The 57,671-nt window shown below is 55.0% G+C and carries 52 protein-coding genes and 2 tRNA genes (2 of these 54 only partly in view); 7 read left to right on the top strand and 47 right to left on the bottom strand.

Going from position 1 to position 57,671, the window contains the following annotated elements:
* Both JW885_00670 and JW885_00665 read left to right on the top strand, forming a co-directional pair.
* On the top strand, positions 1–266 hold the final stretch of the coding sequence (locus tag JW885_00670; protein ID MBN1880656.1) for an ABC transporter ATP-binding protein. 517 nt of this gene lie to the left of the window's left edge; only the last 266 of its 783 coding nucleotides appear in the window; its start codon lies beyond the left edge, outside the window; the stop codon is at positions 264–266.
* Positions 259–1,026, top strand: coding sequence for an ABC transporter ATP-binding protein (locus tag JW885_00665; GenBank protein MBN1880655.1), 768 nt, complete (start codon positions 259–261; stop codon positions 1,024–1,026). The genes JW885_00670 and JW885_00665 overlap by 8 nt, the downstream gene beginning before the upstream one ends.
* A 457-nt stretch (positions 1,027–1,483) precedes the next feature.
* Here the strand turns inward: JW885_00665 and lipA are convergent, their stop codons facing one another.
* The 8 genes from lipA to JW885_00625 all read right to left on the bottom strand — a co-directional run bounded on the left by lipA (position 1,484) and on the right by JW885_00625 (position 9,452).
* Complete coding sequence (gene lipA / locus JW885_00660; protein ID MBN1880654.1) at positions 1,484–2,380, bottom strand: lipoyl synthase; 897 nt, start codon at positions 2,378–2,380, stop codon at positions 1,484–1,486.
* The gene (gene gcvPB / locus JW885_00655; protein ID MBN1880653.1) at positions 2,364–3,794 is read right to left on the bottom strand and encodes an aminomethyl-transferring glycine dehydrogenase subunit GcvPB; all 1,431 of its coding nucleotides are present in this window, start codon (positions 3,792–3,794) and stop codon (positions 2,364–2,366) included. Before gcvPB ends, lipA begins: the two co-directional genes overlap by 17 nt.
* Positions 3,795–3,828: 34 nt before the next feature.
* Positions 3,829–5,160, bottom strand: a complete 1,332-nt coding sequence (gene gcvPA, locus JW885_00650) for an aminomethyl-transferring glycine dehydrogenase subunit GcvPA (GenBank protein MBN1880652.1) — start codon at positions 5,158–5,160, stop codon at positions 3,829–3,831.
* 4 nt (positions 5,161–5,164) lie between these two features.
* On the bottom strand, positions 5,165–5,563 hold the full coding sequence (gene gcvH / locus JW885_00645; GenBank protein MBN1880651.1) for a glycine cleavage system protein GcvH: 399 nt from the start codon (positions 5,561–5,563) through the stop codon (positions 5,165–5,167).
* 75 nt (positions 5,564–5,638) lie between these two features.
* Positions 5,639–6,727 (bottom strand): glycine cleavage system aminomethyltransferase GcvT, encoded by a 1,089-nt coding sequence (gene gcvT / locus JW885_00640; protein ID MBN1880650.1) that lies wholly within the window; start codon positions 6,725–6,727, stop codon positions 5,639–5,641.
* 65 nt (positions 6,728–6,792) lie between these two features.
* Positions 6,793–8,130: an FAD-dependent oxidoreductase gene (locus tag JW885_00635; GenBank protein MBN1880649.1), complete on the bottom strand. Its 1,338-nt coding sequence runs from the start codon at positions 8,128–8,130 to the stop codon at positions 6,793–6,795.
* Positions 8,131–8,339: 209 nt separating this feature from the next.
* A complete protein-coding gene (locus tag JW885_00630) occupies positions 8,340–8,738 on the bottom strand; it encodes a hypothetical protein (GenBank protein MBN1880648.1) in 399 nt (132 codons plus the stop codon).
* 45 nt (positions 8,739–8,783) lie between these two features.
* Entirely contained in the window at positions 8,784–9,452 is a 669-nt protein-coding gene (locus JW885_00625) for a FecR domain-containing protein (protein MBN1880647.1), read from the bottom strand.
* 388 nt (positions 9,453–9,840) lie between these two features.
* Between JW885_00625 and JW885_00620 the strand changes: the two genes are divergently transcribed.
* Together JW885_00620 and JW885_00615 are read left to right on the top strand one after the other, a co-directional pair.
* Positions 9,841–11,010: an aminopeptidase P family protein gene (locus JW885_00620; protein MBN1880646.1), complete on the top strand. Its 1,170-nt coding sequence runs from the start codon at positions 9,841–9,843 to the stop codon at positions 11,008–11,010.
* A gap of 114 nt (positions 11,011–11,124) precedes the next feature.
* Positions 11,125–11,952, top strand: coding sequence for an amidohydrolase (locus tag JW885_00615; GenBank protein MBN1880645.1), 828 nt, complete (start codon positions 11,125–11,127; stop codon positions 11,950–11,952).
* A gap of 9 nt (positions 11,953–11,961) precedes the next feature.
* Here the strand turns inward: JW885_00615 and JW885_00610 are convergent, their stop codons facing one another.
* From JW885_00610 to JW885_00595, 4 genes are all read right to left on the bottom strand, one after another.
* Positions 11,962–12,810, bottom strand: a complete 849-nt coding sequence (locus JW885_00610) for an abortive infection family protein (protein MBN1880644.1) — start codon at positions 12,808–12,810, stop codon at positions 11,962–11,964.
* 54 nt (positions 12,811–12,864) lie between these two features.
* Entirely contained in the window at positions 12,865–13,626 is a 762-nt protein-coding gene (locus JW885_00605) for a UDP-2,3-diacylglucosamine diphosphatase (GenBank protein ID MBN1880643.1), read from the bottom strand.
* An 8-nt stretch (positions 13,627–13,634) separates the two neighbouring features.
* A complete protein-coding gene (gene tatC / locus JW885_00600) occupies positions 13,635–14,438 on the bottom strand; it encodes a twin-arginine translocase subunit TatC (GenBank protein MBN1880642.1) in 804 nt (267 codons plus the stop codon).
* Between the two features lie 108 nt (positions 14,439–14,546).
* Positions 14,547–14,927, bottom strand: coding sequence for a twin-arginine translocase TatA/TatE family subunit (locus JW885_00595; protein MBN1880641.1), 381 nt, complete (start codon positions 14,925–14,927; stop codon positions 14,547–14,549).
* Between the two features lie 128 nt (positions 14,928–15,055).
* Here JW885_00595 and JW885_00590 point away from each other — a divergent pair, with 128 nt between their 5' ends.
* Positions 15,056–17,704 carry an insulinase family protein gene (locus JW885_00590; GenBank protein ID MBN1880640.1) on the top strand — a complete coding sequence of 883 codons (2,649 nt, stop codon included), beginning with the start codon at positions 15,056–15,058 and terminating at the stop codon, positions 17,702–17,704.
* Here JW885_00590 and JW885_00585 read toward each other — a convergent pair.
* The gene (locus JW885_00585) at positions 17,659–18,909 is read right to left on the bottom strand and encodes an MFS transporter (protein MBN1880639.1); all 1,251 of its coding nucleotides are present in this window, start codon (positions 18,907–18,909) and stop codon (positions 17,659–17,661) included. The genes JW885_00590 and JW885_00585 overlap by 46 nt on opposite strands.
* Positions 18,910–19,176: 267 nt before the next feature.
* On the opposite strand from JW885_00585, the gene JW885_00580 reads away from it, so the two are divergent.
* Positions 19,177–21,168 carry a penicillin-binding protein activator gene (locus JW885_00580; protein MBN1880638.1) on the top strand — a complete coding sequence of 664 codons (1,992 nt, stop codon included), beginning with the start codon at positions 19,177–19,179 and terminating at the stop codon, positions 21,166–21,168.
* A gap of 1 nt (position 21,169) precedes the next feature.
* Positions 21,170–21,991, top strand: coding sequence for a thermonuclease family protein (locus tag JW885_00575; GenBank protein ID MBN1880637.1), 822 nt, complete (start codon positions 21,170–21,172; stop codon positions 21,989–21,991).
* Between the two features lie 73 nt (positions 21,992–22,064).
* On the opposite strand, the gene JW885_00570 is transcribed toward JW885_00575, so the two are convergent.
* From JW885_00570 to aroC, 34 genes are all read right to left on the bottom strand, one after another.
* A complete protein-coding gene (locus JW885_00570) occupies positions 22,065–23,234 on the bottom strand; it encodes a homocysteine biosynthesis protein (GenBank protein MBN1880636.1) in 1,170 nt (389 codons plus the stop codon).
* Positions 23,235–23,292: 58 nt separating this feature from the next.
* A complete protein-coding gene (locus JW885_00565) occupies positions 23,293–23,793 on the bottom strand; it encodes a hypothetical protein (GenBank protein ID MBN1880635.1) in 501 nt (166 codons plus the stop codon).
* 35 nt (positions 23,794–23,828) lie between these two features.
* Positions 23,829–25,385: an FGGY-family carbohydrate kinase gene (locus JW885_00560; GenBank protein MBN1880634.1), complete on the bottom strand. Its 1,557-nt coding sequence runs from the start codon at positions 25,383–25,385 to the stop codon at positions 23,829–23,831.
* Between the two features lie 40 nt (positions 25,386–25,425).
* On the bottom strand, positions 25,426–26,805 hold the full coding sequence (locus JW885_00555; protein ID MBN1880633.1) for a DUF362 domain-containing protein: 1,380 nt from the start codon (positions 26,803–26,805) through the stop codon (positions 25,426–25,428).
* Positions 26,806–27,029: 224 nt separating this feature from the next.
* A tRNA-Leu gene (locus JW885_00550) sits at positions 27,030–27,115 on the bottom strand.
* A 73-nt stretch (positions 27,116–27,188) separates the two neighbouring features.
* Entirely contained in the window at positions 27,189–27,509 is a 321-nt protein-coding gene (gene secG / locus JW885_00545) for a preprotein translocase subunit SecG (GenBank protein ID MBN1880632.1), read from the bottom strand.
* A 102-nt stretch (positions 27,510–27,611) separates the two neighbouring features.
* Positions 27,612–28,376: a triose-phosphate isomerase gene (locus JW885_00540; GenBank protein ID MBN1880631.1), complete on the bottom strand. Its 765-nt coding sequence runs from the start codon at positions 28,374–28,376 to the stop codon at positions 27,612–27,614.
* A gap of 1,073 nt (positions 28,377–29,449) precedes the next feature.
* Positions 29,450–30,277, bottom strand: coding sequence for an NAD-dependent deacylase (locus tag JW885_00535; GenBank protein ID MBN1880630.1), 828 nt, complete (start codon positions 30,275–30,277; stop codon positions 29,450–29,452).
* A gap of 149 nt (positions 30,278–30,426) precedes the next feature.
* Positions 30,427–31,461, bottom strand: a complete 1,035-nt coding sequence (locus tag JW885_00530; GenBank protein ID MBN1880629.1) for an SPASM domain-containing protein — start codon at positions 31,459–31,461, stop codon at positions 30,427–30,429.
* Positions 31,462–31,499: 38 nt separating this feature from the next.
* Positions 31,500–32,849, bottom strand: coding sequence for a M20/M25/M40 family metallo-hydrolase (locus JW885_00525; GenBank protein MBN1880628.1), 1,350 nt, complete (start codon positions 32,847–32,849; stop codon positions 31,500–31,502).
* 2 nt (positions 32,850–32,851) lie between these two features.
* A complete protein-coding gene (locus JW885_00520) occupies positions 32,852–33,178 on the bottom strand; it encodes a peptide chain release factor-like protein (protein ID MBN1880627.1) in 327 nt (108 codons plus the stop codon).
* Between the two features lie 69 nt (positions 33,179–33,247).
* Positions 33,248–34,495 carry an insulinase family protein gene (locus JW885_00515; protein MBN1880626.1) on the bottom strand — a complete coding sequence of 416 codons (1,248 nt, stop codon included), beginning with the start codon at positions 34,493–34,495 and terminating at the stop codon, positions 33,248–33,250.
* A gap of 6 nt (positions 34,496–34,501) precedes the next feature.
* Positions 34,502–36,637 (bottom strand): polyribonucleotide nucleotidyltransferase, encoded by a 2,136-nt coding sequence (gene pnp / locus JW885_00510; GenBank protein MBN1880625.1) that lies wholly within the window; start codon positions 36,635–36,637, stop codon positions 34,502–34,504.
* 35 nt (positions 36,638–36,672) lie between these two features.
* Entirely contained in the window at positions 36,673–36,942 is a 270-nt protein-coding gene (gene rpsO / locus JW885_00505) for a 30S ribosomal protein S15 (protein ID MBN1880624.1), read from the bottom strand.
* Positions 36,943–36,959: 17 nt separating this feature from the next.
* Positions 36,960–37,856, bottom strand: coding sequence for a tRNA pseudouridine(55) synthase TruB (gene truB / locus JW885_00500; protein ID MBN1880623.1), 897 nt, complete (start codon positions 37,854–37,856; stop codon positions 36,960–36,962).
* Complete coding sequence (locus tag JW885_00495; GenBank protein MBN1880622.1) at positions 37,849–38,841, bottom strand: bifunctional oligoribonuclease/PAP phosphatase NrnA; 993 nt, start codon at positions 38,839–38,841, stop codon at positions 37,849–37,851. The genes truB and JW885_00495 overlap by 8 nt, the downstream gene beginning before the upstream one ends.
* A 5-nt stretch (positions 38,842–38,846) precedes the next feature.
* Positions 38,847–39,200: a 30S ribosome-binding factor RbfA gene (gene rbfA / locus JW885_00490; protein ID MBN1880621.1), complete on the bottom strand. Its 354-nt coding sequence runs from the start codon at positions 39,198–39,200 to the stop codon at positions 38,847–38,849.
* Positions 39,197–39,505 carry a DUF503 domain-containing protein gene (locus JW885_00485; protein ID MBN1880620.1) on the bottom strand — a complete coding sequence of 103 codons (309 nt, stop codon included), beginning with the start codon at positions 39,503–39,505 and terminating at the stop codon, positions 39,197–39,199. The genes rbfA and JW885_00485 overlap by 4 nt, the downstream gene beginning before the upstream one ends.
* A gap of 15 nt (positions 39,506–39,520) precedes the next feature.
* The gene (gene infB / locus JW885_00480) at positions 39,521–42,220 is read right to left on the bottom strand and encodes a translation initiation factor IF-2 (protein ID MBN1880619.1); all 2,700 of its coding nucleotides are present in this window, start codon (positions 42,218–42,220) and stop codon (positions 39,521–39,523) included.
* 115 nt (positions 42,221–42,335) lie between these two features.
* On the bottom strand, positions 42,336–43,877 hold the full coding sequence (gene nusA / locus JW885_00475) for a transcription termination/antitermination protein NusA (GenBank protein ID MBN1880618.1): 1,542 nt from the start codon (positions 43,875–43,877) through the stop codon (positions 42,336–42,338).
* A gap of 25 nt (positions 43,878–43,902) precedes the next feature.
* Complete coding sequence (locus JW885_00470) at positions 43,903–44,373, bottom strand: ribosome maturation factor RimP (GenBank protein MBN1880617.1); 471 nt, start codon at positions 44,371–44,373, stop codon at positions 43,903–43,905.
* Positions 44,374–44,567: 194 nt separating this feature from the next.
* Positions 44,568–44,643, bottom strand: a tRNA-Gly gene (locus JW885_00465).
* 109 nt (positions 44,644–44,752) lie between these two features.
* Positions 44,753–45,778, bottom strand: a complete 1,026-nt coding sequence (locus JW885_00460; protein ID MBN1880616.1) for an AAA family ATPase — start codon at positions 45,776–45,778, stop codon at positions 44,753–44,755.
* 82 nt (positions 45,779–45,860) lie between these two features.
* A complete protein-coding gene (locus tag JW885_00455) occupies positions 45,861–48,383 on the bottom strand; it encodes a tetratricopeptide repeat protein (protein ID MBN1880615.1) in 2,523 nt (840 codons plus the stop codon).
* A gap of 155 nt (positions 48,384–48,538) precedes the next feature.
* The gene (locus tag JW885_00450; GenBank protein MBN1880614.1) at positions 48,539–49,873 is read right to left on the bottom strand and encodes an acetyl-CoA carboxylase biotin carboxylase subunit; all 1,335 of its coding nucleotides are present in this window, start codon (positions 49,871–49,873) and stop codon (positions 48,539–48,541) included.
* A gap of 24 nt (positions 49,874–49,897) precedes the next feature.
* Entirely contained in the window at positions 49,898–50,320 is a 423-nt protein-coding gene (accB, locus tag JW885_00445; protein ID MBN1880613.1) for an acetyl-CoA carboxylase biotin carboxyl carrier protein, read from the bottom strand.
* Between the two features lie 29 nt (positions 50,321–50,349).
* Positions 50,350–50,913, bottom strand: coding sequence for an elongation factor P (gene efp, locus JW885_00440; protein ID MBN1880612.1), 564 nt, complete (start codon positions 50,911–50,913; stop codon positions 50,350–50,352).
* Between the two features lie 37 nt (positions 50,914–50,950).
* Positions 50,951–52,021 carry an aminopeptidase P family protein gene (locus JW885_00435; protein ID MBN1880611.1) on the bottom strand — a complete coding sequence of 357 codons (1,071 nt, stop codon included), beginning with the start codon at positions 52,019–52,021 and terminating at the stop codon, positions 50,951–50,953.
* A complete protein-coding gene (aroQ, locus tag JW885_00430) occupies positions 52,018–52,464 on the bottom strand; it encodes a type II 3-dehydroquinate dehydratase (protein MBN1880610.1) in 447 nt (148 codons plus the stop codon). The genes JW885_00435 and aroQ overlap by 4 nt, the downstream gene beginning before the upstream one ends.
* Positions 52,465–52,531: 67 nt before the next feature.
* Positions 52,532–52,894 carry a hypothetical protein gene (locus tag JW885_00425; GenBank protein MBN1880609.1) on the bottom strand — a complete coding sequence of 121 codons (363 nt, stop codon included), beginning with the start codon at positions 52,892–52,894 and terminating at the stop codon, positions 52,532–52,534.
* Between the two features lie 137 nt (positions 52,895–53,031).
* The gene (locus tag JW885_00420; protein MBN1880608.1) at positions 53,032–55,668 is read right to left on the bottom strand and encodes a tetratricopeptide repeat protein; all 2,637 of its coding nucleotides are present in this window, start codon (positions 55,666–55,668) and stop codon (positions 53,032–53,034) included.
* Between the two features lie 205 nt (positions 55,669–55,873).
* Positions 55,874–56,953: a 3-dehydroquinate synthase gene (aroB, locus tag JW885_00415; GenBank protein ID MBN1880607.1), complete on the bottom strand. Its 1,080-nt coding sequence runs from the start codon at positions 56,951–56,953 to the stop codon at positions 55,874–55,876.
* Positions 56,941–57,438 (bottom strand): shikimate kinase, encoded by a 498-nt coding sequence (locus JW885_00410; GenBank protein MBN1880606.1) that lies wholly within the window; start codon positions 57,436–57,438, stop codon positions 56,941–56,943. Before JW885_00410 ends, aroB begins: the two co-directional genes overlap by 13 nt.
* A 32-nt stretch (positions 57,439–57,470) precedes the next feature.
* Positions 57,471–57,671 carry the 3' portion of a chorismate synthase gene (gene aroC, locus JW885_00405; GenBank protein MBN1880605.1) on the bottom strand. It continues 972 nt past the right edge of the window, so the window shows 201 of its 1,173 coding nt (coding positions 973–1,173); its start codon lies beyond the right edge, outside the window; the stop codon is at positions 57,471–57,473.

Below are 57,671 nucleotides of genomic sequence, written 5' to 3'. Positions count from 1 at the left end.
CGAAACTCCTGCTGTTGGACGAGCCGTCCGGTGGGATGAGCGCCGTCGAGAAGGCGCGTTTCGTTACGCGCATCGGGGACCTGAGAAAGAGGGCGGGCATGACCATCGTCCTGGTGGAGCACGACATGAACCTGGTGATGGACATCTCCGACGACATCGTCGTGCTGAACTTCGGGCGGGTCATCGCCCGAGGGACACCATCAGAGGTGCAGAAGCACCCGGACGTTTTATCCGCCTACCTGGGGAAGGATTACACCCATGGATGAACATCGCGGGACATCCCCCCTCCTTTCGCTTCGCGACGTCGAGACCCGCTACGACCGCCTGACGATTCTGTCCGGCGTGTCCCTTGCGGCCCGCCGGGGAGACATCGTTGCCATACTGGGGGCCAACGGGGCCGGGAAGAGCACCGTTTTGAAGACCGTTGCCGGACTCATCGACCGTCAGCCCGTTTCCGGATCGATACGCTTCGAGGGAAGGGAGATCGGCGGGATGGACGTGGAGGAGATTGTCCGGCTCGGGATCGCCTACGTCCCCGAGGGACGACAGCTCTTTTCCCGCCTGACGGTGGATGAAAACCTGCGAATGGGGGCCTACACCCGGCGGGACAAGGCCGCCGTCCGAAAGGACTACGAGCGGGTGACCGCCCTCCTGCCGATCCTGGCGGAGCGCAGGAAACAGACCGCCGGGACCCTCTCCGGCGGGGAGCAGCAGATGCTGGCCATCGCCCGGGGCCTCATGAGTCGCCCGAGGCTCCTTTTGCTGGACGAGCCGTCTTTGGGCCTCGCGCCGCTTTTGGTCGCCGATATCTTCAGGATCATCTCCGCCATAAACGACGAGGGGGTGACCATCGTCCTGGTGGAGCAGAACGCCCGCATGGCGTTATCCATCGCCGACTACGGCTACGTCCTTGAGAACGGCCGGGTGGTTCTTGAGGGGAGCCCCCACGCCCTGATGGTTGACGACCTGGTCAGACACTTCTACCTGGGTATTTCATTGAACGGAGAGGGAGCCCCGGAGGGGTAGGGCGGGGACGGTACAAAGGCCGAACTCCGAAAATACGCACAGAGGGGGGAACTTCGCAGAAAAAACGCCTGCGGTACTACCCTGCTTTCACTGGAGAACATCGCGGGGGAAAAACGCGGATCGTGTGTCCGGCGCCGGTCGAACCTTCCACTTACACCTGCATAAGAGTACATCACATTAAAAGCAGAGCTGATGGGGACACCGGCATTAACCGGAATTTAAAAATCCGTGCATACGAGAGATCACCGTAGGGAAAATAACACGGGCCTCGTCATCGGCACCGACAAGACCTCCCACCCCGACCGCTTAAGACAACACCCAAATCAAAAAACGACGTCAGACAAAACGCCGTTGCCGAATAGATCTTAATAATCCACACATATAAAAAATATCGAAGGGAAAAAGCGCCGACCGAATCGCCGACACCGACCACCGCCCCTCCCCTTGCGCGCACCGATCATGTATGCTCGCCCGAATGAAGCGCCCGTGCGCCGGCGGTTGCGTATTCCCCCGCCCGGTAGGAGCTTCTCACCAGGGGACCGGAGCGCACCGCCAAAAAGCCCATCCCCTTCGCCGCCTCACCGATTTCCTCGAACTCATCGGGGTGATAATACCGCGCCACCGGAAAGCCGTCCCTTTTCGATTGGAGATACTGACCCACCGTGAGGATGGAAACACCCGCCGTCCGGAGGTCCTCCAGGGTCCGGGTGATGTCTTCGGTCGACTCGCCGAAGCCGATCATCAGCCCGGACTTCGCGGGGAACCCGGCGCCGGATACCTCCCGGAGTAAATTGAGGGAATGAGAGTAGTCGCCCTTGGGCCGGAGCCCTTTAAAGAGCGGTTTTGCCACCTCAATATTGTGGTTGATCACATCAGGGGCGGCGGAGAAAATCCGCTCGAGGGAATTGGGTGCGGCGTGGAGAAAATCCGGGATCAACAGCTCGATCCGAGCCGACGGGGCGCACTCCCGGACGGCCCGAACCGTCTCGGCGAAATGCCCCGCCCCGCCGTCGATAAGGTCGTCCCTCGTCACCGAGGTGATCACGGCGTACGCAAGGCCGAGGGTCCCCACGGCACCTCCCACCCGCATCGGCTCATCCAAATCCAGCGGCCGGGGCGTCCCCTGGGCGACGGAGCAGTATCGGCAGTTTCGGGTGCAGGTATCACCCAGGATGAGAAACGTGGCGGTGCCGCAGCCCATGCACTCCCCCACGTTGGGGCACCTCGCCTCCATGCAGACGGTGTGAAGCCCGAATCGCTTTATGACGCCTTTCAGGCGTGCGGCGTCCTTCCCGCCGGGGATCCGAAATCGAATCCAGTCGGGGATTCTCCGTCCGTCACTCGGCGGCGTCATAGTTCAGAATCGGCTTTCGGGCGGCGGTTACGGCGTCCACCCTGCCTATCGGTGTGGTGTGGGGGGCGGTTTTTATGAGATCCGGGTCCCGCTGGGCCTCCCGGAGAATCTCCTGCATCGCCTCCACGAAACGGTCGAGGGTGGCCCTGCTTTCGGTCTCGGTGGGCTCGATCATCATGGCCCCGTGAATCAACAGGGGGAAATAGACGGTCGGGGCGTGAAAACCGTAATCGAGGATGCGCTTGGCGATGTCGTTGGTGGAAACATTGTTCGGGATACCGTGATCGCTCAGGACGAACTCGTGCATGCAGGGACGATCGATGGGGAGGTCGTAATCGGTTTTCAGGCGGTGCATGAGGTAATTCGCGTTCAGGACCGCATGTTCCGCCACCTTTCGGATCCCGTCGGACCCGAGCATCCTGATATACGTGTACGCCTTGACGCACACCAAAAAATTGCCGTAGAAGGAGTGGATGCGGCCGATACTGTCGGGACGGTCGTCGTCGAGGAAAAAGACGCCGTCTTTTTGATCGACCAGGGGCGCCGGCAGAAATGGCTCCAGCTCCTTCGTCACCCCCAGGGGACCGGCCCCGGGGCCGCCGCCGCCGTGGGGGGTGGAAAAGGTCTTGTGCAGGTTGATGTGCATCAGGTCGAACCCCATATCGGTGATTTTCGCCTTTCCCATAACGGCGTTCAGGTTCGCCCCGTCGCAATAAAACAGCGCACCGTGATCCTTCAGGATTTTTGCGATCGTCAGGATGTTCCGGTCGAAAAGACCCAGGGTGTTTGGACTGGTCAGCATCATGGCCGCCACGTCATCGTCCATCATGTCCGAGAGGGCTGTCACGTCCACGTCTCCCGTTTCGCTCGAGGGCACCTCCCGCACCTCGAACCCACACATGTTCACCGACGCCGGATTCGTGCCGTGGGCCGAGTCCGGGATGAGGATGGTCGTCCGTCCCTCCTTCTTTTTTTCGAAATACTTCCTGACAACCATCACTCCCGCCAGCTCGCCGTGAGCCCCCGCCGCGGGCGAAAGCGTAAAGCGATCCATGCCGGTTATGCGGCAGAGATACCCGCCCAATTCATACAGCACCTCGAGCGCCCCCTGGGAGAGAGAATCGGGGGTTAAGGGGTGGAGAGTGGCGAAACCGGAAAGAGACGCCGTCTTCTCGTTTATCTTCGGATTGTATTTCATGGTGCAGCTTCCCAGAGGATACATGCCGCTGTCCACGCCGAAGTTCATCGTGGAAAGCTCCGTGTAGTGGCGCACCACGTCCACCTCCCCCACATCGGGGAGATGAATGCCGTTATTAAGATATTTTTTCGGTATCTCGTCTTCTTCGGGAACATCCCAGCGGGGAGGTTCCCAACCTGAAACACCGGGGGTGTCTATATCAAAAATTGTCTTCATGATTTATGACTTTACTTCTGTATAATCGATAGCTTCAGGACGTGAGGGACGCCTTAAGATCAATCGCCAGAGCGTCGATGTCGGGTGGAGCATTGAGTTCGGTACAGGCCAGAAGGAGGCAATCGGTCAAATCGGGATAATCGTCCTCCAGGAGAATCCCCACGAGATACCCCTTGTCAAAAAGCGCGTCCCGGATTTTTCTAGCATTGTTCACCCGCACCACGAACTCATTGAAGTACGGTGCATCGAAGACCGGCGTCACTCCGATCTCAGACAGGGTGCGTTTCAGCAATCCCGCAAGCCGATGGTTGAGGATCGCCATATCCCTTAAGCGGCTTCCCAACAGGGCCAGGTACACTTGAGCCCTCAGTGCGCAGAGGCCCTGGTTGGTGCAGATGTTCGAGGTGGCCCGATCCCGGCGGATATGCTGCTCCCGGGTCTGGAGGGTCAGGACATAGGCATCGTTTCTTTTGCTGTCCGTGGTCTTTCCCACCAGCCGCCCGGGCATCTTTCGCATGAACCGGTTTTTCGCAGAAAGAAAACCGAGACAGGGCCCCCCGAACCCGACCGGGTTTCCGAACGCCTGGGCCTCGCCGCAGACGATATCCGCGCCCAGAGACCCCGGGGATTTCAGAAGCGCCATGCTCAGAGGCTCTGTCACCACAACGATCAGGTTCGTTTTCGTACCCGAGAGCTTTCCAGCAATCGCCTCCACATCCTCGATGGAGCCGAAATAGTTCGGGCTCTGCACGATTACGGCACCGGTCTCATCATTCAGTCTCGCCGCGATGTCCGCAAGACTCGTCACACCACCGGCTGCGGGGACGGTGACGACCTCCAGATCGTTCGCCCACCCGTAGGTGGAGAGCACCTCCCGATAGCGGGGATTGACCGCACTGCTTATGACGAATCTTGTTTTCTTGTTGTCCCGAACGCTCATCAGGGCCGCCTCTGAAAGCGCCGTCGCCCCGTCGTACATGCTGGCGTTGGTCACTTCTGTTCCGGAGAGCCTGCACATCATCGTCTGGAATTCAAAAATCGCCGTCAGGGTTCCCTGACTCACCTCCGGCTGGTAGGGGGTATAGGCGGTGTAGAATTCGCTCCTGTTTGCCAATTGATCCACCACGGGGGGAACATAATGTAGATACGCGCCGCCCCCGGCGAAGACCGACAACCGCCGATTCCCATCGGAAAGCCGGGAGAGAAGCATATCCGCCTCGATTTCACTGAGTGCCTCCGGGAGATCCACCGCCCCTATATGCTTGATCTCTTTCGGGATGTCGGAAAAAAGGCCGTCGAGACTTGTAACACCGATGAGCTCCAGCATGTCCTCGGTGTCTTTTTTCGTTGTGGGAATAAAGCTCATGGCTCTATTCTTCCTCCTCCATCGATTCGATGAACGCTGCGTATTCTTCGGCGTCCATCAGCTCTTCCAGCTCATCATCGTTCTCGATTTCGATCTTGAAGATCCAGCCCTCACCGTAGGGATCGTCGTTTACCATCTCCGGCGAGTCCTCCAGTTCTTCGTTTATCTCGACAATCGTACCGGTCAACGGGGCGTATACATCCGAAACGGCCTTGACCGACTCCACCACGGCAACTTGTTCCCCCTGGCCGATTTCGATATCCACCTCGGGCAGTTCCACATACACGATATCGGTGAGCATTTCCTGCGCGTAATCAGTAATGCCGCACACCCCCACAGAGCCTTCCATGCGAACCCATTCATGCTCTTCGGTATACTTAAGGTCCTTGGGTATGTCACTCATTCCGATTCCTCCAGATACATATTTGAAAATAATGTACTATGTATAATATCCCTTCGCAATGATTATTTTCAGCGTTCACCCGTTGTATGCGTACAGGGGTCGGGGGACGATTTCCGCGTCCCTCGGCCTACCGCGCATCATCACGGAAAGACGCTCACCCACACCGACCGATCCCCGCTTCACCAAGGCCAGCGCAATGCCCACCTTGAAGGTGGGGGAAAACCCGCCGCTGGTGATCACGCCGATCTCCTCTCCGTCCCGTGCGACCGGATACCCATCCCGGGGAACGCCCCTGTCTCTCATCCTGAGACACACGATCTCCCTGGGCGCACCCCGCTCCTTCTGGGACGTCAATACGTCCCTTCCGATATGGGAGTCTTTTGAATTGACCAGCCACCCCAGGCCCGCCTCGACGGGGCTGATCTCTTCCGTCAGCTCATGTCCATAGAGGGAATACCCGGCCTCCAGCCTCAGGGTATCCCGGGCGCCCAGGCCAACGGGAACAAGGCCGAAGGGCTTCCCCGCATCCAAGAGTCGATTCCAGACGGATACGGAGGCGGATACCGGCATATAGAGTTCGTATCCCCGCTCGCCGGTGTAGCCGGTCATGGAGAGCATCACCGTCTCGCCATCGAGGGTCGTCTCCAGGGAATAGAATCGCCTCAATCCCTCGCTACCCGCATCAGGGAACACCGCCTTCATGATATCCGGTGACATCGGCCCCTGGACGTCGATCTTGGCGGTCTCGTCCGACACATCGACGATCTCCACCCCGGATGACGGGGCGTGTCCGCGCATCCATGCGAGGTCCGTATCCTTTCGGGACGCATTTACCACCAGGAAAAAGTCGTCGACATCCCGCATGTAGATGAACAGGTCGTCCACCGTGCCGCCCCGCTCGTTGACCAGGCACGAATACATGGCCTTCGACGGCTCCAGGCGATTGATGTCCGTGGGGATGAGGCCGGAAAGGAGCGACGCCGCGTTCGGTCCTTTGACGATGAACTCCCCCATGTGACAGATATCAAATATCCCGGCACGCTCACGTGTGGCGTTGTGCTCTTCGATGATGGAGCTATAGAGCACCGGCATCTCCCAGCCGGAAAACTCCACCATCTTGGCGCCCAGCCTGATGTGCTCGCTATGAAGTGCCGTGTGTTTCATGGTCTTTCTTTGTTCGTGTGTCCCAAAGATGCAGAAATAACCGTGCGTATCACACGATGCTATGATTACCGCTTCATCCGTCTGATGCACAGCTCCACGGCACGAAGCAGCGGATCGTGAACCTCGCTCACCGCCGGGCAATAGGCCAGCTCCAGGCGGAGAAGATCCGAAAGGGCGATCCCATATTCCAGGGCCATCCCGATAATGTTCACCCGCCACGCCGCACCATTCGACCCCACGACCTGTGCGCCCAGCGCTTTGCCGGTCGCCGAATCTCCCACCACCTTGACGGCGATCTCGTCTGACGCCCCCATGTAATCCGGGAGCGCCTTCATCTTTATCTTTCCGACTGCGGGCGTATATCCCCGGCCGACGGCCTCGGCCTCCGAAAATCCCGTTCCCGCAACCTCCAGCCCCCCGATCTTCGTCACGAACGTCCCGGCGGTTCCCCGGTAGGCCTCGTCGCCGCCGGCGGCGTTCCCTCCCGCCAACGTCCCCTGCTTGTAGGCGGACGTGGCAAGACGGATATACGTTTCTTTTCCGTCGATGACCGACCGTGGGACGATACAATCGCCGGCGGCGAAGACGTCCGGGGCGCTGGTATTCAGGCGCTCGTCCACCACGACGCCGTTTTTCCCGCACTCGATGCCGGAGCGTTCGGCAACGGCGACATTCGGGGCGAATCCCACGGCCAGAATCCCCAGATCCGCCCGAATCTCCTCACCGGCCACCGTCACCCCGCAAAACCGGGGCGCGCCGTCCTTCGTTTCCGACAACACGCCGTTCACCATCGCCCCGACGCGTCGGGAGATCCGAGTCCCCTCAAGATACGCATCGACGTGTTTCGCCATGTCATCGTCCAGGACCCCGGGAAGGAGCTGATCTTTTCCCTCCAGCACCATCACCGATGACATCCGCCGGGAAAGCGCCACGGCGGTTTCCAACCCGATGGCCCCCGCCCCCACAACCACCGCGGAACCGGCCCCGGACAGCTCCTCCTCAAGCGCTTCCAGGTCGTCCGGAGTCGTCAGGGTAAACAGACCCCTTCCTGTCACGTCGGCCGCCCCCTCGATAGGGGGGATCACCGGGCGATATCCCGTTGCGATGATCGCTCGATCATACGGGACGCGTTCATTCCGTGTGATGACCGATTTATTCTCCGTATCGATGGAAACCACATGTTCCCTGATACGGCTTACCTTCATACGCGACAGGCCGATGTCCTGAACCAGGCCCGCTGATTCTATCATCCCCTCCAGGGCGTAGGGAAGACCACACGCATGGGTGAGATCGTGAGACTTTGGATCTATGACTGTGATGCCCGCCTTCGGATTCGTCCGTTTTATGGACATGAGGGCGGCGTATCCCGCCGAGCCGAGACCGATGATCACAATGTCAGTCACGTCATGCTTTCAGTAACTATAGCGAAATGCTGATTCCTCACCGAACACCCGACATCGACACGCAGCTTCAGCGGGGTTCATTTTGAATCGTCGAAAAGCAGTGTAAAACACCTGAAAAAAATGTCAAGGCTTTTTCTATTTTTCTCCTCGGACAGAGGGACACTACTTCATTCCCTCCCTCCCCCTCAATCACCGCCGGTATGGCGCGGCTATCGGTGATGGCGGTCTTCGGATTCCTTCGACCCCGGGGATCGGTCGCTCCCTTCAGCGGCCTCCTTCGCCTTTTCGGCCCTGTTGAGGCTCTCCCTGAGGGCCCGCAGCTCCTCCAGCGACGCCCCGGCGGGCGCCGAGGGATTTCCGTACGAGCGGGGGAGATCCACAATCATATCACCGCTGCCCCAGGCGGCGGGGCTTCCCGTATCCGACTCATCGCATGTCCAGGCGCTGGGGCTTCCCAGCCACTCGTCGTACCCTGTCGGGTCGTCATCGAGGGTCAGGCTGGGCGGCTCCACCACGACCATATCCGGGAAGCAGGCGGACATAACGATGCCGCACACCAAAACACCCGCCCCGAGTACCAACACAAGAATCGGTTTGTGTATGCTCATCATTCGTCTCCATACCTGTTCTGTTTCGGGATCATTCGAGCCGTGCTATTCTTCGGACGGCCCCGGGCCGGCGTCATTTTTGGGAATAAACGACACGACCGAGCTCATCTCGGGACCCACAACTACCGGTTCGCCCACGCTCCCGCCGTGCCCGTCCACGGTCATGAAGCGTACCTCCCCCTCCCGGACGACGAGCCTCACCTCCCCGGTGTCGGCGGTTGTTTCCAAAACTGAGAGCGAGAACTCGGCGCCGTCGTCGGCGGGAACCGCCACGGCCGCGCCGGAAATGAGGGCGAATCCGTGGTCGGCGGGCCTCGCCGAAGCACTGCACGATACGCAGCCGCGGACCACCTCGACGACGATACGGCTCTTGTCGTACTCCTTGAGGACCTCCACGCCGCCGATCCCGGCGAAGTCCGCGATGCGAATCTCGGTGTCGGGATCGAGGCGGACCAGGTGTTTCCCGTCCATAAAGAGGGTCATGGTGCCCTTTTCCGACGTCTTCAGGCGGTGCCCCGGCAGCAGGTACATGCCGCTCACCACCCTGTTCCAGGAATCGGTGGATTCATCGAAGAAATATCCGTTGTGAAAAACGTCGATCACGGAACCTTCCAAAATCCCCTCTCCCACGGCACCCGAGGGAAAGAGAGACAGCGCCGCGATCAGGGCGCAGAGAAGCATGATCCGTCGTATCACTGCCGGTTTTTCCAGCATACATACCTCCCTTTTTTCATGTATACGGTACTTCGCACCACCCGGGGAGCGGTGTTCGCACTTCCGGGATGACATCTCGATCACCGAGCGTCGCGCAAACGCCGGTGGAGGGTGTATGGAGATGGGAGCATGAGGGTGAGCCGAAACGAGCGGGGCGAGCCGGAAATCTGCGGTGTCGGTCCGGCGGTCGTCGCATGATGGATGGTTCATACTACCCGTTTTCCCGGGCGAATACAATAAGGAAATAGTTATCCATAAAAACGTCTTTTCACAGCACCCTCCGGCGCACCCGACGCCGGCGGTTTCCTGTGCCTGTTTTCGGTTGTCAGTCCGGTCATTATCTGGTACAAAATAGGTACTGTTTAATATCACAGCCAGGAGTAGACATATGAATGTACAGTTCGACTATCAAAAAAGAATTGAAAAGATACATGAGGAGATGGAGAAGGAGGGGATCGACTTGCTCGTGGCCACCCGGCCCAAGAGCATCAACTACATCGCCGGGGCCTTCGTCCCCTGGCGGAGCGTTGTCCTCGTCTCCCGTGACGGGTACGTGGGGCTGAACACGATCCTCCACGACTACGCCCGGGTGTCCGATGAATCGTGGCTTTCCAACATCACCCCCACCGGCCCCGCGCCGGGGATGGAGCTGTGGGAGGTGACGGTGCGCCAGATAATTGAAAACGGCCTCGATAAAGGCGTCATCGGCATCGAGCTGGGCCACTCCCCCCGGATCATGACCGGCTGGATCATGGCGACGGAGAGGGATTACCTCGTCGAGTCGCTGCCCAAGGCGACCTTCACAAACGCCTGCCCCGTGACGGACCGGGCCCTCTATATCAAGGAGCCGGGGGAAGTGAAGCTCCTTCGCCAGGCATCGGCCATCGCCGACGCCGGGCAGGAGCGGGTCCGGGAATCGGTGAGGATCGGCATGAGCGAGACGGAGATCGCCGGCATCGCGGAGTTGGAGCTCAGAAAGAAGGGCAGCGAGTTTCACTGGGCGGTGACCGGCTCGACGGAGATCGCCTCGGGCTACCGCTCATGCTACCCCATGGGCGGCTGCAACCCGGCGTCGGAAAAGCTCGTCCAGCGGGGCGAGACGTTGATGGTGGACATCCACCCCACCTACCGGCACTACTACGCGGACCTGGCCCACAACTACATCCTGGGAAAACCGACCCCCGAGCAGCAGAAGCTCTCCGACGCATATACCAGCGCCGTGGAGCTTCTGGTGTCGTCCTTCAAGGCGGGCTCGAAGATCGGCGACGTCTTCAAAACCGTCAACGAGGAGCTCACACGCACAGGATACGCCCCCTACACCGTCCCCTGCTACGGCCACGGCATCGGCATCATCGGCCACGAGTGGTATCCGGCGATCATGGACAACGACGAATTCCGGGACATCGTTCTGGAGGAGAACGTGGTGGAGGTGGCATTCATGCAGATGAACGTGCCCGGGGTGGGGGGCATGCGCCTGGAAGCCAACGTCCTGGTGACGGCCGCCGGCGGCGAGATGCTCCATAAAACCCCCCTTCGGCCCACGGTGCTGGACCTGTAAGGACGCGCAAAGCACACAACCGCCGTTACGATACCAACTGGTGATACACACGGGGAGGGGGGGCGCCCCCCTTCCCCTCCCGCTTTTCAAACCGAAACCTGAGCGAGTGATGTGATGACCACCGATCCCCGCCTCCCGTCCCCCATCGTCGATTTTCATGTCCACCTCTTTCCCGACAAGATGTTCGACGCCATCTGGGAGTACTTCTCCAAGGGCTACGGCTGGGACGTACTCTACCAGTACTACTACCGGGAGACCATCGAATACTTGCGGCAAAACGGCGTGGGGCCCATCGTCTATTCCAATTACGCCCACAGGACCGGCGTGGCGAGGGGCCTGAACGAGTGGAACAAGGACGTCCTTTCCGAATACGACGATCTTTATTGTTTTGCCGCCTTCCACCCCGAGGACGACGACGCCCTCGATTACACAAAAGCCATCATAGACCACCCCCGGGTCCTGGGCTTCAAGCTCCAGCTCCTGGTGATGCCCTACTACCCCTGGGACGAGCGGTTTTTCAGGCTCTACGACCTGGTGATGAAAAAGGGAAAGCGGATTCTCTTCCACGTGGGAAACGGTCCTGTGGGACACGAATTAGTGGGGGTGGAAAACTTCAAGAAACTCCTTGCCAGATACCCCGACATCCCCGGCAACATCGCCCACATGGGGGCGCTGGAATACGGGGCGTTCTACGATCTGTTGGACGATCACCCAAATTTGTACATGGATACGTCGTTCGTCTTCTGCCCGGACATGGAAAACGGCTGCGACCTCCCGCCGGAAAAGCTCGCCGCAAAACAGGACCGCATCCTCTACGGATCGGACTTCCCCAACCTCATCTTCCGCCGCGAGTCGGAGATCGAAGAGCTCCTGTCGTTCAATTTTTCGGATGAATTCTACCGGAAGGTCTTTCGGGATAACGGGCTGGGGTTGATAGGATAGATAAATGTCTTATCTCGAAATCAGGCCTTTTGATTTTTGATAATCATAGGTTTCAAAAAGGAAATCAGAAATAGTTTTGGCTGCGTTTACAGCAAGCTTAGCATGATGTTTTGTAGGCCGATATGTTGTCCCATGGGAATCACTCATGATATTCCTCATTGGTGCAAGACCAGAAACAATACTGATTAAACCAGTTAAAACTTGACGAAGAGAATCACTAACATCTTCTCGACTTGGATCTAAGTTGAGATGTTTCTGTAACTGTCTAAACATCTTTACGAGATTACCTTCAAATCGATCAGAAGCTCCGGTGATATCTTCTTGGATGGCTAAGATAACTGTTTCCAATAATGACCTTGCGTTTGTAATAGCACCATTATAATCGCCTTCAGAGATCTTTCTATCGCACTTTGCTATATGTTCCTCAATAAAATGGAGTGTTAATTTTGGCAAACCATCTTGTTTTATTGTGAGATCAACAGATGTTCCTCTTATATCACGAATGATATTTTTTTTACCCTCAATAATAATCTCATATCCATCATATTCGAGGTATCTATTTAAGTAATCAACCGCTTCTTCACTAGTATGTTCAAAATCTAGAAAATGTATCGGTTCAAGAGAAACTAAAATTATTTCTTTAAGCGTTTCCGTTCCATTTTCTGATTCGATTCTACTTATGGCATATTGCCAGCGTGAAGGGAAACCTCTGCCGTAAGAATCATCCCAACCAAAATTGTTAAAAAATTTTACGAGTTCAGGACCAGTACGATATGGTGCTATGCATTCACCATTAATTGTTTTATTACCAGTTATGATACACCCTAAGGCAGATATTGTTTTATCTGATATAAACAATTTTATAAGCCTTATTTTCTCAAGTGGATTAAAAACTAAATATCGAATGAGAAATCAGGATTGAAAGTTATAGTTAGTAAACTCCCCCTCCTCGAGCAGAGTATAGTGATACTTCCCCCACCCCCAGCGGCCGGTGTTGATGTAGAGGCACGGGAATCCGTCGTCGGGCGATGCCGTTACCTGGGCGTGGTAGTGGCCGATCACCACGCCGTCGTACCCCTCCGCTTCCTTCTCCCGGCAGAACTCGATGACGTGATCCGACGCGGCGTACTCTTGTGACATCTCCTCGCTATGCTCCCTCCTGCTGAGCCTTCCCATGATCGTGCCGATGAGCTCAACGGGCCAGGCCGGGGCGAGAAACGTCACCAGCCAGATGACCGGGCTTCGGAGTATCCACCTCAGCAGCCGCGTGCCGATGTTTTTTTTGTTGATCTGGTCGCCGTGGGTGATAAAAAGACGTAAACCCTGGAGGGTCACCTCCGCGCCCTCGGGATAGACCACTGCGCCTGTGAGCCGTTTGAAAAGCCCTCCCATGAAGAAATCGTGATTCCCCTCGAAAAAGTGGATGGAGACGCCCCGGTGATATAAGGCCTCCAGGCGGGACATCACCGGGCGGTAGCGCTTTGGGATGGAGTAGTTATTAATCCAGACGTCAAAGAAGTCGCCCACGATGAAAAGCGCGTCGACACCCTTCCCATCATCGATCTTTCGCAATTCGCCGTCCAGAAAGGCGAGCATCGCCCGGTAGTTTTCATCTTCCGGGTCCTTCAGGTGGGCGTCGGAGATGAAGAGCGCTTTCCGGTAATCGACGTGCATGATTGAGGTTATTCGTCGGTTTTGGTCGTCTCTGTTTTTTCTTTCCCGTCCGGGTCCGGCTTCTCCGGCGGCGTCTCGTCCTCGTCGTCGTCCTCTTCGATTTCCGCGGGCTTCTTCCCGAAGAAATACGCCACCAATATGCTGACCCCGTAGAGAATTATCAGGGGGCCGGCCATCATGAGCTGGGTGACCACGTCCGGCGGCGTCAGCATGGCGCCCACCACGAAGATGCCCAGCAGGGCATACCGAGAATATTTCAGCATCATCCTGTGGTTCACCAGCCCCAGCCGGGCGAGGACAAGGGTGGCCAGGGGCATCTCAAAGACAACCCCGAAGGCGATGAGAAGCTTCGCGGCCAAGGAGAGGTATTCCTTGATGGAGGGCAGCGGCTTGATGACTTCGCTGGCGTAGTTTCCGATGAGAAACTTGAATCCCCAGGGGAACACCACGAAATAGCCGAAACAGGCGCCGCCCACAAACAGGACGGCGGAAATGATCGCCACCGGGATGAGGATCGTGCGCTCCTTCTTGTAGAGACCGGGGGAAATGAAGGCCCATATCTGGTACATAATATAGGGCGACACAAGAAAGACCCCGGCCAGGAGGCCCACCTTCAGGTAGGTGAAAAACCCCTCGGTGACGCCGGTGTAGATGAGGTGGGTCCCCTCGGGCAGCGTATCCACCAGGGGCTGCATGATGTAACCATATATATCTTCGGCCTTCCAGTAGCAGGCGGCAAACCCAAGGGCCGCCGCCACGATGATCTTGAGCAGCCGGCTGCGAAGCTCCTCCAGGTGTTCGAGGATGCTCATGGTCGCGCCGTCTTCAAGGATATCGCGCTTTTTCCCTTCGGTACCGCTCTCTTTTTCTTCCGCGTTGTTCTTTTTTTCTTCGTCGGCGTTTGCCAAGCTGCCCCCCCGCTACCCTTTCAGTTCCTTGTCGCCGCCCGGAGCCTTTTTCGCCTCATCCGGTGCGGCCGTGTCTTTCGTATCCTGATCCTGCGCGGTTGTTTCCGCCTGTTTTCCAGCGTCCGCGCCGGCTTTTTCGGCGGATGAATCTTCCTTCGGCGCGCCCTTCTTGGCGGCTTCCTTCTTCGCCCGCTCCTTCTTTTCCCCCTCCTCCATCATCTTGTCGAAGACCTTGCTGGGATTGACGGTATCCCGCACCCCGTCCATGGCTTTTCGAAGCTCAGAAAGCCCCTTGCCGACGGTCTTTGCCAATTCCGGGAGCTGTTTCGGCCCCAAAATCAACAGGGCGATGACCAGGATGATGATAATCTCCTGGGTGCTGATGCCGAACATATCCTCACCTCCAGAAGAGAATCATACGGGCTTTTATGCCGGGTGTCAAGGCCTATACCGACGGGAACCGGTTTACTTTTCGGAAGAAAGCGGTATGATAGAAGATACGAAATGAAAGGAGATACACTATGAATCGATATGTGCGATATCTACCGATAATTCTATCGCTGTTTCTCATCGTGCTGGCCGCCTCCCCGGCGGCGGCGACTGATGTGGAAAAATACACACTCCCCAACGGACTGACCGTCATCCTCGCCCCGGACCCGTCGTCGTTTGCCGTGGCCATGAACGTCTGGGTGGGGGTGGGAAGCTTTGACGAGGACCCGGAACAATCGGGCATCGCTCACTTCACCGAGCACCTCCTGTTCAAGGGGTCCGACACCCTGGGCCCCGGAGAGGGGGCCGCCGTCATCGAGGCGTGCGGCGGTTTCATGAACGCCCACACGTCGCTTGATTGCACCGTGATCGATGCGACGGTCTCCAGCAGGTTTCTCGAAACGATGATCGCGGTCGTTGCCGATCACGCCCTCTTCGCCACGTTCCCTGAAGACGAGGTGGATCGAGAGCGGCTGGTGGTCCTGGAGGAGATCTGCATGATCAACGACGACCCGGGGAGAACTCACCTCTGGACGCACTTCGCAGACGCCTTTGTCGATCATCCCTACTCCCGCCCGATCCTCGGAACCAGCGAAATCGTCTCCTCCATCACCCGGGACGAGCTGTATCGGTTCTACCGAACCCACTATGTACCCGAGAACATGGTGGTGGTGCTGGCCGGAGATTTCGACACGAAAGAGGCGAAAGAGCTGATCAAGACATATTTCGGCGCGACCGATCGGGACGGCGCACCGGATAAACAGCAATACGACAATCCCATGAACTCAGGCCTCGTGGTGGACGGCCTGAACGAACGGGTGGAGATCGCCCGACTGATTATGGGATTCAACATCCCCCCCATCACCGACGACGATCTCTACGCCCTGGACGTGTCGTCCCATATTGTGGGGGACGGCACCGGCTCCCGACTCTATCGACGGCTGGTGGACGAGGAGCGCCTGGCGTACGGGGTGGATACCTACTCATACACCCCCAACGAGGCGGGGCTGTTCATGGTCACCGCGTCTCTGGAATCCGCTCACATCCCCGAGGCGGTGGAGCTGATCATCCGGGAGATGCGGGGCCTGGTCATACATCCCGTGACCGATACGGAGCTTGAGGCCGCGAAGACCGCCTTTTTCGCCGATTTCATCTACGGCAAGGAAACGGTGGAGGGGATCGCCGAGTCTTTGGGGTTTTTCGAGTCGGCCCTGGGGGACGTGAGCTTTGAAAAAAAATACCTGGGCGAGGTAACACGGTTGACGGATAGAGACATCACATCCGTGGCGGACCGCTACTTCACCCGGGACAACCTGACCATAACGTTCATGCTTCCCCCGGATGAGTCGGTGCCGGAGATGATCGACGCCGTGACCGGGGCCGTCGACGCCGCGTTTGAGGGGGGAGAGGCGCCCGTCGTCGCCGTCGAGGAGCCGATCCTCGAGGAGGGCCCCCTGGGATACCGGGTAGTACTTCCCAACGGTGCGGTGCTGGTCATTCGGGAGGATCACGACCTTGAGGTGGTGGCGGTCATCGCCGCCTTCAACGGCGGGGGACTGTCGGAAACAAAAGAGACCAACGGCGTCAGCAACATGCTGGCCCTGATGTGGGACAAGGGAACGGAAGACGACACGGCCCGGGCCTTGACCGAGCGGGCGGACGACATCGCCGGGAGCTTTTACGGTTTTTCCGGGCGAAACACCTTCGGCCTGAAGGGGGAGTTTCTCTCCATGTATGACGAGGAGGGATTCGATCTCTTCTTCGAGATGCTGCTTTCCCCCTCCTTCGATACCGACGAGTTGGAAAAGATACGGGAAAAGGTGATCGCGGGGAAAAAGGTGAAGGACGAGGATCCCTTCTCTGTTGTGGCCACGACCTTCCGGGAGGCCCTCTATAATGGTCACTCCTACGGCTTTACCATTGAGGGGGAGCTGGAAAACATCCGTGATATCAGCCGGGAGGATCTTATTGCCTATTACGAGCACTTCGTCGTTCCCTCGAACATGGTCATCGCCGTCTCCGGAGACGTGGACCCGGAGAAAATCCTCTCTGACGTGATGGACGCCATCGGCGATATGCCCGCATCCGAAAAACCGGTCATCGAAAGAACGGAGCCCTCGCCGCCGAGATCTCCCGTCCGGGTGTCCAAGCACATGGACGACAAGGAGCAGACCCACCTGTTGATCGGATTCCTGACGGCGCCCTTCACGAGCGAGGACTCCTATCCGCTGGAGGTCCTCTCCATGATTTTATCGGGACACGGCGGGCGGCTGTTCGTCGCCCTCCGGGAGGAACAGGGGCTGGCGTATTCGGTGCACGCCTTCAGCCAGGGCGGGGTGGATCCGGGATTTTTCGCGGTCTATATCGCCACCGCTCCGAAGAACGAGAAAACAGCCGCGGACGGCATGATGGAAGAGCTTTCACGGATCAAAAACGAGCCGGTGACGGAAGAGGAGCTTCTCCGGGCGCAGGTCTTCCTGGTGGGCCAGCACGACCTGGGCCTCCAGGCGAATATCGACATGGCCACCTCCATGGCCCTCAACGAGCTGTACGGATTCGGGTATGATTTCGACCTGCAATACGGCGACAAGATCATGGCGGTGAGCATAGACGACATTCGGAACGTGGGTGAGCGCTATCTCGATTTCAAGAGCCTCGTGGAGGTGACCGTCGGCCCCTGAGGATTTTGACCCTGGGGATTCTGTCCTTTGACGGAAAACATCAGAATCGACGCCGCCAGCGCAAACATCGCACCGAGAAGAAACGCCGATCGGGATCCCAAAAAATCCCACATGAATCCAAAGATAAGACTCGCCGGGAAGGCGGCCAGGCCCACCGTCAGGTGGAAAAAGCCGAAGGCCGTCCCCCGGCTTTCCTCGGAGACCAGCTCCGCCATGAACGCCCGCTCTGTCCCCTCAGTCAGACCGTAATAGATGCCATACACGCCGAAGAGCACCCACACACCCACAGCGCTCTCAGTAGCGGCGAATAACGCATAAATCACCGCGTACACCAGCCATCCGGCCAAGATAGTCTGCTTTTTCCCCTTCCGATCGGCCAGCATGCCCCCCGGGATCGATGTCGTGCTTTTCACCACGTGCAGGACGATCCAGATGACCGGGATGTGGATCATTTTTATGCCCGCGTCCGTCGCCTTGAGGAGAAGAAACGCATCCGACGCGTTCCCAAGAGAAAACAGCAGCACCGCCGCAAGGTATCGCTTTACCGTCTCATCAAGGGAGGAAAATCCCCGGACCGGAGGAAGATCCTCCGCCTTTTTTTCAACCGGGACCTCCCTGACGAGGAACCCGACAATCAACAATACGACGACCCCAGGAATCGCCGAGAGAAGAAAGAGGGTGCGAAGATCATTCCCGATATGCGGAAGAATGAGAACCGCCGCCAGGGGTCCCGCCACCGCCCCGGCATGATCCAGCGCCCGTTGGAATCCGAACGCCGTCCCCCGTCGTTCCGACGACACCGAATCGGCGAGCAGGGCGTCCCTGGGCGCGGTCCTGACGCCCTTGCCGACCCGGTCGGAAAACCGAAGAAGCATGACGTGCCACCAGGTGCCGGCGATTCCCATCAACGGCCTGACGATGTTGGAGAGGGTATACCCGAAGACGAATATCGGCTTTCGCTTGCCCAGGGTGTCGGACATTCGACCCGAGAAATACTTGAGAATCGCGGAAGTGCTCTCCGCGACACCTTCTATTGCACCCAGCACCGTTCCCCCCACCCCCAATACAACGGTGAGGAAAACGGGCAGGAGGGGATATATCATCTCCGAGGCGAAATCGTTGAAAAAGCTGACAACCCCGAGATAAAAGACATTTCGACCGCCGAGAGTCCCGGTATCTTCAAGCGTTTTTTTACGAAGAGTCATGCCATTGTCCTGCTATTTTTGCGGGCCGGGCGCCTTTCCGTTTCCCCCCCGATCCGTTTCGGAACATCATATCACGACAACAGTATTTCGTGACTACAAAATCTCATTTATCGAACATCCGGAGAACACGGTATATTCTGAGCAGATTTAAAATTGCTGGAACATCTCCCGACTCCATGGGGTCATACACGGTAACGGAGATTACCCTTGAAAAAACATTTCTTTGTATGGTAATATAAGAGATTATCACTCATAAGGAGATACCCCATGTGGAACCGGAATACCATCTTCCACAGGTTCGGATACGTTGTTTTGCTCACGTGTGCCGTTATGCTGTCGTCATGCGTCACCTATACCACCATCGGCACCTCGCGGATGCCCTCCCCCGACCAGGAAATGGCCAACGCATATACCCAGGCGGACAACGCCTTCCGATCCGGTCGATACACAGAGGCCCTGGAGGGATATCTCGATTATATCAACGACTATTCCCCCAACACACTGACCGACAACGCCCTGAACAAGGCCGGAGACATCTACCGCGCCCGGGGAGAGCTTTCCTCGGCCCAGTCGATGTATCTTAGAATCATACAGGACTTCGTCTATTCAGACAGCTATACCGACGCCCGCTACAAGCTGGGACAAATATACTACTCCCAGGGACGATACTCCGACGCCATCAATATGCTCACCTCGCTGGTGGACGAGCCCGGCACCGGCGCCGCCACCACCGCAACATACAATACCCTGGCAAAAAGCTACATGATGCTCGGGGAATATTACCACGCCGTTTTCTGGTTCAACGAGGCGGCCCGATCCACCTACGAGGTGTCGGTCAAGGAGGAGGCCCAGGAAAACATCAAGCTGCTCCTTGAAAATTACCTGGATGAGGATGAGCTGGAAGACATCGCCGACGAATACGACGACACCCCCGCGGGGGGATACGCAGCCTATATCCTTGCCCAGCGGTACATCGCCCGGGGAGACCTGGACGACGCTCGCACAGAGTTGCTGAAAATCGTCCGCACCCAGCCGGACCATGAATACTACTACGAGGCCCAGGGGATGCTCAAGGAAACCCAGGGCATGCCGTATTCTTCCGAGATATCCGTGGGCGTTATCCTGCCCCTCTCGGGCCGGGCCTCGGTCTTCGGCCGGAAGGTCAGAAACGGCCTGGAGCTGGCCTCCGGCGCCCTCGGCTATACCGACGGCCCGAAAATCAGGCTGATCTTCAAGGACTCCGCCGGAGACGAGGACACCGCCTCGTACGCCGTCAAGGAACTCGCGCGAGACGAAGATGTGGTGCTCATCATCGGCCCCATGCTTAAGGACACGGCCCTGGCCGCCGCACGAGAGGCACAGTTGCAGGGCATCCCCATCATCACCCTGACGAAGGAACAGAGCATCACCGACCTGGGAGATTACGTGTTCAGAAACTTTCTGACCAATCCGGACGAAATATCGGGCCTGGTCAGATATGTAGTGCAGGGAAAGGGCCTGTGCCGTTTCGCGATACTCTACCCGGATGACGCATACGGACAGGAAATGAAGGAGCTGTTCAGCCGGTACGTGGGATATTACGGCTGCAGCATCGTGGGAGAGTATTCCTACACCGGAGAAACCGCGGACTTTCGCTCGGTCATCAAGGACCTCCTTGACCTCACCGGAAGCACGAAGAGCGCCACAACCTTCGACGCCCTGTTCATACCCGACTACTACAACACCGTGGGAACCATCATCCCCTACGTCTACTACTACAACCTGAAAACGGTTACATTATTGGGAACCGACGGCTGGAATGATCCCGCGATTCTGGACATCGCCGGAGATTTCATGATCGGCTCCTACTTCGCCGACGCCTTCACCCCCGACAGCGACGATCCCGCCATCAAAAGCTTCGTCGAGGATTTTACCTCGATCTTCGGCTTCAAGCCGGGCGTCCTGGAGGCATACGGGTATGATACCGTCAAGATGGTCCAGTATCTCATCAGGTCACAGGGCGTCGACGGCCGTGACGACATGAGAGAGGCGCTCCTCTCTATCAGGGGATATGAGGGAGTAACCGGATATACGACCATCGAGCGAAACGGCGACTCCACCAAGGATCCGCTGATCCTCACCGTGATGGAATCGGAAGCCGAGCGCACCATGACCATTTCTGAGGAGCCGGAAGAGGGCGTCGCCATAGCCTCCGAGCTGAACGAAGACGCCGCCACCGAGTTCGTCATCGTGGAAGTTCCCGATTCCCGCAGATACTAACATGCATTCTTCCCGTCGCGCATCGGAGGGTCTCGGCGTCCGGCACACAAAGACCAGGCCCTCCCGGCTGCTTTACGCCCTTGTCCTGATACTGGCGCTTTCCTATGGACTCTCCAGAATCGGCGGCCTTTCCGGTGCGGATACCGTCGTTATTGAGGTGTTCGACGGCGACACAATCGAACTCTCCGACGGCCGGAAAATCCGTTACATCGGCCTGGACGCCCCGGAGACCGGCGGCTACCGCCCCGCCGAGTATTACGGGGAACAATCCAAACGCCTCAACAGCGACCTGGTGCTCGGAAAAAGAGTCACCGTCGTCACCGATATCGAGACGACCGATGTGTACGGAAGGACCCTGGCATACGTCTTCGTCGACGATACATTCGTCAACGAAGTATTGATCCGGGAGGGGGCCGCCCTTGCCCTTCCCTATCCTCCCAACCTTCTCTACCAGGACCTGTTCTACGCCGCCATGAAACAGGCCCGGACGGAAGAAAAGGGAATGTGGGCGAACACCGACGCTTGGATGATCCCCCAGGTTGAGGCCGATGAATATATTGGCCTGTCAAAAACAATCATGGGTACGGTGATCGCGTCGGAGACGACCGACATCGGAGTATTTCTGAACTTCGGGGTTGATTACACAACCGACTTCACGGTCTTCATCCAAACATCCGACCTCGACGCCTTTTATAGAGAAGGCATCGAGGATCCCGCGCGGCATTACCGGGGCAGGCGAGTCGAGGTCACCGGCACCGTCACGGACAAAAACGGCCCCTCCATCCGCATCACATCCCCCTGCCAGATATACATCCGTCCCTGAAACGAAAACGGCCCCGATGTAACCGGGGCCGTTCTTTGTGTCATCATATGTCTGTGTGATGCGGTATGTCCGCCTATTTCGACGGCAGGGACGCCTGAGGCTCGGTCAGGGTAAATGATCCCGCTTCGATCCACTTCTTCAGCGTCTCCGCGATCTCCCGGGCCCGCATCCGGCTGGAGAGGGGCGCCGTCTGGATCGTGTGCCCCGAAAAAGTAATGGTTCCGCTGTTGAGGGAGGCGTAATCCACCGTACCCATTACTTCGCCCGTGGCCTGGGGGAAGTCGATGCTGTAATCGACGACGGGGGCGGTGATCTCCTCGTCGGAGATGGACGTGTGATGGGCCATCTCCTCGTTGAGAATCGGGATCGGGACGCCCAGGCCGACCATCATGGAACATCCATACCCGATCATGCTGATGCCCGCCATAAAGCGGGATGACATCCCCTTCATCTCCCCCAGGACCGACAGTGTCCCGGACGGGACGGTGGGCACGCCCTTTTCCCCCCGAGCCACCTTCGGATTGTGCTGGGTGCCGTGCCAGACGACATACCCCACCCCGCCGCCAAGGAATATCCGGGTACCCAGGCCGATGGTCTTGAAATAGGGGTCGTTCAGCAGCGGGGAGAGGGCACCCGCACTGCTGTAGTTCGCGTTCCCCAGCTTCGGACGCAGTACGCCCATGTAGGTATAGAGGGTTTTATCTCCCTTGTTCACCGCCACGTTGTAGTTCTGATAGGCGTTTCGCGGATTGAACATTACTGCGAAGGGAAAATCCTTGAGCCGTACCTTCTTGGTGATTTTTCGATTCGGGTAGCAGTCGGTTCCGTAGGATTCGGCCTCGAGAACAATGGTCTTCCCGGCGATCAGGTCTGATATGACATGGCCCCCTCCGTAGGTAAAGCGCCCCGGAAAGACCTTGTTCAACGGATCGTCCCTGGTCGGCTCCGTGGCGCCGATATAACCGTCCACGGCGGCGATCCCGGAATACGCCGGTACATTGTTCAGCACCAGGTTCGACGCCCTGATTCTCGGCTTCGAATGTCCGAAATTGAGAAACGCCCCGGAAGAGCACATGGGGCCGAATGTGCCGGTGGTGACCACGTCCACCCGTTTCGCGGCGCCGACTTCCCCCTCCTTCCTGACGATATCGACCATCTCCTCGGCGGTCACCACTACCGCCTGTCCCTTTTTGATTCTCTCATTGATTTCAGCGATACTTTTTACAACTTGGTGTGATGCCATATTTCTTCTCGTTATCTGTGATGGGAGCGTACCGAATATCCCCTGTCATCGCCCGGGATCAATAACATCGGGCGAACGGAAGTTTTCTTGGGTTGACCTTTTTCTCCCCAAGAAAGATGTTTTGACGCACCCTTTTTTTATTGATCTTCAGATCGAAGTTGAGGCACGGGGCGTCCCCGGCGACCTCAAACTCAAACTCAAGCTGCTCCTCATCGGTCAGGTATGAAAACTCAATCACCCGGTTATCATTGAGGACAACGTCGTTATAGCCCATCTTTTTTTCATCGGGCAGGTTCAATTCCTCGATCGTCCCCCTGGTAACCGTAATATCGCCTGTAAACAGCGTCATGATTTCTTTCGTCACCGTGACGACATGCCAGACGTCATCCTTGTCCCGCCAGATGTAATATCCCATCTGGGGCTCATCCTCAAATTTCGGCTTTTCAAGACAATCGACGGACGCATCCACGGCCAGGACCGTGTACGAAAAGATCGCCACCGCCCCCGCCAATAAAGCCGCCAGAAAGATCTTGAACATCTTAACCGATTGTTTTTTCATGTAGCTCCCCTTTTTACCGGGCGATTCCGGACGGCTCAATCCCCCTCGCGGTACCCGGTAATATCCCCGATTCTCCGATAGAGGGGCGCCAGGGCGCCGTAGGTCTTCATATACACATCGTTGAACAGCTCATTGTATATTTTGTGATTCTCTTGGATCGGCTCGAACTCCTCGCCGGTATGTACCATGGACGCCACCGCCTCGTCGAATCCATTGAACATACCGGTCGCCACCGCCGCGTCTATGGCGGCGCCCATGGCGCAATTCTCGAAAATCTTCATCCTTTTTGCGGGGAGGTTGAAGACATCCGCGGCGATCTGCACGGCCATGTCGCTGCGGGAACCGCCGCCCCCCACCCGAAGCTCTTTCAGGGGGACCTTTGTATCCTTCTGCACCAACTCTCCCAAGCGGCGCAGCTCGTAGGCGATGCCTTCCAGGATGGACCGATAGATGTGCGCCCGGGTGTGGACGCTGCCGAAGCCGATGATGGATCCCTTTGAAAACTTCTGGGACGGGTGCGGCGTCCAATAGGGCTGCAGCATCAGGCCCATGGAGCCCGGCGGGATGTCCCGAATCACACTGTCCAGGAGCGCCTCTGGCGAGACCCCCTGCTTTTCGGCCTCGATCGCTTCCCGGTGGCCGAGCTGCTGGATGAACCATTTGGCCATCCAGAAACCTCGATAGATGAAGCATTCCAGGCACCAGGCGTCCGGCAGGGCGGAACACCAGGTAAAGTAATTCAGCTTCTTGCTTTCAATGAATTTCTTCGTCATCACCTCCATGGTGGTCGCGGTGCCGTAGGATATGGTCCCAATATCCGGGGTGATGGCCCCGGCGCCCAAGGATTCGGACTGCTTGTCCCCGGCACCGATGACGACCGGCAGCCCCTCGGGGAGACCGGTCTCACTCGCGGCCTTTTTCGTTACATGCCCCACGACCTCGTTCGGCTTGAAGAGGGTCGGCAGCTGATCACGACCGATGCAAAAAACGTCCAGGATGCCGTCGATGCCGTACCAGTCGAATTTCTTCGATTCCAGCGGCCAGTATCCGACATACATGGACGCGCAATCATGAAACGAATCGGTGAGTTTCTTGACGAAAAAGGTGGTGATCTGTCCGAAGATATGGGTCTTCTTATAGACGTCCGGCTCGTAGGTATAGATCCAGGTGAACTTTGAATTCTTCTGTATGAGCCTGATCAGCTCCGCCTTTCCGATAACCGTAAACAGCGCCTTTATCTTCCAATCCACCGGCGGGGGATCCTCGGTAAAACGCTGATCCAGCCAAATGATGCAGTTACGGAGCGGCGTTCCGTCCTTATCCATCGGGATGATGCATCCCCGCTGGGTCGTGATGCCCAGACCGCAGACCTTTTTCGGATCCACGTCCTTATGCGTCATTACTTCTTTGACCACACGACAGAATTTCGTCCAGTAGTCGTCGGGACTCTGCTCCGCCCATCCGGGATTGACGGAAAAATAGGGGTCCAAATCGAGCTGGGATTTGGCGATTTCCTTCCCCGAGTGATCATACACGATCGCCCGAATGCTCTGCGTGCCGCTGTCGACGGCGATGATGAATTCTTTATCCATGATACGACGTCCTTTATATAAAAAAGTGGAATATGTCTCGTTATATCTCCGGTTCCCAGGCCGGGTCTTTTTCCCGGTAATAGTCGAAAAAGCGGGTACGGTTCATCTCGGCCTTCTGGATCAGCTCTTCCTTCGTTATCACTCCCCGTTCAACGAGGAGATCCTCGAGCTTGATCATGGCCTGTTGATAGGGGAGACAGCCGTAGAGGAACGTATCATGCCCCTCCAGGGTGATTCGGTTCCTGATTTCCCGGACGGGGCCGGAAGAACCGATGGCGCAGTCCCCCAGAAGAAACGTATTCTTGAAATCCCATTCTTTGTCCGGAGGAATCTTGGGATCGACGCCCACGATCAGGGCCGCCCCCTCCTCTATCCGCGCCAGGTTTCGGAGCACCATCGCGGACATGAGCCAGCACGACGGGCACGCCCCGCCGATGAAGACATCCACATTCGGATAGACGCCGGTGACGAACGATTCAATCGGCTGGGTAAAATTGTAGGGCAACAGAAACGATCGCGAGACCTCGTCGATGGAACATCCCCTCACCTCGATGGCCCTGAGATCCATCGTTCCGATGCCGTCATGTGCGGCGATCCGGGTGGTCCCGACCACGCCCGGGTTCTGAATGCCCATGAGCCGGCTTGCGACCGTATCCACCGCCACCACGTCCTCTCCCGCCAGGATCAATCCCATCTCGACGGGGGTTCCGCTCTCCCCCGCCCCCATACCCTCCATGCCGATCAATCCGTCAACCAGAGTCAGGTCCGGTTTTCTGACCTTGAGGATATCGACCAGGTGTTGATCAAGATCGTCCCGATGACCCAGGTATCGATCCCCCTCCGTGAGAATGCCCTGGAGGTTTTTCACGCCGAGGGTCACCATGGTCATGGTGTGGGTTTTCAGGGCTGGCAGATCGATAAACACATCCGCATTTTTGATGATCTCGGGATAATCAATAAAATGAAGCACCTTGCCGTCGGGTACCGGGAGTCGCCCGGTCGGTGCGTCCTCTACTCCCATCACCTCCCCCCCGGCGGCCTCCACGGAGCGGGTGACGCCCAAGAGACGCATCACCTCCAGCGTCGTCATCCCCCGATTGATTCCCCGCTGTGCGTCCTTTTTATCGATATTCACCCGCTTGATAAGGCTTCCCACACTCACCCCCTCGATGACCACCACCCTTTTTGCCCCCGCCTTTCGGCACAGCTTTGTCACAGCGCCGATCACCCGGCGGTCGACGGATACGGGGGGCGGGTAGGGGGCGAAGAGATTTGGCTTGATCGCCACCGTATCGCCCTTTTTCACAAACGCGCCGATGCCCCCGATCAGGTCCAGGGCTTCAGTAACCAGTGTGTGAACATCCTTTTCGGTAAGGGGGATTTCACCCCGAACAATGGATACGGCGGTCTGCGTGCTCATGGTGCCTCCTCTGTTGCCGACGCACCCACCACTCCAAGTGATGGGCGGTGATTCGTTGAAAATTTTGATAAAGAATATATCACAGTGAATCCGTTTCCACAATCAGGAAACATAATGAGATGAAACGGGGGTTTTTACTGCATCGGAATCATTAGATGCCCACGACCCTTCCCGGTCTATCATGAAAAAAGGCCGGCATACCGCCGACCTGTATTATTGAATATTGGTGCCGAAGGCGGGATTCGAACCCGCACAGGCGTCGCCCACCACCCCCTCAAGATGGCGTGTCTACCAGTTCCACCACTTCGGCACGAAAATTTTGCGTACTGTAACCGATTACGCTCCTCAGTGTCAAGCCAATTCGCATCACGAAAACGTGATTTTTATTCGTCTCCAAACGGTATATCCGGGACATCCGGCAGCTCTTCCTCCACGCCGGGTCTATCGCCCAGATCGCGCATGAGGGACGACGAACCCATACTCGATGTAAAGTAAGCGAGACCGAGGCTTGTGAGCATAAACAGAATCGCCGCCACTGTGGTCAGCTTGTTCAAGAACGTAACCGGGCCGGTGCTTCCGAACAGTGTCTGGCTGGAGCCGCCGAACGCCGCGCCCATATCTGATCCCTTGCCGGTCTGCAGCAGCACGATCATAATCAGCGCAATACATACCAGCACATGCAATATTGTTGCGATTATCGTCATCGAGACATTCTCCTGTTTCTCTATCCTCTCATACCCCGAACACAATCAACACACCCCTGCCTCCCCTCTCTCTCACCCATCTCCCCCCATTTCACACCCCCCTCACGCCCCCGCCTGGTATTTCACGATTCCCTCAAAGGAATCCGCCTTGAGGCTCGCGCCTCCCACCAGTGCGCCGTCGATATCCGGCTGTGTCATCAGCCCATGGGCGTTATCCGGGGTAACACTACCACCATACAATATTCTCATATTGTTTGCAACATTTTTATCATAACTATTCAAAAGCAGCTCACGGATACACCGATGCATATCCTGGGCCTGGTCGGGCGTCGCCGTCTTTCCGGTGCCGATGGCCCACACCGGCTCGTATGCCAGTACGGTTCGGGAAATCGTCTTCGCGTCCATGCCGCTGAACGCCCCCTCCACCTGCGCCTTCACGATATCTTCCGCCCGCCCCGCTTCACGCTGGGAAAGATCCTCTCCCACGCAGACAATGGGTACGAGGCCCTCCGCCAGGGCGGCGGTGATCTTCCTGTTAATCAGCACATCCCCCTCGCCGTAGATCTTCCTTCTCTCGGAATGCCCGATTATCACCATCTGTGCCCCCACCGCCGTCAGCATCTTCGCCGACGTCTCCCCGGTAAAGGCGCCTTTCTGTTCCTCGTGCAGGTTCTGTCCGCTCAGCTTTATGTTCGACTTCGAGATGATCTCGGAAATTGGATACAATACCGTGAAATTGGGGGCGATAGCCGTGTCCACATCAGTCACAGACCCGATACGCCTTACAAGCTCTTCTGCGAGGTCCATGGCTTCCGACAGCGTAAGGTTCATTTTCCAGTTTCCCGCGATCAGTTTTTTTCGTGTCATGGCTATTCCTTTCTTTCCTGCGCGATCCTGTCGGTCGTCGTACCGTATCTCCCGAATATAAACACGGCACACACCACACACGGCACTCGGATGAGATTTCTCCGTATTCGGAACACGGCCGTGGAGGATCCGTCGTGCGACCGGAAGCGACTCCTCAAGCGTGACGCACACCTCCTCCCCCACTTTACCCTGAGGGGGACACATCCGAACTCACCTGAAGCGGTGATCCTCCCTCACGACCCCGCCCTCCTTACTCCCTCATTCCCTCGGCTTTTCATTCCATGGTGTGTACAAGTCCCGTCCACACATATTTCCCACACAGCCGTATATGAATGGACGCACTCACCCGCAAATAAGTAGTGTATACCAATTTGTGCCGTGATGGCAAGACTATTTTGAAGACAATTTTCGGCATACAAAAAGCCCGATTATAGAAAATCGGGCGGAGGTGAAGATATGTGAAGGCTTGAACATATGGCACGGGTTAAAAACGATATGTTAAAACCCTACGAATACACAACTGTATTTGAAACTTAATTTTCCGGCGAGGCTATCTCATCATGAACGAACTCGATGAGCTTTCCTGAAAAATCGAGAATCTGGCCGAGGTCGTATCCGGAGCTTTTCAGGTCCCGAAAAAGTGTTTTGGCCATCAATTCCATTCCCTTGTACCCATTCCCGTTTTTGCTCATACGCGTGCTGCAACCGTTCGACGTATTTTTGCCGTTCCCTGAAACTTTTTGTGTCTTCGCGGTCATATATAATTCTTTCCAAGAACAAGTATAGGGAGCGCAACCGCCATTTGAAATGACTTTTGTGCGCATATTGCCTTATCTATTCGAAAGGTAATAATGCAATTGATGTGCCAACAACGAATCTCGGAGTGGTTAAAATAATCAATAATAACAACATGTTATGGGGTAAAAACATGTCGTGCGTCAGTATGAACCTTCACTTCATGTCACCCATGACACATTCGCGTGTCAATAAAAACACAATACAACTGATCAAATAAACATGCGGGCATCACTGGGGACGTCCCGCACAAAAAAACATACGATATTCCTGAAAGTTCAGTGCGCCATGCTCCCTTTCAGCTCCACTATCGCTTCCACAATAGCGGGGAGCACCGTCCCTACCTTTCCCTGTAGAAGATAATCCGAAACCCGTCCGGTCAATTGCGTGGGTTCATCGTTTACCTCGATGATTATCGCACCGACATTCGGTGACGGCTCCGTAACCGACGTTGAGAAGAAACCACCGCCGCGCTTTGCAACAAACGGAAGCTCGGCGGCGGGATACACAACCGCAGAGGTACCCGCCACGATCATCACATCCGCCATCTTCGCCTCTGAAATCGACCTGTAGAGAGAAGCGGAAGGGATGCTTTCCCCAAAGAAGACCGCGTCAGGCTTCAATATACCGGAACATTTTTCACAGCGTGGGGGAAGCTCATGTTTATCCAGCTTTTTCTCCACTTCCTCCAGGGGATATCGGATATCACACTTGATGCACTTGGCCCACAACATATTTCCGTGAAACTCGATGACATCCATGCTCCCCGCCTTCTGGTGCAGGTTGTCCACGTTCTGGGTGATCACGCACTTGATGTGTCCCATGCGCTCAAGCTCCGCCAGAGCGAGATGAGCCGGATTCGGCTTCGCCTGTGCCATATCAAGGTCGCCGTTCTTTTTCATTTCAAGGCTCATTTCCCAGATTCTTTTCGGATCCGCCAGAAACCGATCATACAGAAATTCCATCGGGTCATACTTTTCCCAGAGACCGCCGGGGCTCCTGAAATCCGGGATGCCCGATTCGGTGCTGATGCCCGCGCCGGTCAACACGACCACATGCCTGGCGTTGAAAATGTCCCGCGCGGCTCTATGTATTAGCTCTTTCATATAAGAGTCCTTACATGCAAAAAGATACACACATCATCTTACATAATGCTTCGTACACGCTATCACAGGAGCAAGGGTATCTCAAGATAAATCTCGCCGGACAGATGGATGGAGACGCCTCTCTTCGTTCACCCCCGACGGATAAATTGTCACTCACAGGAAATATGGCACTTCCTGCTGTCCACGTCGGTATACGTGCCGGAGAGACACTCAATACAAAAGGAAGGAGGCGATCCATCGGCAAATGACTTCCTCAGCTTCTGGTATGCCTGATTGTTCCAGATATCGAGGAACCCCTCATCGGCGATATTGCCGAGATAGAGGAGGGGAAAACAGCAGGGCCTGACGTTCCCGTCATACCCGATATAGGAGAAATCATAGAGTCGGGGGCAGAAGAATTCCTCCTGTTTTTGGGGCGCCTGAGACCCCAGAGAGAAGGGCTCGGGCAGGCGGGATTCCAGACCCAGCTCAATCGCCCGACGGCGCACCTCCTCCAGGGCGCGGTTCGCCCGCTCCTGGTCGAAAAAGAGACTCCTTCTCACCAGCTCCTCCTTGTACGCCATCAGGTAGTTTACCTCGATGACGTCGGCGCCCAGGTCGGCCACAAACTCCGTTAATTTCGCAAGATCCTCCACGGTCTCATTCATCGCCACGGCGGCGATCACGATCCGGGGTGTTTTCATGCCCCGCGCGTTACGGGATTCAATGAAGCTTCTGACGTTTTCCGTCACACGCCGAAACGATGCGCCGGTACGGATGTCCTCGAACCGCTTCGGGTCGGGGGTATCTATGGACACGGCGATCTCGTCCACGTCTCCATCCAATATCGCTCGGGCCCTGTCGCCGAACAGGAGGGTGCCGTTTGTGTAAAACGACGTGTGACAGGCGAATCCGGCAACCCGCCCCATGACCGTTTGAAACTCCGGGTGGGCCAGGGGCTCGCCGTATCCGTGGAGGATCAGCTTCTCGAGGCTGGGGAAGAGAAACGTCAACGTGTCGAAGAGAGAAATCGGAAGGCTGCCCGGTCCGTAGGGAAATTCGTTTCTCGCACAGATCGAACAGGTCAGGTTGCAGTCGGCGGAGAGCTCCACCTGGAGAATCGTCGGCAGCGACGACAGCTCTGTTTTCTTTTCCTCTCGCTCACGGTCATTGAGGAGTCTGTTCTTTTCGGCCATTTCGTTCATCGTACAGCGTACCTTCTCCTCCTGTTTTTCCCGGTCGGTTATGCCCGTTGTGTCGTATCGGATCCGCACAAGCCGCCGACCAGATGAAAGAGGCATTTGATCCCCTCGAGCAGCGCCCGCTCACTGATCCGCTCGTTCTTCCCGTGAACCCGGGCCGTCTCCTCAATCGTCAGCGGAGCCGTGGAGAGACCGTAGCAATCAATCCCCAGTGACCTGAAATAACGGGAGTCGGTAAAACCGGTGTTTATCATGGGGACGCATGCGGCATTTGGATACATCTCTTGAATCAGCCGTTCGATCTCCCGATACGTATCGGTATCCGACGGCGAAAGGGACGGGGGCGCATATAATATTTCACTCACTTCCACACCGTCATCCCCGATGGTCCGCCCGAGCCACGAGAGAAACTCCTCCTTGTCCGTTCCGGGCAGCAAGCGGCAGTCGATGGTGGCGACCGCCTCGTCGGGGATGACGTTCGCCTTGATGCCGGATGTGAAGCCGGTCACGCTTATGGTGTCCCTGATCATTGCGTCAAGGTTTTTATCCTTCAACGCAGCCGCCAGGGCGGCCAATGGACGGAAAAACGGAATCCGGGCGGACCTGAGCACCAACCCCCCGATCCCCCCCATCGCCCTGCCGAGGCTCGTGAAGGTGTCTATATTCTGTTTGAAAAAACGTGCGGGGCGTCGTTTTTTTCCCAGGCGGGAAAGCGCCCGGGACATCCTGACCACCGCGTTGTCCTTTACCGGAACCGAGCCGTGCCCGGACGTGCCGACACAGCGAAGTGTCAGCCACAGAGGGCCCTTTTCCCCCACGCCGATCATGTAGAGAAGCCGCCCTCCAGACAGAACCCCCGAGAGGGGGCCGCCGCCCTCGTTTATGAGCACCCGGGCCTGAATCGAATCGCCGTGTGTTTCGGCCACAAATCCCGCGCCGAATTTTCCCCCGGTCTCTTCATCCGCCGTAGCCAAAAAGACGAGATCCCGCTTCAATCTGACGCCGAGCCGTGCAAAAAGCAGCATGACCATCAGCCCGATCACCCCCTCGCTCTTGTCATCGAGGCTTCCCCTTCCCCATATCCAGCCGTCCTCACGTATTCCTGCAAACGGGGCTATCTCCCACTGCGTCCCGTCGGCGGGGACCACATCCGCATGGGAGAGGAGAACAACACCTTGAGGATCGTCTCCCGTGATTTTCGCCCGAATGCTGCATCGTCCGGGAGCGGATGTGATAATCTCGTGGGCGATCCCCTCCTTATCGAGTATATTCGCGAGAAATTGAACCGCCTCCTTCTCGTTCCCGGGAGGATTGGTCGTATCGAATTGGATATATTGGGACAGGATCTCCGCCGCCTCGTCTCCGACATCAATCCAGTTGATCCGCTCCATATTCATTCACCCGCCGTATCGGCCTTTTTTCTCATCCGCTTCTTCTCGGACATCATCCGCTTTTCCCGCAATCGCCGCCTGTCCATATACGCCGGCGGCCTCGTACTCTTTCTGGGGGTGGGGATTCGGGTATGCTCCTGGACCTTTTGGGAAAGACGGTCCAGTGCGTTCTTCAGGTTTCTTGATCGGTACCTGCTCTCCGCCGCCACGGCAACGATCCCCGTGGGCCGATGCACGGCCCTGACCGCCGTGTCCTTTTTGTTGCGGCGCTGTCCTCCCGGCCCCGAAGCCCGATAATACTCTATATCGATGTCTTTATCCGAAAGCATACCGTCTTCTTGGACCGAGGGGCGAAAGCGCGGCTCCCCGCTAAAAAAACACGATTATCTCATACGGCATCAGCCGCCGAAGGCCCCCAGGTCAGAATCCGTGACCGGCCCCAGGAACACCGACGACGCACCATCGAGATCTATCACCTCCCGGGCCACCTCACTTACGTCGTCTATGGTGACCGCCTCTATCTTCTTATGAATTTCCTCGGCGCTCACCTGGCGGCCGAAATACATCTCGTTTTTCCCCATGCGCCCGAGCCGGGCGCTCATGCTTTCCAGACCCAGGAGCACGTTCCCCTTGATCTGTCCCTTGGCGGATCGGATCTCGTCGTCCGTAACGGCCTCTTTCGCAATGCGTGAAAGCTCCCGCTCCAGCACGGCCGTAAGCTCAGAAACTCGGTCCGGCTCCGTTCCGGCATACACGCCCATCACTCCGGCCTCGCGAAAGGTATTTAGGTAGGAATAGACGTTATACGCCATGCCCCGTTTCTCCCGAATCTCCTGAAACAGTCGGGAACTCATGCCGCCGCCGATGATCGTATTCAGCACGAACTGGGCGTACCGCTTGGGATGGGAGAAATTGAGGGCGGGAAACGAGACGACGGCGTGAACCTGCTCGATATCACGCTCTCTGACGACCGATCCCGGTAGAAAGCGGGGAGGCAAAAGCTTCCCGTGCGATCCCTCGGCCACATCACGAAGGGCCGTGGACAACAGAGACTCCAGGTCGGTGTCCTCGAGATTCCCCACCGCACCCACCATGATGTTGTCCCTCACATGATGGGTGCCGACATACTCCAGGAGCACATCACGGTGAAATCCGTTGATGGTTCGATCGTCTCCCAATATGGAATATCCAAGGGGGTGGGAATCCCACATCCGCTCGAAGGCCAACTCGTGAACGTACTCTTCGGGGGAATCCTCGACCATCTTGACTTCCTGAATGACCACTCTCTTCTCCCGATCTATTTCGTCGACGGGAAACGTGGAATTCAGGAAAATGTCGGTGATGATGTCCACCGCCAGAGGGAGGTCTTCCTTGAGCACCTTGACATAAAAGTGGGTGTATTCCTTGGACGTATACGCATTCAAGACGCCCCCTACATCGTCTATTTCCTTGACGATGGCGAAGGCGTCTCGTTTGTGAGTCCCCTTGAAGATCATATGCTCGACGAAGTGGGCGATGCCCCTTGTTTTGTCTCCATCGAACACCGATCCAGAGGTCACCCATATCCCCAGGGATACTGAATGGACATAGGGTATGTGTTCGGACAGGAAGGTGATTCCCGATCCGATGGATCGTTTGTGAAACATGATGTGTTATCGTGGCGGTCTTTTCTGTCTGTCACCTCGGCCGCCCCGGTCGTCCCCTCCCCCCCTGTTTTCCAGGGCTTCCTTACGGGAGAGCTTGATCCGGCCTTCCTTATCGATGTCGATGACCTTGACCCTGACCTCGTCGCCTTCCTTGAGTACGTCGGTGACCTTGTTGACCCGGTGATGATCGAGCTGGGAAATATGCACCAGCCCGTCGACGCCGGGAAGAATCTCGACAAACGCGCCGAAATCCATGATCCGTACCACCTTGCCGGTATAGATGCGGCCGATCTCCGCCTCCTGGGTGAGGTCCTCGATGATCTGGACGGCCCGTTTTGCGGCGGTTTCATCGTTGGTGGCGATATCCACACGACCGTCGTCGTCTATCTCGATACGGGCGCCGGTATCGGCCACGATCTGGCGAATCACCTTCCCGCCTGGACCGATGACGTCTCTGATCTTGTCCGGGTTGATGTAGATGGTGATAATCCGAGGCGCGTACTGGGAGATATCCGGCCTGGGCGCTTCGATGACCTCGCTCATCTTGCCGAGAATGAACATCCTTCCCTCTTTCGCCTGGGCCAGGGCCGTCTCCAGAACATGCCTGTCGACGCCGGAAATCTTGATGTCCATCTGCAGGGCCGTGACCCCGTCGACCGTACCCGCGACCTTGAAATCCATGTCACCGGCGTGATCCTCGTCTCCCAGGATATCCGATAAAATGGCGATGTCGTCATTCTCCTTGACCAGCCCCATGGCGATACCCGCCACGTGCTTGGCGATCGGGACACCGGCATCCATCAGGGAAAGGCTGGAGCCGCAGACGGTCGCCATCGATGACGATCCGTTGGATTCCAGCACGTCCGATACGATACGGATCGTATAGGGAAAATCACTTTCATCGGGGAGCACCGCGGAAATAGCCCGCTCGGCAAGGGCGCCGTGGCCGATCTCCCGGCGGCTGGGGCCCCGGAGCATTTTCACCTCCCCAACCGAGAAGGGGGGAAAGTTGTAGTGAAGCATGAACGACTTGAAGCTCTCGCCCCTGAGGGCGTCTATCTTTTGCTCATCCTGAGAGGTCCCCAGAGTGCTGGACGCCAGAACCTGGGTCTCACCCCGGGTGAACAGGGCGCTGCCGTGCGCCCTGGGAAGAAAACCGACTTCGCATGAAATATTCCTGATCTCGTCGAATTTCCTCCCATCGATACGAACCTTATCCTTAATAATCCGATCCCGCATGATCTTCTTCTGGGCGAGCTCAAACGCACCGGTGAGATCACGCTCACGATCCTGATCGTCGTTTTCACCTACGATCTCAAGCATCTCCTGTTTCACCGCCTTTATGGCCTTCGAGCGATCCTTTTTGCTCGAAACAGAAAGGGCTTGGGCGATTTTATCGCCGTATCCGTCCATAATTTCGGGAAGTGTGTCGACACCCGCTTTCTTTCCAATAAAGTCTCGCTTCTCTTTTCCCACTTCCTTCATTAATTCAAGCTGCATATCGATCAGCGGCTGAATCGATTCGTGGGCGAGCATCAGCGCATCGACAACGACGCTCTCCTCCACTTCCGAGAAGCGCCCCTCCACCATGACGATGCTGTCTTTGCTTGCGGCCACCACCAGGTCCATCTCGCTCTTTTCCAGGTCGTTGGCCTGGGGATTGATGATAAATTCTCCGTCAACCCGTGAAATACGAACCGCGGCGATGGGACCGTCGAAGGGGATATCGGAAAGACACAGGGCGCATGAGGTTCCCGTCAGCGCCATGATATCCGGATCGTTATCGCTATCGATGGAGAGCACCGATGCGATGACCTGCGTCTCGTAGTAATATCCGTCCGGAAACAGCGGACGGATGGGACGGTCGATGATGCGGCAGGTGAGAATTTCCCGCTCGCTGGGCCGCCCCTCCCGTTTAAAAAACCCGCCGGGTATCTTGCCGGCGGCAAACGTCATCTCCTGATACTCCACCACCAGGGGCAGAAAATCCGCACCCTCCCGGGGCTTATCCTCGGAAACAACGGTAACCAGAACCCTTGTGTCGCCGTATTTTACGAGAACCGAACCGCTGGCCTGCTTGGCCATTTTGCCGGTCTCCAGCTTAAAGGGACGGCCGTGAAACTCAATTGTTTTTGTTATCATATATCTCTCTCAAATTGAGATACCGGACGGCGGGCCTACTTTCTGATGCCCAGTTTTCCGATTAAATCCCGGTATCTTTCAATGTCCTTTCGTTTCAGGTAATCCAGCAGTCTTCTGCGCTTCCCCACCATTTTAAGCAGACCACGTCTGGATGTATGATCTTTTTTGTGGGTTTTCAGATGATCGGTCAGAATATTGATTCTCTCGGTGATCAGGGCTATCTGAACCTCAGGAGAACCGGTATCCGACGTGTGTTTTTTGTGATCTTCGATAATCGCTGTTTTTGCTTCAGGTACCAGCGACATGGTTTTACCTCCTCTTGCTATCGATGAAAAACCTTGAAGGGTCTGATATTGACTTTCATTTTTCTTCGTGTTTCGACCCGTCCAAGTGCTAATAGTCTCCCTTCATATACCAGTTTGACGGTGCTTCCTTCACTCACCGTTCCAATTTCTTCACGAAAGAGCGGTCCACCCTGGGAGACACGCTCTGCGTCACTGGGCGTCAAACTCACTTCCGCCATATTGCCGATGGCCTCTCTGAGCCCGATGACATGTTCCCATCCCTTTTTCCCTAAAGAGGCAAACTCGTCAAGGGAATGCGCCGCCTCGATGTGAAACGGCCCCGAGCGGGTTCGCCTGAGCTCCATCAAACACGCGCATACCCCCAGCGCCCGCCCAATATCCACCGCAAGGGTACGGATATAGGTCCCCGGAGAGCAGGTGACCTCGAACGTGATGAGCGGGGGGAGATACGATACCATTCCGATATGCGTGATGTTCACCGTCCGCTCGGCCACTTCAACTTCGACTCCCTTTCGAGCCAGCGTGTAGAGCCGGACTCCGTCCACCTTCACCGCAGAAAACATGGGCGGCCTCTGGGATATCTCGCCTGTGAACGTATCCAAAACCCGCATCACGTCTTCCGTCGTAATGCCCGTCGGGTCCCCTCGTTCGATAATCTCTCCGGTGGCGTCAAAGGTGTCGGTGGCCACCCCCAGCTCGATAACACCCCGATACGCCTTATCGGTTTTATCGAGGTAGGGTATCAGCTTTGTACCCTGATTGACACCGAGAACCAGCACCCCCGTGGCAAAGGGATCGAGCGTACCGGTGTGTCCCACCTTTTTCGCTCCCAGTGTCCTCTTGACCTTCTGCACGACGTCATGAGACGTCAATCCCGAAGGCTTATCGATGACGACTACGCCGTCTTCACGCATTGGCGACCCCTTCCCCGATGGAATCCATAACGGCACCCCGCACCACGTCGAACACCCTCTCCTTTGCCTGGTCGAGGGGCATGTGAACGGTACAGCCGGAGGCGTTTGTATGGCCTCCTCCACCGAATTGAGCCGCCACCCTGGAAACATCCAGATTGCTCCTGGATCGAAAGCTGACCTTGTACCCCCCTTCCGGAAGCTCACGGAACAAAACCGCAACTTTTACACCTGCGACGAAGCGAGGATAATCGATAAAACCCTCGATAATATCAGGACCGCTGTGTGTTTTTTGAAACATCTCCTGGGAGATGGTCATCACACCGATGGCCATATCATTCGAGAACTCCAGGGTGGAAAGCGCCTCCCGGAGCATTTCCAGCCGGGCGATCGGGTAGCTCTCATGTATCTGTTCGGCCACCATGTCCGGGCGCACGCCCCGTTCCACAAGGATTCGGGAAATTTCGAACGCCCGGGTGTTTGTGTTCGAATAGGTAAAGCAACCGGTATCGCTCATGATCCCGGAATAAATACATGTGGCGATGTCTTTGGAAACGGGACCGCCCATCCCGCTCAAAATATCAAAGATGATCTCTGCGGTGGCCGATGCCCCGGGATCGACCAGATTCAGGTCGCCGAATCCGCGATTCGACACATGATGATCGATATTGATAATCGTCCCCAGGTCGATGTCCGAACCGGGCCGTCCGCCGACCCGTTCCCAGTCTGTGCTGTCAAGCACGAGGCTCACGTCATAACGGGAACCCTTCAGCGGTGCAAGATCATGCACCACCATGTCAACACCGGGCAGGAACCGAAAGTTTTTCGGCACCGGATCCTGCATGTACACGGTGACTGAACTATTCCGCTCTCTCAAATATAACGAACACGCAAGGAGTGATCCGACGGCATCACCATCGGGATTCAGATGCGTGGTCAAAAATATCCGCTGTGCGCGTTCTATAACCCCGGATATATCGGCTCTCATCGATGCTATTGCTCTCGTTTCAGGTCGTCAATAACCTTTTCCATGCGTTCTGCGTAATCCAGGGAGGTATCATACGCAAAAGACAATTCCGGCATACGTTTGATCGTCAGTGTTCGGGCCAGCATCGTCCTAATGAAGCCGGAGGCGCTTTCCAGACCCTTCTGAGTCTCATCCTTCCCCGAACGATCTCCAATAATATTATAATATATGACGGCGCGCTTTATATCAGGGGATACATCCACTTCGGTAATATTCACCATACCGATCCGCGGATCCTTTATTCCATCAATGAGAAGCCGCGATACCTCTTCCCTGATCAGGTCGCCCAGCCTCTCGGGTCTTCTACCGGGCGCTTTCACACAAATCTCTCCCCATCGGAATACTGGATAATCTCCATTTCCTGATTGATCATTTCGGCGAGATGAAGAGAATCCATGAAGTTGATTATTTTATCCAGTTGGGCGTTGACGAGCGATGCGTCATTGCCCACCACAGAAACGCCTATGACCGTCCTCTGCCACAGGTTCCCGGCATCCACCTCGGCGCACGCAACGTTAAATTTATTACGAACCTGATCGGTGAGCTTTCTGACAACCTGCCTTTTGGACTTCAGGGAGTTCGCATGGTGGATGAAAAACTCCACTCGTCCAACGCCAACGAACATCCCGTCCTCCGCCCGTTACATCTCAGCGGGCACTTCCTCTATCTCATACGCCTCTATGATATCTTTGGGCTGTATATCACTGAAGTTTTCTATGCGGATTCCACACTCGAATCCGCTGGCGACTTCCTTGATGTCGTCCTTGAATCTCTTAAGGGATCCCATTTTCCCCTCGAAGATGACCTCGCTTTCCCTTATCAGGCGCACATGGGCATCCCTGAGCATCTTGCCGTCCAGAACATAACTTCCCGCGATGGCACCCAGCTTCGGAACGTTGAATATTTCCCGAACCTCGGCCCGTCCCAGGGTCTTTTCCACTAGTTTCGGCGCCATCATGCCGGTAATGGCCTTTTTGATATCTTCAACGCACTCATAGATGACGGTATAGAGCTTAATTTCGACCTTCTCCTGATCGGCCAGATCCTGTACCTTCGCCTCCGGTTTCACGTTGAAGCCGATCACTATCGCCTCGGACGCGGACGCGAGCATCACGTCGTATTCGGTGATGCTTCCGGCGGCGTCGTGAATAATAACCACCTTCACGTCCTCCTGCTCCAGCTGGACAAGGCTCTCCCTGAGGGCTTCCACGGATCCCTGAACATCTCCCTTGATAATGAGGTTGAGTTCCCGTATATCCTGTTTCTGGATACGCTCGTAAAGGTCTTCCAGGCTCACCTTTGCTGGAGTGGAGAGCATTTCCTTCTCCCTCTCCTTGAGCTGACGATGGGTGGCGACTTCCCTGGCGTCCCGCTCGCTCTCGAACACGATCATCGGATCACCGGCCTCAGGAACGCCCCCGAGACCGAGAATCTCCACCGGCGTCGACGGGCCGGCCTCTTCAATCTGTTCGCCTCGATCATTGATCAGGGCGCGAACGCGGCCGCTGAAAAGCCCCGTTACAAGGTAATCGCCCACCTTCAGGGTCCCCTCGTTGATAAGAACGGTGGCGATGGGGCCTCGACCTCGATCGAGGGTGGCCTCCACGACGATACCCCGGGCGAGCTTGTTCGGATTCGCCCGAAGCTCAAGCATTTCGGCCTGGATAAGAATCATCTCAAGAAGTTCCTGGATACCGGTCTTCGCCTTTGCGGAGATCTCCACAAAGATAGTATCGCCGCCCAGATCCTCGGGCAAAAGCTCAAACTCCATGAGCTGCTTTTTCACTCGTTCCGGCTTCGCGTCCGGTTTGTCAATCTTATTGACCGCCACGATTATCGGGACACCGGCGGCCTTCGCGTGATTGATGGCCTCTCGGGTCTGGGGCATAACCCCGTCGTCGGCGGCCACCACGAGTACGACGATATCCGTTACCTGGGCGCCCCGGGCACGCATGGTGGTAAACGCCTCATGGCCTGGGGTATCCAGAAACGCGATCTTCCTTCCCTCACTGACCACCTCATAGGCGCCGATGTGCTGGGTGATGCCGCCTTCCTCCCCGGCGACGACATTGGCTTCCCGAATTGCATCAAGCAGGGTGGTCTTTCCATGATCAACATGCCCCATAACCGTTACGACCGGGGGGCGCGCCTTCAGATCATCTTCCGAATCCACGACATCCTTGATAAAGCGTTCCTCCTCAAAGGCGATATTCTCCACCTCGTGGGAGAATTCCTGGGCGATCACGGAGGCGGTGTCCATATCCAGTATCTGGTTGATGGTCGCCATAGTACCGAGATCCATGAGCTTTCTGATCACATCACCGGACTTTATACCCATCTTTTTCGCCAACTCGCCCACGCTGATGACGTCTTCGATTTTGATAACGCGTTTGATGGCCTTGGGAGTGGTGATTGTCGGTTTCTGAAAGACCTTTTTTACCTGTTTCGGCGTCCTTTTCTGTTTTTTCGCCCCCTTTGGCGCCCGAACCTTGCGTCCCTCCTCAAATTCCTGTTCGGGCTTGATCAACACTTCCCGCTTCTTCGGAGCCCGCTTCGGGGCGCTCTCCTCCGTGACGGCGGAGGGACGCCGTTTCTTCTTCTTTCTCTTCCCGGCTTCAACAGCCTTTTCCGGAGAGACGACCTGACCTACAGCCTTGTCGGGAGCTGCCGCCTTCTCTTCCTCCGGGGAGGTCCTTTTCGCTTTCGGCTTCGGTTTTGGTTTTTCCTTCTTTTCCTTATCCGGCTTCGCAATTATTTTTGGGCCGGACAACTCGGGAGAAACCTCACGGGAAACCGTTCGAAGCCTCTTCCTGGGTGCTGTCCTGCCCTTTTCTTCCGGCTCGGCGTGCTCCTCCGCGGCCATCTCTGCCTTCGCAGGCTCCGGTTTCTCTTCGGCGGCCTTCTCCGGAATCGGGGGCTCCTCTTTCGGAGCCGCGGCCTTCTTTGCGGCTTCCTTCTTGGTCTCGGTCTTTTTCTCGTCGACCGCGGGCTCAAGGGCCGCCTCGACCGGAGTTTTTGCGGTCTTTTTCGTCTTTTCCTCTACTGTCTCCGGCTCCTGGGATTCTTCTGCTTCCGCGGATTTTTCGGCGGCTTCCGTCGACTCCTTTTCCTCTTCCGGTTTCCCCTTTTTCTTGGCGCGCCTTCTGATAACCGTGGGTTTGATGCGTTCCTCTACAACCTCGGAACTGCGTTCCTTCTTGATTTTTTCCTCAAGAATGCGCACCTCCTCCGATTTGAGATTCTCAGAAGCGTCGGAAACTTCCAAACCCATTTCCTTTATCTTGGAAACGAGCGCCTCGTTCTCCATTTTTAGTTTTTTTGCGAGTTCGGAGACTTTCATTATTCCTACTATACGAAAACAACTGGTCCGTTTCGCGATACAAACCCGGTCGTTCCGGGTATATATACATTTCAACACACACGTATTACATCATCGCGTAATATCCTGTGTGATTTCACATATCCTTATCGCCACGGGCACGGGCCGACTCGATGAGCGCTTCCGCTTTCTTCTGCCCTATACCGGGAAGATCGCTGAGGGTCTCGGCGTCGCTTTGGGCGATCTTTTCTATGGTATCGAAGCCCGCCTGAATCAGGGTTTCCAGCATCTTATCACCCACGCCGTCAAGGTCCTTGAGAGACGATTCCACCGATTCCGTCGGTTCATCCACCGAGGCCGCCCCACCGCTGGGTGCGGGGGCCTCCGCCTCTGCGGTGTCGGTGTCTGTTTCTTCAATATCTTCAACGCTTCGGACCGGTTCCCGCCCCTCGACGATATCCAGTGCGACGGCGTAGATACTCTCGGCCTTTTTCTGCCCCAAGCTTGGAATGCTGGAAAGAAATTCCGGGCCGGATTCAACAACATCGGAGACCGACATGATCCCCGCCTCATACAGAATCTGCGCGGTTGCTATACCCACTCCGGGTATCGCACCCAGGGCGTAGATGACCTCGGCGAACTGCTTTTCCTTTTTCGAAGCGCTCTTGATGTCCAGCTTCCATCCGACAAGCTTCGAGGCGAGTCTGACATTCTGTCCCTTCTTCCCAATGGCGAGGGATAACTGGTCATCGGCGACGATAATCTCCATTTCCCGGACGTCTTCTTCGAAAATCACTTCCGTGACCTCGGCCGGGGACAGGGCGTTACAGACGAACTTGACCGTGTCTTCATCCCAGGGCACAATATCTATCTTTTCGCCCCTGAGCTCCTGCACGATGCTCTGCACCCGTGATCCCTTGATGCCGACACAAGCGCCCACCGGATCGACATCACGATCCGTGGAATACACGGCGATCTTGGAGCGCTCCCCCGGCTCCCGGGCCGCGCCCATTATCTTCACGATACCCTCGCTTATCTCCGGCACCTCCAGCTCGAACAGTTTGACCAGAAGACCCGGGTGCGTACGTGACATGATAATCTGAGGGCCCTTCGATTCCCGGAGAACGTCGAGGATGTAGGCCCTGATGCGGTCTCCCTGGCGATAGCCCTCTCGGGGCACCTGTTCCTTGGAGGGTATGATCGCCTCCGCCCGACCGAGATTCACGTAGATATTGCCTCGCTCGAAGCGCTGGACCATACCGGTGATCAGTTCGTTGACTCGATCCTTGTATTCCTCGTAGATGTTTTCCCGTTCCGCGTTCCTCACCTTCTGGATGATAACCTGCTTTGCGGTCTGGGCCGCGATCCTGCCGAAATCAGAGATATCAAGCTTGAAGCCGAGCACGTCCCCCAAGACCGCTTCCGGATCGGACTGGACCGCATCCTCGAGGGAAATTTCGGTCATTGGATCGGTAACTTCCTCAACCACTTCCTTGAACTCGAACAGCTCGACCTCACCCAGTTCCTCGTTAAACGACGCCTCAATTTCCCGCTGGTTACCGAATTTCTTATTAGCGGCGGTCAGCATCGCCGATTCAATGGCCTCGATGAGGACCTGCTTATCGATCCCCTTCTCTTTCTCGACCTGTTCCAGTACGTGGTTTAAATTCGAGTACATTCCCTTAATATACCCACCGTTCGTGTTAATTGCTCTTCAATCGAGCCTTTTTAACATCGTCAAGCGCAATACGAACACACATGTCCGTCTCCACTTGAACACTGATAATTCCGTCGGCCACATCCATAAGTCGGCCGGAAAAATTCTTTCTCCCATCGATGGGAGAAAATACGCTCACCCTGATATTCTTGCCCACATACTCCTTAAAATCCTCCTCTTTTCTGAGAGGCCGATCAATGCCGGGCGAAGAGACCTCCAGGGTATACGGCGTGTCTATCGGGTCTCGAGCCTCCAGGTATCTATCAAGGGTCTGACTGACCTCGGCACATTCATCAACGGTAATGTTCGTATCCTTGTCGATATAGAAACGAACCAGCCATCTCCCCTGACTCCGATGCAGCTCTATTTCGACCAGGCGACAGCCATGCACCTCGCACGCCTTCTCGCCCAATAGCCAAAGCACCTCTTTCAACGGATCGGTTCGATTCTCCCGCATGATTCGAAAATCCTTGACGACCTGTTTACACCGATGAGATCGTATTCCGTTGAAATCCTATAAAAGAACAACGACTATGTGACAAAGTCGCCGCATATAAAAAAGCGGGCAAAGAGCCCGCTTTCGAAGAAAAAGCAGACCCGAAATCGCCACTACTGCATCACGCACATTCCATAAAACCACAATAAAGCGATTGGAGCGGGCAACGGGATTCGAACCCGCGACATCAAGCTTGGGAAGCTTGCACTCTACCAACTGAGTTATGCCCGCACGAGCAACAGTTTACCAAACAAGCAATATAATGCCTATAAAAGAATTTGTCAAACTATTTATTTCTTCCAGGCATGATACTATTTGGAGATCACATGGGAATCCGGAACTACTCTATATCAAGAGAATCGAGGATTTTATCAATCTCTATCTTATCCTCTCCGTCGGAACCCTGTTCCCTCGATGACGACAATCCCTCCATGGGGGTTGCCGGAGACGAGATCCGCCCTGACATCGACTGCTGCGCGTCGTCTGTCTTCATCGGTTCTACATCCCGTGTATACTTCTGGGATTCTATCTCCTGAAGTAAATCTTTCGAAGCCCGTGAGAGCCCCAGCTCGCCGGCGACCTTTTCGATGATAGCCCTTCCGATCAGATCAGACTTCGAGAGCATTCCCTCTAGAAGGGCGTTGTCGCAGATATTGTTTATCAGACGCGGAATCCCGGTGGAATATACCTGAATCGATTCAATGGCCTCGCTGGTGAAGAGCATTCTGGTCGCACCGGCGACTTTCAGGCGATGTTTGATGTAGTTTTCCGTTGAGCCCAGATTGAAGTGGCCGAGGCGATAGCGCATGGCGACGCGCTGATTGAGCGGTTCATCCTGTTTCAGATTATTTTCCAGATCCGGAAGTCCAAAAAAAACAAACGTGACAAACTTTTTACCCGGTATCTCGAGGTTGAGAAGACCGCGAAACTCCTCCATGATTTCCCGATCCTTGAGCATCTGTGCCTCATCCACCAGGATAACCGCCGATCTCCCCTCCTCGGTTATCTCCACCAATCTCTCAAAAACCTGGCTGAGGAGCTTTACCTTTTCTTCCGCAGGATTATCGATGCCCAACTGCACTGCGATCTTCGCCAGGAGCCAATCCGCGGTAATTTTTGTATGAATAATCACCAACATCGACGCTTCATACTCATCCTCGGAAAGCATATTGAGAAGCTTCCGAGCGATGGTTGTTTTTCCGGTGCCCACATCTCCCATGAGCACCGCAAGACCCTTCATCGACTTGGTTGCATAGCTCAACTTTGCAAGAGCATTGGAATGCTGGTCGCTGTTGTAGTAAAACCTGCTATCCGGTGTATTGGAAAACGGCTCCAGATTCATTCCATAGTATTTGTAATGCTGCATTACTTCTGCAATATATGTATGTTAGGCGTATCGTTGTCAGGAATTGCAACAAAAAAAGACGATACACAATTATGCGGAGTTGCTATATATATGAAATTTTGCTTTTCGGCCTCTGAGGTTTTGGATCTTCACTTTCTTTTGTCTTCCGTTGGATCTCTTCTTCCCGTACAGTGGACATGTCCGGCACTACCTCTTCTTCCCGCACAGTGGGCATTTCCGCCGGTATTGTGTGAACATCAACGGTCGGCACAGCATTCTCAACCACTCCACCCTTTTTGAGCAACTCCAGCTTTTCGGAGATTTCCCGAAAGCGGGAATTCTGGCTGTATATTTCCGTGTACAGAGGAAGCGCCATGTCTATCTCCCCCGCCATTTCATACGACAGGGCCAATTCGTATTTCAGCCCGAGGCTCTCATCGGGCTGGATTCCAGGGGAATCGAGAGCTTCACGAAAATAATCGATGCTCTTTTCCAGCTCACCGATATCCCGGTGCGTCACTCCGAGGAGTATAAAGCTGTCGAGCCTTCGTTTCGGATCGTTGACGGACGTTTGCAACGAGCTGATGGCATCATCATAAAGCCCCATTTCTCGATATGCGATGCCGAGGTTATAGTAAGTATCGTAATCCTCTTTCCCAAATTGTTTTTCCACACCACGCTTGAATTCATCAAACACATCCTCAAAGGAGATATGTTCGTCCTCCCCCAGCAGTCCCGCGCCGCCCTTGGATTCGATTTGAAGATCGTCATCAAGAACAACGCCTTCCAACTCCCTGGCGAGATCAAAATAGTCCTCACCTTCAGGCAAGGGTTCGTCATCCGGCGCCATATTAATCAGCCGGGATTCCACGCCGGAAGAAGCACCGGCATGCCCCACCGGGGGAACGTGCTCGAATTCCACCTCCTCGGTAATTACTTCGGGTTCGTTTGCAATATACTCGAAGCCTCCATCCAGACCATCGGCCTCTATCTCTATGGGCTCGACGCCAATCTCACCCATCTCTACTTCATCGACTATCTCGATGGCATCACCCGCGTCAACGACCACCTCGTCGTGAAAACCGCCGATATCGACCTGATCGTCAACGAGCACCTCAAAATCTTCGACAACCTCAACGGAAGGCTCACCATCCATGCTCAGTCCGGAGAAATCCACGCCGGTTTCAAATTCCACAACAGGCTGTATGTCGGGATGCGAACCCGTTTGAAGGAATTGCTGCTGTTCATTCTTCAAGCGGAGATAATCCCTGTCCTTCTCACCCGCCTGCAGTAATTCGTCATACAACGTGACAAGTCGCCTGCGGGGGATGGAATAACGCGGCTGCCTGGAAATATAGTCTTCGAGGGCCCGCGCCGCTTCTTTCACCTGACCGTACTTAACATAGGTATCGATCTTGAGCATCAGAAGATTGCCTTCACTGTCCAGGGTTTCCCCTCCGACGTCACCCTGAACCTCATCGATGACCTCAACAACGGCCACATCCTCAAGAATATCGGCCTCAATGACATCCGCCTCTACGGCGTCCGTGATAATTTCCGCTTCTCCGAAATCCCCGGAATCGGCGAAATCCTCCATTCCCCCAAAATCCGATACGGAGCGCAGTTCGGAGGGGAGGCCCTCATCGGTAATATCCGAGGCAAGCGAGCTTGTAATATTTTCATAGAGCGCCTTGAAATGATTCGCTCGTTCTTCCTGACCCTTACTTCTGAAATGAAGCATCAACTGGGTGTACAGGTCTTTCAGGATGTCTCTCTTGCCGAGTTTTTCGTATACATCGGCAAGAGTCACTTTCGCCTCTATAAATTCCGGGTCAACCTTGATTATTTTCCTGAGATACTGGCTTGCAGGCTCAAGCTCATTTTTATGAAGATGAATCTTCGCCTTGAGGTGCAGCAGGCGTTTATCTTCGGGAGCGTTCTTGAGCCCCATATCGAGACGGGCGGAGGCGATATCAAGACGGCCCTTCTTTATATATATATCCGCAAGATCGGTAAGCAACTCGATCTTGTTGGATGCCCTGTTGACCAGTTTTTCGTACAGGTTGACGAGATCGTCGATCCGGTTCTGCTCCTTGAGGATCTTCCCCAGATTGATATATTCCTCAATTCCGCGATCCTCATACCCGCTCTGGTAATAGGCATCGGCAAGCTTGAACCGCAATGACAGGTTTTCCGGTGTCATTTCTGACATGGTGGAAAGCGTGTCAAGGGCTTTTCTGGTCTCTCCCTTTCGCTCATAATGGGAATATACCAGCTGATACTGCTTAATTGAATCACCGAGGAGATTCTGCTGATGATAGAGTTCCGCGAGCTTGAGATTTATATGTATTTGGGAGGGATCAATCTTGAGAATTTGCTTGTAAACGGCGATAGCCCGAAGATAGAATCCGTCATCCGAATAATATTTGGCCACATAGTTATATTCGGCGATGGCTTCTTCTTTTTTATCCTCTCGGGCATGGAGATCACCAAGCTTTTGACGAACCTTTATATCCTTCGGATCTTCCTTTAAAATCCGTTCATATTCTCTGATAGCCCGATCGTACTGACCCTTCTGCAAATACTTCTGCGCAGCCAGCGTCGCCTTGTTCTTATCAAAGGCCATAATATCCCGTTATTACAAAGCAATGATATGAAAATACTATATCGCGCAGTAAAAGTCAATAGATATAATACCTCAAATGAATCGACACAGACACGTAAAAAACAAAGGGAGAGAAGGAAGGGCCTTTGTGAATTATTCCATGAGCGAAAAAGGCGTTAGATGTATTGATTTATAAACGATCCATTGACATATCCCTTGCTGAATTGAGGATCGTTCATGATTCTCATACACATGGGGATGGACGTTTCGATGCCGTCTATAATGAATGAACTGAGGGCCCTTTTCATTCGTTCAATGGCCTTCGGCCTGTCCGGCGCTGCAACAATAAGCTTCGCAATCAGCGAGTCATAAAACGGATTAACGAACGCGCCGCAAAAAACCGCGGAATCCACCCTCACACCGGGGCCTCCGGGAGAAATATACTCTGTCACCCACCCTGTGGATGGAGTAAATCGAAACGGATCTTCCGCCATGATGCGGCATTCTATCCCGTGTCCCCTCACGACGATATCATCCTGATCGTACTCCAACTCATCGCCCGCCGCGATCACCAACTGCTGCTTGACCACGTCCAGCCCGGTTACCATCTCTGTTACGGTATGCTCTACCTGTATGCGTGTATTCATCTCCGAAAAATAGAACGAGCCGTCGGGCATCAGTAAGTATTCCACGGTACCGATACCGGAGTATCCGACGGATTTCACGAAATCCACCGCCGCCTGCCCCATATTCCTTCGCAGATCGTCATCAATGCCTGCGGCGGGGGATTCCTCTATTATCTTTTGATAGCGCCTCTGTATGGTGCAGTCCCTGTCTCCAAGGTGGATGGCATGCTGCCTGTGGTCGCAGAGTATCTGAAACTCGATATGCCGTGCGTTTTCGAGATACTTCTCAACATATATCCCCGGCTTTTTCAGGTATTCCTTCGTCTCCTGCTTGGCAAGATAGAATGTATCCAAAAAATCAACACGATCGGCGACAACCTTTATCCCGCGGCCGCCGCCGCCGCCCACCGCCTTGATGATCACCGGGAATCCCAGCTCATCAGCAACCTCCAGCGCCTCCCGATCGCCCTCGATAACGTGTCTGCTTCCGGGAACCACTGGGATACCGCAGGATTTCGCCGCATGCTTGGCGGCGAGCTTGTCGGCCATCAGCGACATCGAGTCCACCGAAGACCCGATAAAGGTGATGCCTCCGTCGACACACGCCTCTACAAACTCCAGGTTTTCAGAAAGGGGACCGTAGCCGGGATGTATCGCCTGGGAGCCGGTAATATGAGCAGCGGAGAGGATCGAGGCGAAATTAAGATAGCTTTGCTTGATGTCGGCGGGCCCGATGCAGACCGCCTCATCCGCCAGAATGACCGGCAGGGAATCACGATCGGCTTGTGAATACACGACGACGGTTTTTATTCCCATCTCCCTGAGGGAATATATTATCCGTACGGCGATCTCACCCCTGTCGGCAATGAGGACCTTATCAAACATATATGCCTGTAGTATAGGGGGATATTAGAGGGGTTCCAGCAGAAAAAGCGACTGTCCGTATTCCACCGGCTGGCCGTTCTCAACCAGTATAGAGACTATCACACCGTCTACTTCAGTTTCGACCTCGTTCATCAGTTTCATTGACTCGACGATACACAGCACATCGCCCTTTCTGACTTCCTGGCCGACCTCCACGAACGGAGGTGAATCGAGAGCGGATGAGCGATAGAAGGTGCCCACCAGCGGCGATGTAACAGAGAGAAGATCAACATTGTCGGGCACACCGTCGCTTTTTCTTTTTGCCTTTGATGATTTTTTTTCAGGCGCCGATACTTCACCGAGGTATCTTCGTATCCTGATGCGATCACCTGCGCTATGAACATCAATCTCCGAGATATCCGTACCCTCAATCGCCTTAATAATGTCCTTTATTTCCTTGATATTCATAGCACTCCCTGTTATCTGTCTCGGTTTCTTTATCGAGAAACGCGTTCGATATACTCTCCACTGCGGGTGTCGATTTTCACAACATCACCCTCATCAATGAACAGAGGCGCCTGTACCACGAGACCTGATGAGAGCGTGATCGGCTTGGTGCCGCCGGTTGCGGTATCCCCCTTCACGCCCGGATCGGTCTTAACCACCGGCATCTCTACAAACGTGGGAAGTTCGATCGATATGGGGTTGTTGTTATGATACAGAACCGTCAGGACCAGCTCATCAATGAGAAAATTTGCGGAATCGCCCACCTGGTCATGGGTGAGGAATACCTGCTCGTATGTCTCTGTATCCATGAAGTGAAAACCGTCGTCGTCTCCATAGAGATACTGCATCTCCTTCTCTTCGAGGGAAGGCTTCCCCACTTTTTCACCCGAGCGGAATGTTTTTTCCAAAACCGCGCCCGTTTCAAGATTTTTAAGCTTTGTACGAACAAATGCACCGCCCTTGCCCGGCTTTACGTGCTGGAACTCGACAATGATGAACGGTTTACCGTCGATCTCGACCTTCAAACCTCTTCGAAACTCTGCTGTTGAATACACGGCATCACTCACTAAAGATGAGTATTTTTTACAAAAATCAGCTAACTACTTTAAATGATTTGCTGAGCGTTGTCAATACCGAACCGCCGTCATCCTCCACCAAAACCATGTCCTCCACCCGAACCCCCCCCCAACCGGGGATGTAGACCCCGGGCTCGATGGTAATGACCATGCCCGCCTCAAGGACCGTCTCTCCCAGTGAACTGATTGTCGGCGGCTCGTGCACGTTCAGGCCCACACCATGGCCGGTGCCGTGGGTAAAAAATTCACCGTACCCCTTTTCGGCCAGAAAGTCCCGAGCGGCGGCGTCGATATCGACGGCGGACACTCCCGCCCGTACCCGTGTTATCGCTTCTCTCTGGGCGCCACGAACGGCGTCATACACCTCCCTTGCTCGATCGTTCGATCTCCCAACCATGTACGTAATCGTCTGGTCGGAGGCGTATCCGCGATACTCCGCGCCGAAATCGATAATCACGAAATCCCCCGCTTCAATCGTTCGATCCCCCGGTGATGCGTGCACGTGAGCACCGTGTTCCCCTGTGGCGACGATGACCGGGAACGGAAGCGGCCCGCTTCCCCGTTTTCTGATCACATACTCAAGCTCGGACGCAATGTCCCGCTCGGAAACCCCGGGGGAGATCATCTTTGCGACGTCTTCCAGAGCGGCTTCGGAAATGGACACGGCGCGGCGCATCAGAGAAATCTCATCAGCGGACTTGATCATCCGCAGTTCCGCGAGGTCTCTTTCAATGGGAACAAATCGTGCAAATCCCGTCACTTTCGATACGTTTTTATACATCGCCAGAGATATATGAAACGATTCAACCCCGACTCTCGTCAATCCCAGGTCGGCGACGGATTTTCTGACCCCGTCCGCTTTTCTCATGTATCGTTCTACGGCAAACCCGGACACCTCGCCGGACGCCTGTGTCACATACCTCCCATCGGTCAGGAAGACCCCCCCCTCCAATCCCAGAACAAGCATCCCATCACTGCCGGTGAAGCCGGTATAATACCGGACATTCTTCATATCGGTGATGAGGACGCCGTCAAGATCGAGACTCTTGATATACTCCTGAAGACGCTCGATACGATCCGTATTCACCGTGTATCTCCCGGTGTCTCCCCGGCAATCCACGAAAGGGCCAGCACATACCCCTCGACACCGAGCCCTGCTATAACCCCCCGGGCGATATCCGAGATGTAGGAATGTTTTCGAAATTCCTCCCTGCCGAAAATATTTGTAAGGTGAACCTCGATAACCGGAATGCGGGATGACCATACCAGCAAGGCGTCGCGTATGGCGATTGACGTGTGCGTATACGCCCCTGCATTGATAACGATGCCGTCAAACCGCTCCGACGACTGGATTCTGTCGACGATTTCACCCTCGACATTCGACTGAAAAACGTCCACCTGAATGCCGAGATTCGTCGCGGCATCTTTGATACGGGAGACAAGATCGTCATATGTGAAAGACCCGTAGATCTCCGGCTCTCGTTTACCGAGCATATTGAGATTCGGACCGTTTATAATCAGTACATTCATCGTCTTCGCCTAAAAAAAGAAAGACTGCTTGTGCGCAGTCATGATAAATCAATGTATCGATCGGAAACTAAAACATCTCCCTGAGCTTCAGTGAGCCGACCCTCACCCGGTACCTGCCCTTTCCGAGATCGGCCCCCCGCGACGTGATAAGAATAAAGTAGTATTCCTCGGATATGACATGAACAATCAAGGTTATCGTATCAAGAACAATCGTGATGTCTTTAAGATCATTGAAATGAAAGATGGAAGCAAGCTTGTGCACCTCCATCATTGTAGCCGCATATTCCGCGCCGATCAATTCCACGTCGATGCCGTTTTGAGACATGGTCACATGTTCCAGTATGATTCCGTCCTTGCCGATTATTATTCCCGCCAGAGAACCGGGGACCGATTCCACAACGTTCTGGAGAACTTCTTTAAAATCAATCATAGAAAACAAACACACATCACATATACGAAAGAATCATTTTGCAGCAGCCGCACACATTGGTATTTTTTTGACATAAACAATGAATTAAGATTTTAACATATTTAATCATATAACAAAAACACAAAGAAGTCCTTTTTTTATTGGGAAATATCCCTTCTCTTCTTCCGTATATCTTCAAGCCAGCTGTTCAGACGCTCGATTGCACGTTCTGATTGCTGCGTATCTTCCGGTGATATATCGATATCCGCACGAAGTCCCTCTTCTCCGCTCTCCCCGGGCAGGCCCGAGGTCATCTGCATCCGGACATGTTCCAATTTTTCTCTAAGGGACTCATTTTCGGGATACACCCGGTAGAGATCCTCATATATCCCCAGAGCCTTGTCCAAATGACCCTGCTTGACATATATATCCGCTATCGTCTCGGTGGTGATACTCACTCCCTCATCGTCGGGCACCCCGTCACCTTCATCAATCAGGGGCAACATATCCTCGTCGTCATCAGATCTTTCCTCGGGAAAATCATCATCGCCGAACTCTTCGTGGATGCTGAGTGATCTATCTTCCTCGACCTGTGGTTCCGCCAAATCTTCCAGTTCGTGAAAATCGATATCATCTCTGCCTTCCAGAAAATGCTCTTCTTCTCTATCCTCCTCGGTAAAAACGGATGTCTCCTCCGTTCCGGAAGGCGTTTCCATCTCTAAAGGAGCTTCCACCTCCTGAGACACATCGAATTCGGTGCTTTCCGTAGGGGTTTCAAATCCCGACTCTTCGGGCTGCTCCTCAAACGCCTCGCTTTCTGTCGGTGTTTCAAATGAATCGAAAGCCATTTCCTGCTCCATGGATTCGTCGGTGGGGGTCTCCATGGTGAAAAACGGATCGTCCGTCTCAACCATGCCCTCACCAGTGTCGAAACTCACGGAATCATCGCCCGAAAAGTCCCCCCCTTCTATCCCCTCGTGTGAAACAGGCATGTCAACACCGGGTTCATCCGAGAGATTAAAACCGACGCCCGGTCCAAGATCGCTTTCGGCCATACCTTCCTTTTGGATATCGATACCGGAAGAAACCATTGTATCACCGAATTCGTCAGGGGCCTCCTTCAGTGCATCGTCGTCGTCGAAGTCGAATTTTATCGGGATGTCATCATCACCGATGCCTTCCTCGGGTATTTCCATCCCCGGAGCGGTCTCTCTCTCACCGAACTCATCGGAAACCTCCCCCGCCGAATCTATGTCGTCGAGGCCGAACTCCATCGGGAGATCCGCATCACCGATGCCTTCCTCGGGTATTTCTATCCCCGGAGCGGTCTCTCCCTCGCCGAATTCATCGGAAATCTCTCCCACCGAATCTATGTCGTCGAGGCCGAATTCCATCGGGAGATCCGCATCACCGATCCCTTCCTCGGGTATTTCCATCCCCGAGTCTATCTCTCTCTCGCCGAACTCATCGGAAATCTCCCCCACCGCACCAGTGTCGTCGAGGCCGAATTCCATCGGGAGATCCGCATCACCGATGCCTTCCTCAGGTATTTCTATCCCCGGAGCGGTCTCTCTCTCGCCGAATTCATCGGAAGCCTCCTTCACCACACCCGTGTCGTCGAAGTCGAACTCCATTGAGATATCCTGCTCCAAGAGATCCTCCCCGGGCGTCTCAACACCAGAGGAGTCTACGGTATCGCTGAATTCATCGGGAGTCTCTTTTGCGGCACCTGTATCGTCTAAGTCGAATTCCGAGGAAAAATCCTCACCCGATATGTCCTGGTCAAGCAGGTCGCCATCCAGGCCGTCGATATCCCCTGATTCACCCAGAGAGATACTTTTGCTCTCATTTTCGACCTGATCAAATGCCAGAAACTCCTCCGGAATTTCATCCATCATCGAAGACAGATCAATATCGTCGGACAGAGAATCGGTTTCAACGTCTTCGGTCGAATCCAGCGTGAACTCGAAGGAATCTTCCTCGTGTGATATATCACCTCCCGCTTGTTCTATATCTCCCTCAAATTCGGGAGCCGATGTGCTTTCATCCAGATCAATATCGGATAAAACATCATCGTCATCACCCGGAGACAACTCATCTTCGAAACTTCCCGCCTCCGCCACCAGGGCCGCCAGGTCATCATCTCCCAACTTTTCCGGGACGTCATCGGGTTCTTCAAAAACATCGTCACTCACTTGTTCGAGAATTTCTCCCTCGGCCCCTATATCGGCTTCAGATTGGCCAAGTATCTCGGACATCTCCTCATCAAGAAGGTCAGTTGAGTCTTCGCCTGAGTCAAGGTCGAAGAAATCGTCATCCAGCCCTTCCTCATAAGCCCCGTCTTCAATTTCATCTTCGATTTCATCTTCGATCTCGTCTTCAAACTCATCTCCGGCCTCTTCTTCGGCGGACAAATCCCGAAGAACAGAGTTTATGATGTCATCTTCTCCCGCTTTTTTCTCGGTGTCACGGGGCTCTTTTTGTTTTTTCTTGTCACCGTGACCGATGCCTTCAAGAATATGTGACACTTCTTCATCATCGGGAGACAGCTCGAGAACTCTTTTAAAATACTCAACGGCCTGATCAGGATTGCCCTGGGCTATGTATACATTTCCCAGCACTTTATTTGCCAGAAGATTGTCCGGCGTTATCGCAACGACCCGTTCCATTTCATCACGGGCCTCATCGTACATTTCCTTGTCGAAATACGCCCTCCCCAACGAGACCCTGCCGCTGAGGTATTTTGGATACTTTTCCACACCCTTTCGGGCCAATTCGATCGCTTCGTCAATCATTCCTGCTTTGCGGTAGAGATCTGCAAGGGGGGCAAATACACGGGACGCCGGATTTTTCTCAAGCATCTGTTCGTACTTGATCATTTCCGGGGTTTTTGTAACGAAAACCGAACTGGGAGAAGGGGAAGATGTTACCTTGGCGGGTGAAGGAGTATCGTTTTCGTGGGAAATACCCGGTGGCGTCTGAGTATCAGTCTTTTTTTCATCAGCCACGAGAAGCCCCTAATTGTCCAATAATATCAACTATATCCGTGGCCCTCATCTTTTTAACAGTAACATAACCGATACCCGCTGTCAATACAAAATTGATGTGAGCCTCCTGGGCCTTTTTATCATAATTAATTGCATTTACAAAATCGTTGTTCGAATATCCGGGAAGTTCGGTCTGAAACCGATATGCCTCAAGCAGGGTGATAATACGTGCGACATCATTTGAATCGATCTCCCCCAGCTTCTCGGATATTCGCACGGCGGCGGCCATTCCCGTCGCCACCGCATGTCCATGACGTATCGTACCAAAGCCGGAAAGTCTCTCAATCGCATGACCGAAGGTATGTCCAAAATTGAGAATTCTCCGAAGATCCGCTTCACGCTCATCCTGTGAGACCACGTGCGATTTAATCCGGACCGAGGTAGTAACCATTTTCATCAAAGCGTCTCTATCCCGAGACATTACCCGGTTATGATGCGTTTCAAGATATGAAAAAAGCTCTTCATCGGCAATAACGGCATGCTTTATCACCTCCGCCAGTCCCGAAAGATATTCCTCCTCGGGAAGTGACGAGAGCGTTTCCACATCGGCAAGAACAAAACGCGGCTGGTAAAATACACCGATGAGATTTTTTCCAAGCGGATGGTTTACCGCCGTCTTCCCTCCCACCGACGAATCAACCTGGGCCAAAAGCGTTGTGGGAACCTGGATATACGGGATCCCCCTCAGAAACGTCCCGGCGGCGAATCCCCCCAGATCTCCGATCACACCGCCGCCCAGGGCGACGAGCGGCGTCTTTCGGTCCGACCGAAATGACAGCAGTTCGTCATAGACGTGTTCGAGGGTAGAAAATTGCTTCGATTGTTCTCCCGGTGGAACCACGATCATGTGTGTCTGGGTCCCGGATGTGTCAATTGCTTTTTGCACCCGCTCCCCAAAGAGCGTTGCAACATGTTCATCGGTCAGTATCGATGCCCGACGTTCCTCCACCAGAGATCCGATTTTACCGATAATTCCGCTCCCAACGTACACCGGGTAGCTTCTGTCGCCCAGGGCGACAGTTATCCGTTCCATGACCGTTTTCTCTCTTCCCACAGTGATATTATCTCTCCGGCGATTTCTTTCTTGTGCTTTCCACTGGTATCTATGTGCACATCCGCTTCATCATAAAATGATTTTCTCTCTTCCAACAACTTGGCGACGATTTCTCGCGGATTTTCCACATTGATCAGCGGCCGGGATTCCCTTCTTCCCGCACGACTGAGGATTTCCTCGACCGTAGCTTCCAGACACACGATTATACCGGACTTCCGGAGCATCTCTCTGTTTTCCGGGCGTATCATCGCGCCCCCCCCGGTGGATATCACCGTCTTTCGCATGCAGGAGACCTCTTCAATCTTTTTCGTTTCCCTGTCTCGAAACGACGTCTCACCTTCAACCTCGAATATCTTCGAGACCGACACCCCCGTCTCCTCTTCGATGAGACTGTCCAGATCCATAAAGGCATATCCGATGGAGTCGGCAACGATCCTGCCCACAGCGCTTTTCCCCGTGGCCATAAATCCGGTCAAAACTATGTTTGTTCCCCGATTCAAAACGAATCGATTCTCTCCACATATCGTCGATAATTTTCTTCTATATCCGACTTATTCGCCCCGCCGAATTGGCACAAAAACGCTTCCGTCAACACCACGGCCGCCATCGCCTCGACAACCACGGCGCACGCGGGCACGGCGCAGACATCGGACCGCTCCGCCGCAGCCGACACCTTTTGTTTTGTCTCAATATCCAC

Source organism: Candidatus Zymogenaceae bacterium (genome assembly GCA_016931225.1).
Taxonomy (GTDB): domain Bacteria; phylum Desulfobacterota; class Zymogenia; order Zymogenales; family Zymogenaceae; genus JAFGFE01.
The sequence above is the reverse complement of the archived record's forward strand: the minus strand, read 5'-3'. Positions and strand labels throughout refer to the sequence as shown.

Excerpts from the sequence above, each read along its gene's own strand:
- JW885_00665 (MBN1880655.1), top strand. The coding sequence starts at position 259 with ATGGATGAACATCGCGGGACATCCCCCCTCCTTTCGCTTCGCGACGTC.
- lipA (MBN1880654.1), bottom strand. The coding sequence starts at position 2,380 with ATGACGCCGCCGAGTGACGGACGGAGAATCCCCGACTGGATTCGATTT.
- gcvPB (MBN1880653.1), bottom strand. The coding sequence starts at position 3,794 with ATGAAGACAATTTTTGATATAGACACCCCCGGTGTTTCAGGTTGGGAA.
- gcvPA (MBN1880652.1), bottom strand. The coding sequence starts at position 5,160 with ATGAGCTTTATTCCCACAACGAAAAAAGACACCGAGGACATGCTGGAG.
- gcvH (MBN1880651.1), bottom strand. The coding sequence starts at position 5,563 with ATGAGTGACATACCCAAGGACCTTAAGTATACCGAAGAGCATGAATGG.
- gcvT (MBN1880650.1), bottom strand. The coding sequence starts at position 6,727 with ATGAAACACACGGCACTTCATAGCGAGCACATCAGGCTGGGCGCCAAG.
- JW885_00630 (MBN1880648.1), bottom strand. The coding sequence starts at position 8,738 with ATGAGCATACACAAACCGATTCTTGTGTTGGTACTCGGGGCGGGTGTT.
- JW885_00625 (MBN1880647.1), bottom strand. The coding sequence starts at position 9,452 with ATGCTGGAAAAACCGGCAGTGATACGACGGATCATGCTTCTCTGCGCC.
- JW885_00620 (MBN1880646.1), top strand. The coding sequence starts at position 9,841 with ATGAATGTACAGTTCGACTATCAAAAAAGAATTGAAAAGATACATGAG.
- JW885_00615 (MBN1880645.1), top strand. The coding sequence starts at position 11,125 with ATGACCACCGATCCCCGCCTCCCGTCCCCCATCGTCGATTTTCATGTC.
- JW885_00605 (MBN1880643.1), bottom strand. The coding sequence starts at position 13,626 with ATGCACGTCGATTACCGGAAAGCGCTCTTCATCTCCGACGCCCACCTG.
- tatC (MBN1880642.1), bottom strand. The coding sequence starts at position 14,438 with ATGAGCATCCTCGAACACCTGGAGGAGCTTCGCAGCCGGCTGCTCAAG.
- JW885_00595 (MBN1880641.1), bottom strand. The coding sequence starts at position 14,927 with ATGTTCGGCATCAGCACCCAGGAGATTATCATCATCCTGGTCATCGCC.
- JW885_00590 (MBN1880640.1), top strand. The coding sequence starts at position 15,056 with ATGAATCGATATGTGCGATATCTACCGATAATTCTATCGCTGTTTCTC.
- JW885_00585 (MBN1880639.1), bottom strand. The coding sequence starts at position 18,909 with ATGACTCTTCGTAAAAAAACGCTTGAAGATACCGGGACTCTCGGCGGT.
- JW885_00580 (MBN1880638.1), top strand. The coding sequence starts at position 19,177 with ATGTGGAACCGGAATACCATCTTCCACAGGTTCGGATACGTTGTTTTG.
- JW885_00575 (MBN1880637.1), top strand. The coding sequence starts at position 21,170 with ATGCATTCTTCCCGTCGCGCATCGGAGGGTCTCGGCGTCCGGCACACA.
- JW885_00570 (MBN1880636.1), bottom strand. The coding sequence starts at position 23,234 with ATGGCATCACACCAAGTTGTAAAAAGTATCGCTGAAATCAATGAGAGA.
- JW885_00565 (MBN1880635.1), bottom strand. The coding sequence starts at position 23,793 with ATGAAAAAACAATCGGTTAAGATGTTCAAGATCTTTCTGGCGGCTTTA.
- JW885_00560 (MBN1880634.1), bottom strand. The coding sequence starts at position 25,385 with ATGGATAAAGAATTCATCATCGCCGTCGACAGCGGCACGCAGAGCATT.
- JW885_00555 (MBN1880633.1), bottom strand. The coding sequence starts at position 26,805 with ATGAGCACGCAGACCGCCGTATCCATTGTTCGGGGTGAAATCCCCCTT.
- secG (MBN1880632.1), bottom strand. The coding sequence starts at position 27,509 with ATGACGATAATCGCAACAATATTGCATGTGCTGGTATGTATTGCGCTG.
- JW885_00540 (MBN1880631.1), bottom strand. The coding sequence starts at position 28,376 with ATGACACGAAAAAAACTGATCGCGGGAAACTGGAAAATGAACCTTACG.
- JW885_00535 (MBN1880630.1), bottom strand. The coding sequence starts at position 30,277 with ATGAAAGAGCTAATACATAGAGCCGCGCGGGACATTTTCAACGCCAGG.
- JW885_00530 (MBN1880629.1), bottom strand. The coding sequence starts at position 31,461 with ATGAACGAAATGGCCGAAAAGAACAGACTCCTCAATGACCGTGAGCGA.
- JW885_00525 (MBN1880628.1), bottom strand. The coding sequence starts at position 32,849 with ATGGAGCGGATCAACTGGATTGATGTCGGAGACGAGGCGGCGGAGATC.
- JW885_00520 (MBN1880627.1), bottom strand. The coding sequence starts at position 33,178 with ATGCTTTCGGATAAAGACATCGATATAGAGTATTATCGGGCTTCGGGG.
- JW885_00515 (MBN1880626.1), bottom strand. The coding sequence starts at position 34,495 with ATGTTTCACAAACGATCCATCGGATCGGGAATCACCTTCCTGTCCGAA.
- pnp (MBN1880625.1), bottom strand. The coding sequence starts at position 36,637 with ATGATAACAAAAACAATTGAGTTTCACGGCCGTCCCTTTAAGCTGGAG.
- rpsO (MBN1880624.1), bottom strand. The coding sequence starts at position 36,942 with ATGTCGCTGGTACCTGAAGCAAAAACAGCGATTATCGAAGATCACAAA.
- truB (MBN1880623.1), bottom strand. The coding sequence starts at position 37,856 with ATGCGTGAAGACGGCGTAGTCGTCATCGATAAGCCTTCGGGATTGACG.
- JW885_00495 (MBN1880622.1), bottom strand. The coding sequence starts at position 38,841 with ATGAGAGCCGATATATCCGGGGTTATAGAACGCGCACAGCGGATATTT.
- JW885_00485 (MBN1880620.1), bottom strand. The coding sequence starts at position 39,505 with ATGTTCGTTGGCGTTGGACGAGTGGAGTTTTTCATCCACCATGCGAAC.
- infB (MBN1880619.1), bottom strand. The coding sequence starts at position 42,220 with ATGAAAGTCTCCGAACTCGCAAAAAAACTAAAAATGGAGAACGAGGCG.
- nusA (MBN1880618.1), bottom strand. The coding sequence starts at position 43,877 with ATGTACTCGAATTTAAACCACGTACTGGAACAGGTCGAGAAAGAGAAG.
- JW885_00470 (MBN1880617.1), bottom strand. The coding sequence starts at position 44,373 with ATGCGGGAGAATCGAACCGATCCGTTGAAAGAGGTGCTTTGGCTATTG.
- JW885_00460 (MBN1880616.1), bottom strand. The coding sequence starts at position 45,778 with ATGCAGCATTACAAATACTATGGAATGAATCTGGAGCCGTTTTCCAAT.
- JW885_00455 (MBN1880615.1), bottom strand. The coding sequence starts at position 48,383 with ATGGCCTTTGATAAGAACAAGGCGACGCTGGCTGCGCAGAAGTATTTG.
- JW885_00450 (MBN1880614.1), bottom strand. The coding sequence starts at position 49,873 with ATGTTTGATAAGGTCCTCATTGCCGACAGGGGTGAGATCGCCGTACGG.
- accB (MBN1880613.1), bottom strand. The coding sequence starts at position 50,320 with ATGAATATCAAGGAAATAAAGGACATTATTAAGGCGATTGAGGGTACG.
- aroQ (MBN1880610.1), bottom strand. The coding sequence starts at position 52,464 with ATGAATGTACTGATTATAAACGGTCCGAATCTCAATATGCTCGGTAAA.
- JW885_00425 (MBN1880609.1), bottom strand. The coding sequence starts at position 52,894 with ATGATTGATTTTAAAGAAGTTCTCCAGAACGTTGTGGAATCGGTCCCC.
- JW885_00420 (MBN1880608.1), bottom strand. The coding sequence starts at position 55,668 with ATGATTGACGAAGCGATCGAATTGGCCCGAAAGGGTGTGGAAAAGTAT.
- aroB (MBN1880607.1), bottom strand. The coding sequence starts at position 56,953 with ATGGAACGGATAACTGTCGCCCTGGGCGACAGAAGCTACCCGGTGTAC.
- JW885_00410 (MBN1880606.1), bottom strand. The coding sequence starts at position 57,438 with ATGGCCACGGGGAAAAGCGCTGTGGGCAGGATCGTTGCCGACTCCATC.